The sequence below is a fragment of the Synechococcus sp. R55.3 genome, assembly GCF_047461975.1.
Taxonomy (GTDB): Bacteria; Cyanobacteriota; Cyanobacteriia; order Thermostichales; family Thermostichaceae; genus Thermostichus.
Genome location: NZ_JANSIG010000014.1, coordinates 1 through 45,746 on the forward strand (window position 1 = coordinate 1; position 45,746 = coordinate 45,746).

Annotated in this window: 39 protein-coding genes and 2 pseudogenes; 23 read left to right on the top strand and 18 right to left on the bottom strand. The window is 55.9% G+C overall.

What is annotated here, in order from left to right:
* Nucleotides 1–203, bottom strand: a 203-nt coding sequence (locus NW849_RS03745; protein ID WP_414355972.1) for an enoyl-CoA hydratase-related protein, incomplete at its 3' end; no start/stop codon positions are given.
* 63 nt (nucleotides 204–266) lie between these two features.
* Nucleotides 267–1,823 carry a uroporphyrinogen-III C-methyltransferase gene (cobA, locus tag NW849_RS03750; protein ID WP_414355975.1) on the bottom strand — a complete coding sequence of 519 codons (1,557 nt, stop codon included), beginning with the start codon at nucleotides 1,821–1,823 and terminating at the stop codon, nucleotides 267–269.
* Nucleotides 1,824–1,998: 175 nt separating this feature from the next.
* Here cobA and NW849_RS03755 point away from each other — a divergent pair, with 175 nt between their 5' ends.
* The gene (locus NW849_RS03755) at nucleotides 1,999–3,009 is read left to right on the top strand and encodes an ABC transporter substrate-binding protein (protein WP_414344061.1); all 1,011 of its coding nucleotides are present in this window, start codon (nucleotides 1,999–2,001) and stop codon (nucleotides 3,007–3,009) included.
* Here the strand turns inward: NW849_RS03755 and NW849_RS03760 are convergent.
* Nucleotides 3,006–3,533 carry a phycobilisome rod-core linker polypeptide gene (locus NW849_RS03760; protein ID WP_414355978.1) on the bottom strand — a complete coding sequence of 176 codons (528 nt, stop codon included), beginning with the start codon at nucleotides 3,531–3,533 and terminating at the stop codon, nucleotides 3,006–3,008. The two genes, NW849_RS03755 and NW849_RS03760, sit on opposite strands and share 4 nt — an antisense overlap.
* 582 nt (nucleotides 3,534–4,115) lie before the next feature.
* On the opposite strand from NW849_RS03760, the gene NW849_RS03765 reads away from it, so the two are divergent.
* The 6 genes from NW849_RS03765 to NW849_RS03790 all read left to right on the top strand — a co-directional run bounded on the left by NW849_RS03765 (nucleotide 4,116) and on the right by NW849_RS03790 (nucleotide 7,815).
* Nucleotides 4,116–4,601 (top strand): 2Fe-2S iron-sulfur cluster-binding protein, encoded by a 486-nt coding sequence (locus tag NW849_RS03765; RefSeq protein WP_414355980.1) that lies wholly within the window; start codon nucleotides 4,116–4,118, stop codon nucleotides 4,599–4,601.
* A gap of 232 nt (nucleotides 4,602–4,833) precedes the next feature.
* Nucleotides 4,834–5,514: a V4R domain-containing protein gene (locus NW849_RS03770; RefSeq protein WP_011432222.1), complete on the top strand. Its 681-nt coding sequence runs from the start codon at nucleotides 4,834–4,836 to the stop codon at nucleotides 5,512–5,514.
* A 59-nt stretch (nucleotides 5,515–5,573) separates the two neighbouring features.
* Nucleotides 5,574–5,855 carry a hypothetical protein gene (locus NW849_RS03775; RefSeq protein ID WP_414331880.1) on the top strand — a complete coding sequence of 94 codons (282 nt, stop codon included), beginning with the start codon at nucleotides 5,574–5,576 and terminating at the stop codon, nucleotides 5,853–5,855.
* Between the two features lie 63 nt (nucleotides 5,856–5,918).
* Nucleotides 5,919–6,512, top strand: a complete 594-nt coding sequence (locus NW849_RS03780; RefSeq protein ID WP_414355982.1) for a hypothetical protein — start codon at nucleotides 5,919–5,921, stop codon at nucleotides 6,510–6,512.
* Nucleotides 6,513–6,536: 24 nt separating this feature from the next.
* A complete protein-coding gene (locus NW849_RS03785) occupies nucleotides 6,537–7,007 on the top strand; it encodes a phycobilisome protein (protein WP_414355984.1) in 471 nt (156 codons plus the stop codon).
* Between the two features lie 118 nt (nucleotides 7,008–7,125).
* Complete coding sequence (locus NW849_RS03790) at nucleotides 7,126–7,815, top strand: V4R domain-containing protein (RefSeq protein ID WP_414355987.1); 690 nt, start codon at nucleotides 7,126–7,128, stop codon at nucleotides 7,813–7,815.
* Nucleotides 7,816–7,852: 37 nt separating this feature from the next.
* Here the strand turns inward: NW849_RS03790 and NW849_RS03795 are convergent, their stop codons facing one another.
* On the bottom strand, nucleotides 7,853–8,560 hold the full coding sequence (locus NW849_RS03795; RefSeq protein ID WP_011432227.1) for a hypothetical protein: 708 nt from the start codon (nucleotides 8,558–8,560) through the stop codon (nucleotides 7,853–7,855).
* 284 nt (nucleotides 8,561–8,844) lie between these two features.
* On the opposite strand from NW849_RS03795, the gene NW849_RS03800 reads away from it, so the two are divergent.
* From NW849_RS03800 to NW849_RS03810, 3 genes are all read left to right on the top strand, one after another.
* On the top strand, nucleotides 8,845–10,089 hold the full coding sequence (locus tag NW849_RS03800; RefSeq protein ID WP_414355989.1) for an HhoA/HhoB/HtrA family serine endopeptidase: 1,245 nt from the start codon (nucleotides 8,845–8,847) through the stop codon (nucleotides 10,087–10,089).
* A 615-nt stretch (nucleotides 10,090–10,704) separates the two neighbouring features.
* Nucleotides 10,705–12,021, top strand: a complete 1,317-nt coding sequence (locus NW849_RS03805) for an MFS transporter (protein ID WP_414355992.1) — start codon at nucleotides 10,705–10,707, stop codon at nucleotides 12,019–12,021.
* A 93-nt stretch (nucleotides 12,022–12,114) separates the two neighbouring features.
* A complete protein-coding gene (locus NW849_RS03810) occupies nucleotides 12,115–13,005 on the top strand; it encodes a SpoIID/LytB domain-containing protein (protein ID WP_414355995.1) in 891 nt (296 codons plus the stop codon).
* Nucleotides 13,006–13,027: 22 nt separating this feature from the next.
* Here NW849_RS03810 and NW849_RS03815 read toward each other — a convergent pair whose 3' ends face one another.
* The gene (locus tag NW849_RS03815; RefSeq protein WP_414355997.1) at nucleotides 13,028–14,323 is read right to left on the bottom strand and encodes a helix-turn-helix transcriptional regulator; all 1,296 of its coding nucleotides are present in this window, start codon (nucleotides 14,321–14,323) and stop codon (nucleotides 13,028–13,030) included.
* 103 nt (nucleotides 14,324–14,426) lie between these two features.
* Here NW849_RS03815 and cas1 point away from each other — a divergent pair, with 103 nt between their 5' ends.
* The 12 genes and pseudogenes from cas1 (at nucleotide 14,427) to NW849_RS03875 (ending at nucleotide 32,658) form a co-directional block, all read left to right on the top strand.
* Nucleotides 14,427–15,437, top strand: coding sequence for a CRISPR-associated endonuclease Cas1 (gene cas1, locus NW849_RS03820; protein WP_414356000.1), 1,011 nt, complete (start codon nucleotides 14,427–14,429; stop codon nucleotides 15,435–15,437).
* Nucleotides 15,438–15,448: 11 nt separating this feature from the next.
* Entirely contained in the window at nucleotides 15,449–15,727 is a 279-nt protein-coding gene (gene cas2 / locus NW849_RS03825) for a CRISPR-associated endonuclease Cas2 (RefSeq protein WP_414356002.1), read from the top strand.
* A gap of 109 nt (nucleotides 15,728–15,836) precedes the next feature.
* A complete protein-coding gene (cas10, locus tag NW849_RS03830) occupies nucleotides 15,837–18,965 on the top strand; it encodes a type III-B CRISPR-associated protein Cas10/Cmr2 (protein ID WP_414356005.1) in 3,129 nt (1,042 codons plus the stop codon).
* Between the two features lie 5 nt (nucleotides 18,966–18,970).
* The gene (locus NW849_RS03835) at nucleotides 18,971–20,086 is read left to right on the top strand and encodes a type III-B CRISPR module-associated Cmr3 family protein (protein ID WP_414356006.1); all 1,116 of its coding nucleotides are present in this window, start codon (nucleotides 18,971–18,973) and stop codon (nucleotides 20,084–20,086) included.
* Nucleotides 20,083–20,979, top strand: coding sequence for an RAMP superfamily CRISPR-associated protein (locus NW849_RS03840; RefSeq protein ID WP_414356008.1), 897 nt, complete (start codon nucleotides 20,083–20,085; stop codon nucleotides 20,977–20,979). The genes NW849_RS03835 and NW849_RS03840 overlap by 4 nt, the downstream gene beginning before the upstream one ends.
* A gap of 534 nt (nucleotides 20,980–21,513) precedes the next feature.
* Nucleotides 21,514–23,226, top strand: coding sequence for an RAMP superfamily CRISPR-associated protein (locus NW849_RS03845; protein ID WP_414356010.1), 1,713 nt, complete (start codon nucleotides 21,514–21,516; stop codon nucleotides 23,224–23,226).
* A gap of 53 nt (nucleotides 23,227–23,279) precedes the next feature.
* Entirely contained in the window at nucleotides 23,280–23,915 is a 636-nt protein-coding gene (locus NW849_RS03850; protein ID WP_414356012.1) for a Uma2 family endonuclease, read from the top strand.
* 85 nt (nucleotides 23,916–24,000) lie between these two features.
* Nucleotides 24,001–25,704 (top strand): hypothetical protein, encoded by a 1,704-nt coding sequence (locus NW849_RS03855; protein ID WP_414356014.1) that lies wholly within the window; start codon nucleotides 24,001–24,003, stop codon nucleotides 25,702–25,704.
* Between the two features lie 14 nt (nucleotides 25,705–25,718).
* A complete protein-coding gene (locus tag NW849_RS03860; protein ID WP_414356015.1) occupies nucleotides 25,719–27,740 on the top strand; it encodes an AAA family ATPase in 2,022 nt (673 codons plus the stop codon).
* Between the two features lie 152 nt (nucleotides 27,741–27,892).
* Nucleotides 27,893–29,236, top strand: a complete 1,344-nt coding sequence (locus tag NW849_RS03865; protein WP_414356017.1) for an RNA polymerase sigma factor RpoD/SigA — start codon at nucleotides 27,893–27,895, stop codon at nucleotides 29,234–29,236.
* Between the two features lie 41 nt (nucleotides 29,237–29,277).
* A pseudogene (locus NW849_RS03870) lies at nucleotides 29,278–29,751 on the top strand (phospholipase D-like domain-containing protein); the annotation flags it as partial.
* Between the two features lie 597 nt (nucleotides 29,752–30,348).
* Nucleotides 30,349–32,658 (top strand): C-terminal helicase domain-containing protein, encoded by a 2,310-nt coding sequence (locus NW849_RS03875; RefSeq protein ID WP_414356032.1) that lies wholly within the window; start codon nucleotides 30,349–30,351, stop codon nucleotides 32,656–32,658.
* An 805-nt stretch (nucleotides 32,659–33,463) separates the two neighbouring features.
* Here NW849_RS03875 and NW849_RS03880 read toward each other — a convergent pair.
* From NW849_RS03880 to cas10 (NW849_RS03940), 13 genes and pseudogenes are all read right to left on the bottom strand, one after another.
* Nucleotides 33,464–33,868 carry a hypothetical protein gene (locus tag NW849_RS03880; RefSeq protein WP_414356034.1) on the bottom strand — a complete coding sequence of 135 codons (405 nt, stop codon included), beginning with the start codon at nucleotides 33,866–33,868 and terminating at the stop codon, nucleotides 33,464–33,466.
* A gap of 7 nt (nucleotides 33,869–33,875) precedes the next feature.
* A pseudogene (locus tag NW849_RS03885) lies at nucleotides 33,876–33,920 on the bottom strand (hypothetical protein); the annotation flags it as partial.
* Nucleotides 33,917–34,381, bottom strand: a complete 465-nt coding sequence (locus NW849_RS03890) for a putative CRISPR-associated protein (RefSeq protein WP_414356019.1) — start codon at nucleotides 34,379–34,381, stop codon at nucleotides 33,917–33,919. The gene NW849_RS03890 and the pseudogene NW849_RS03885, both read right to left, overlap by 4 nt.
* Before the next feature lie 49 nt (nucleotides 34,382–34,430).
* Complete coding sequence (locus NW849_RS03895; RefSeq protein ID WP_414356021.1) at nucleotides 34,431–35,144, bottom strand: hypothetical protein; 714 nt, start codon at nucleotides 35,142–35,144, stop codon at nucleotides 34,431–34,433.
* 10 nt (nucleotides 35,145–35,154) lie between these two features.
* Complete coding sequence (locus tag NW849_RS03900) at nucleotides 35,155–36,141, bottom strand: RAMP superfamily CRISPR-associated protein (protein ID WP_414356023.1); 987 nt, start codon at nucleotides 36,139–36,141, stop codon at nucleotides 35,155–35,157.
* A 95-nt stretch (nucleotides 36,142–36,236) separates the two neighbouring features.
* Nucleotides 36,237–36,689, bottom strand: coding sequence for a hypothetical protein (locus NW849_RS03905; protein WP_414356025.1), 453 nt, complete (start codon nucleotides 36,687–36,689; stop codon nucleotides 36,237–36,239).
* Nucleotides 36,686–37,660 carry an RAMP superfamily CRISPR-associated protein gene (locus NW849_RS03910; protein ID WP_414356026.1) on the bottom strand — a complete coding sequence of 325 codons (975 nt, stop codon included), beginning with the start codon at nucleotides 37,658–37,660 and terminating at the stop codon, nucleotides 36,686–36,688. Before NW849_RS03910 ends, NW849_RS03905 begins: the two co-directional genes overlap by 4 nt.
* Nucleotides 37,661–37,826: 166 nt before the next feature.
* Nucleotides 37,827–38,678: a CRISPR-associated RAMP protein Csx7 gene (gene csx7 / locus NW849_RS03915; RefSeq protein WP_414356028.1), complete on the bottom strand. Its 852-nt coding sequence runs from the start codon at nucleotides 38,676–38,678 to the stop codon at nucleotides 37,827–37,829.
* 19 nt (nucleotides 38,679–38,697) lie between these two features.
* On the bottom strand, nucleotides 38,698–39,345 hold the full coding sequence (locus NW849_RS03920) for a hypothetical protein (RefSeq protein ID WP_414329367.1): 648 nt from the start codon (nucleotides 39,343–39,345) through the stop codon (nucleotides 38,698–38,700).
* A gap of 3 nt (nucleotides 39,346–39,348) precedes the next feature.
* Nucleotides 39,349–39,789 carry a hypothetical protein gene (locus NW849_RS03925; protein WP_414344023.1) on the bottom strand — a complete coding sequence of 147 codons (441 nt, stop codon included), beginning with the start codon at nucleotides 39,787–39,789 and terminating at the stop codon, nucleotides 39,349–39,351.
* A complete protein-coding gene (gene csx10 / locus NW849_RS03930) occupies nucleotides 39,786–41,018 on the bottom strand; it encodes a CRISPR-associated RAMP protein Csx10 (protein ID WP_414344022.1) in 1,233 nt (410 codons plus the stop codon). Before csx10 ends, NW849_RS03925 begins: the two co-directional genes overlap by 4 nt.
* Nucleotides 41,018–41,740, bottom strand: coding sequence for an RAMP superfamily CRISPR-associated protein (locus tag NW849_RS03935; protein WP_011432243.1), 723 nt, complete (start codon nucleotides 41,738–41,740; stop codon nucleotides 41,018–41,020). Before NW849_RS03935 ends, csx10 begins: the two co-directional genes overlap by 1 nt.
* Nucleotides 41,740–44,055 carry a type III-B CRISPR-associated protein Cas10/Cmr2 gene (cas10, locus tag NW849_RS03940; protein WP_414356030.1) on the bottom strand — a complete coding sequence of 772 codons (2,316 nt, stop codon included), beginning with the start codon at nucleotides 44,053–44,055 and terminating at the stop codon, nucleotides 41,740–41,742. Before cas10 (NW849_RS03940) ends, NW849_RS03935 begins: the two co-directional genes overlap by 1 nt.
* A gap of 415 nt (nucleotides 44,056–44,470) precedes the next feature.
* On the opposite strand from cas10 (NW849_RS03940), the gene cas6 reads away from it, so the two are divergent.
* Nucleotides 44,471–45,652 (top strand): CRISPR-associated endoribonuclease Cas6, encoded by a 1,182-nt coding sequence (cas6, locus tag NW849_RS03945; RefSeq protein ID WP_011432245.1) that lies wholly within the window; start codon nucleotides 44,471–44,473, stop codon nucleotides 45,650–45,652.
* Nucleotides 45,653–45,746: the final 94 nt, after the last annotated feature.

Consider the following 45,746-nt stretch of genomic DNA (forward strand, 5'->3'; position numbering starts at 1 on the left):
CCGTCGCTGTGGGGCCCTGCCCCGGTCAACAACACCACCCCGATACGGGGATCCTCTCGCACATCGGCAAACGCATCGATCAGCTCGGCAACAGTTTTGGGGCGAAAGGCGTTGCGCTTGTGGGGACGGTTGATGGTGATCTTGGCAATGCCATCCGTTTTTTCGTAAAGGATGTCTTCGTAGAGCTTGGCCGTCTGCCACATGGTGTCTGGGTGTATCTGCTTGGGATGCCCGGCTGGCTGACGCGGGCGGCATGGGCGGGTTCATTATAGAGGAGCCCTTGGGTGCTGTGAACTGCTACCGCGAACGGCCTGAAAAGGCTGGGTGAAACGGTTGGTCGCTTGGATGAGGGCTTCCACCAATCCTTCCAGAGTATACTCCTGCGCTTCGATATCCACCCGACCGAATGCGGCTTTGCAGGTTTCGGCGGTTTTGGGGCCGATGGCGGCAATCTGCACCGGTGGATCCCACACCTCTGGGCCCAGCCCTGCCTGCCGGATCAAGTGGGCAAAATGCTGCACCGTCTTGGAGCTGGCAAAGGTGAGGATGTCCACCTGACGGGCCTTCAGAGCCTCCACCACCTGGGGATCCGCTGTCGCCGGACAGGCAGACTGATAGGCGGCCACCTCCACCACCTCTGCCCCTCGCTGCCGCAAACCCTGTACCACCTCCTCCCGGCCTCCCGACTCCACTCTGGGAAAGAGAATCCGCTGCCCTGAGATCGGCTCCGGCCAAACTTGAAGCAGGGCCTCGGCCACAAACTCTTGGGGCATGAGATCGGGATGGATGCCGTACTGGGCGAGCACGGAAGCGGTCTTGGATCCCACCACCGCCACTTGTACGGGGTGGAGAGCCCGACTGTCCCGACCTTGCCGGTGCAACCGCTCAAAGAAAGCCTGCACCCCGTTGGCCGAAGTCAGCAACAGCCAGTTGAATTGGCCCAGGCGGGCAATGGCGGCATCCAAGGGATCCCAACAGGTGGGCGGTTGGATCACCAGGGTGGGCATTTCCAGCACCCGCGCTCCCTGGGCCTGTAGCAGCTCCCGAAAAGCTGGTGATTGCCCCTCGGAACGGGTGACGAGAACCGTCTTGCCTGCCAGGGGAGCCGGCGGAGGCAAAGGAGGGATCCCCGGCAAAAAGTCCTGCCGCAACCGGATCACCTCCCCGACCACCAGCAGACCCGGCAACTTCGCCTGACCCGCCTCCTGCTGCAGCTCCGCCAAGGTGCCTACCCACACCTGTTGCTCTGCCTGCCCCGCTCCCCAGATCACAGCCACCGGTCGGTCTGCCGGGATCCCAGACTCCATCAGCCGTGCGCCAATGTGCTGTCGCTGCCGGGATCCCATCAAAATCACCAAAGTATCCAACTGGGCCAAAGCGCCCCAGGGCAGAGCTTCCAGCTCGTGGGCGGTGAGAACGGCAAAAGCGCGGCTCAAGTGTTTATCCGTTAACGGGATCCCTGCCCAGAGGGGGCCAGCCAGGGCCGACGACAACCCCGGCCAAATCTCAAAGGGACAGCCCGCCTCCCTAAGGGCTTGGATCTCCTCGCGAGCGCGGCCAAAAATCAGCGGATCCCCCGACTTAAGGTGAACCACCTGTTTGCCTTCTCGGCAGCGCTGGATGAGCCAGTGGATGCCCTCCTGGAGGCTTCCTGGCCCAGAGCGTCGCCACACCTGCGCCTGCGGCGGCAACTCTGCCAACAAGCGCTCATCCACCAGCTCGTCGATCCAGATAGCCTCAGCCTGCCGTAGGATCTCCAGTGCTCCCTGCGTCAGGCCCGCCCGCCCGCCCAGCCCTGCCCCCACTAGATACACCTTGCCCATGCCCTACCCCTTGGAATGTCGATCTTGCCCCTTGTAAGAAGGGGATCCCGCTTGCTTTGCAAATATAAATCGAAGACGCCTCCCAACAGCTCCTCTTCCAAGGGGTGGCCAGCCTGAGGAAAAACTGGTCTACTTGCGAGATACTGAAAGCGTGGCCGCCTGAGGATCCCTGCCTATGTCCGGTGTAACTCCAGAGCCTTGGCCGCGGCGGCGTTTTTTGGCCAGTGGAGCTGCTCTGCTAGCAGTAGGAGCGGGCTCCCGCCCCTCTTCGGCCAGATCCCGGCCCTTGCGACTGGTCACCAACTGGTACGCCCAGGCCGAACACGGCGGCTTTTACCAAGCCCTGGCCACCGGCATCTACGCCGACTACGGTCTGCAGGTGGAAATCCGCATGGGGGGAACGGCGGTTAACGTGCTGCAACTGCTAGCCGGGGGAGCGGCAGATTTTGTGCTCGGCGGCAGCCCCGACGCTCTGGCGGCTCTGCAAGCTGGGATCCCTGTTCTCACCGTGGCCGCCTTTTTCCAGAAGGATCCCCAGTGTCTCTTGGCCCATCCAGGGGTGGGCATCGAGCGCCTGGAAGACCTGCGGGGCAAGCCCATCTGGGTGTCACCGGGGGCCAACCTCACCTACTGGCCTTTTTTGCGGGCCAAATTTGGCTTTACCGACGAGCAGAAGCGCCCCTACAACCTCAGCCTCACGCCCTTCTTGCTGGACAAGTCTTCTGCTCAGCAGGGCTATGTGACCTCCGAGCCCTTCCGCGTGCGCCAGGAGGGGGGCTTTGATCCCGTCGTCTTTCTGCTGGCCGACTACGGCTATTCCCCCTACGCCACCACCCTGGAGACCACCCGCCCCTTTGCCGAACAGCACCCGGAGCAGGTGCGAAAATTTGTAGCTGCCTCCATCCAGGGCTGGCAGAGCTACCTAGAGGATCCCCGCCCCGGCAATCGCCTCATCCGCCAAGACAACCCCAACATGAGCGAGGCCCTCCTGGCCTACGCCCACCAAGCCCTAAAAGACTACGGCCTTCTCACCAGTGGAGATGCCGCCACGCTGGGGATCGGCGCCATGACCCACCAGCGCTGGCAAACCTACTTTCAGGAGATGGTGGCCCTGGGGATCGGCGCAGCGGGTCTGGAGGTTCGCCAAGCCTATACCCTCGACTTCCTCCCCGGCCCCACTGCCTAAGGGATCCCCACTTCCATCGCCGCCAAACTGTGCAAAAGCGGGGATCCCTGTATCCCCAGCTCATGGCGCCGGTGCATTTGGTTTGTCAGCAAGTAGGCCAAAGGTGGGTGGCCGCTCAGCCGTTGGCGGGGGTGGGGCAGATGGTCGTTGCCGAACTGGTGGCGGTACTCCTCCGAGTCGATAAAGGCATTGACCATGGCCTGCAAGCCCTGGTGCACCAAAATGTCGTGGTAGGTGGCCACCTCAGCTTTGCTGGCCGGGGCCCGCCCCAAAAAGTGCTTGAAACCCTGCTCCACACAGCGGGTGTTGCAGCCGGCACTGAAAAACAGCCGCTGATAAAGACGGGATCCCCCGATTTGACGAACCAAACGTTTGATCCCAATCCGCCCGCGGAGAAAGTCCTGCTCGATTTTCTCCAGTTCTCCTGTTTTCTCGTGCTGGTAGGGCTGGCGTTCCAAAAGCTGTTGGTAGGCAGCCCGCAACAGGTTTTGCAACGTTTGCGGATCCCGCTGGCGTGGTTCCATGGCAATAGCTCCCAATCGACAGAACTGACAAAAACAGACAAAACGAGGGGCTACTTTAAAGAAATGGCCAAGAGAGTAGCGAATGGCTCAATACGCTTTTACGGCAAACTTCAGCACATCCTTCTGTAACAAAATTGCCAATAAAAGACCGTGAAGGTTCTACTTAAGATTTACCTTGCCGACAGAACGACCGGGGGAGATCTGCGATAAATATTTACGAAAGGATTGTCATTTTCTCCAATTTACGTGATTTCACTTTGTAACTTTCTAGCCGATAAAAAAATTCCGTGTTTATTCGTAGTTAAGTATTATGACACTTCCATCCAGAATAACCTGCTCCAGATCCAGAATATAAGTTAAGTAAAGAATGCAGCCTCTCCCAGGGTCACAGGTGCAGGGCTCATCATTTGAAGTGCTCTGGTGAAGTGCTCTGGTTTGATTGACTGGGGACTCAGGTGTTGCTGTAGACCTGCAAGGGGGCTGCAGGGGAAGGGAGTTAATTGTTGTGATTTGTTTGCGTTGCTTATGCAGTAGATCCTGCCCGCCGGAGTTTTTTGTCTGCCCTTAATGTGGATCCCATCTATGGTTAAACAAATCCGGCTAGAGCCTTTATCTCGTGTCTCAGAGGTCGATACCTACAGCAATCTTCTGTCGGCTATTTTGTCGGAGGAGCTGCATGTCTCGCGGGAATGTAACGGTCGCGGCCTCTGTGCCACCTGTCATGTTTACGTCAAAGAGGGAATGGAAAGCCTCACTCCCATCACCCCCCGCGAGGCCAAGACTCTGGAGACCATTACCAGCGCCCGCAGCAATTCCCGGCTGGCCTGTCAGGCGCGGGTGGTTTCCGATGGCGTGGTGGTGGAGCTGCCGCCGGGGATGTACGTGAACTCGCTGAGGGATATCGAAGTGCTCATCGGTCGGCGGGCCGAACAAGACCTGCTGCACCCACGGACGGGGAAGGTTTTGGTGGAGCAGGGCAAGATCATCACTCGCTCTACTGTTAAGCAGCTAGAAAATGAGGACTTCCGCATCATTGGCAATACGCTGGCCCAAACTCGGGAAGTTTGATGGATTGTCGATATTCAGGGATCCCTTGAGCTCGGCAGGTGTTGTTTTATAAACAATCAAACAAGAGTTGAACAATGTTGGATCCCTCAGATAGCTGACCAAGTTTATCGAATGCTTAGCCATTCATTTTGTTGACTCATTGGCATTGTCTGGCCCAGTTGATCCCTACAAATCCCACCAAATCCTGTTGCTTTGCAATCTAGAATTATCCATTTTTTATCAGGAGAGCGCCATGGCCACTACATCTCGACCGGATCCCCGTCCTGCAGTCACCATGCCTGTGGGCCGCGACAAGCATGCCCACTACAGTTACCGCGATTTCTTCCGCTTCAACCGAGATCAGGGCACGATCATCGACTGGAACAACACACAAAATCTCCTGCTCAGCGAAGACTTTATTGTGGGCTTGCAAACAGGCTTGGAACGGGAGGTGGGGGATGCTTCGGCGGCGGTGATGTACACCATTGGCAGAGATTGGGGCATCCGCGATGCCAAGCACTTCTCCGAGTGGTACGAGCGGGAGTATGGGATTGGCGTAAAACAGTCCAACCTTTTGTTTTTGCTGGAGACTTGGTGGTGGCCTTTTACGGCTCAGGGCTGGGGCAAGTGGGAGGTGGAAACCGAATCCAAACAAAAAGGCTTCCTGTTTATCAACTTGTTTGACTCGATGGTGGCTCGCACCCTTGGGGATGTGGGCAAGCCGGTTTGTCATCTCTATGCCGGGCTATTTGCCGGGTTTTTCACCGCTATGACTTCCCGCGAGCTGGCCTGCATCGAGATCCAGTGCTACGCCATGGGGGAAACCTACTGCAAATTCCTGTTGGGCGGGCAAGAACGCATTGATGCCGCCAATTTTTGGATCACCGAAGGGGCCAGCGCCCGCGAGATCGAGCAGCGTTTGCACCAGTTGTGAGGCTTGCTTGTGGCTTTTGAAGGCTCTCTGGGATCCCTCGACACTTTGGAGAAACGCCCATGGTCACCTTCAACTTAGACACCGATCTGGACTTAACCCAGCCGCTGGCGGTCTTTTTGCAGGGGTTGAACTGGGATAACCGACCCCCGGCCAAGGCTCCCTTTGCTCAAGAGCCGCCGCCGCAGTCCCCCATGCTCTTTGCCCAGTCGGTGGGACAGTTTTTTGCCGGCTTCAATTGGTCGGGCATCTGCCCACGCTCAGAGCCGCTGCCGGAATTGCCGGCAGAGGATCCCTTTACCCTTGAGGATTTTGCCGCCTTGTTTGGCGGAGCTTTGCTCTAGCTCTGGTTTGTTCAGGGCTCTCAGTTGTGCTCTCTCGATCCGTGCTCTAAGGAGACTTCACCCATGGATGACCTTCACTCTTGGCCAGAACGCATTGCCGAGCGAGAAGGGGATTACTTAACACCCGACGATCTGCAAGACCTGATTCGTTACTCGCTCTCTTTTAAAGAACGGCTGGAGCTCTACCAAGTCTTACAACAGCAAGAGCTGACCTGGATCCAAAAGGTTTTGCAACAGCAGGGGCCAACCCCCGTCGCGACAGCGTTGCCCAGCAGCAATCCCGCCAGAGAGGGGGCAGAACCTTCTCTAACCCCGGCTCAGCGCCTCTTGGCTCGTCAATTGGCCTTTTGCTTGCGCTCCCTGGGCCTGAGTCTGTTGCTGGGGGATCCCACCCCTGTGCAGCAGGTAACTCTTGGTGCGATGGAACAGTACCTAGGGTTGCCGCAAGCGCTCGCTCAGCTACGGGCAGTGGTTCAGGGATCCCTGCCAGCGGATCAGCAGGGTTTGCTTGCCCCCTACTGGCAAGAGCTACAAGCTGTCTGCGCCACTTCTCAGGCCCAGTTCCCTTCCTCCTCTTCTTCTAGGTCTGAGGCCGAGGTTGACCTGCCCACAGTTCCGCCGGAGAGGGCTCTCACCTTGGCGGAAATGTTTGTGTGAAGCCAACTAACGGAGGATCTGTCCATGAATTCAAGGGTTGCCGAGCTGATGCAACAAAGCGAAGGCCGCTATCTGCGCCCGGACGAGTTGAAAACTCTACACGCCTACGTGGAAGGGATCCCGAAGCGGGTCCGCCTTTACCAGGTTCTCCAGGCCAAAGAACAAGAGTTGCTGGATCGGGTGATGGAGAAGTTTCAGCCGATGATGCCGAATTTGACCCGCCAACATGGTCACCTGGCCTGGGAGCGCTGCCGCCGGGATCTGAGCATGGTGTGGCGCTACTGCTGCATGGCTATGCTGCTCAACGACGAAGACTATCTGCGGGATAAATTGCTCTACTGGCTGGAGACGATCCTGAAATCCTTCAAGATGCGCGACCAATGCCAGCCCGCCTACAAGTTGATGCTCGACTCCCTGACCTACATCTTTGGGGCAGAAGAGAGCGAGATGATCCGCCCTTATCTGCTTTTGGCCAAATCCATGCTGGTTAACTGAGTCCATTCGCCCTCAATGGATTCCCTAGTTTTGCCAATCCACCGGACATTCATCCCTTCACTCCAAAAGGCCAAGTTCCAGCCGCCCTCAAATCCGTCCATCCCCCTGTGAGATAGCCATGACTACCCTGCAAGAGATTCTGCAAGACCAGATCTTGCCCGGACACTGCTTCAGCCCCGCCCACTACATCCGCCCCGACATCCACACCGGACTGCTGTACAGCCGCGGAGGATACCGCTTGGCGGCCTTTCCCATGCCCCTGCTGGAAGCTCTCTACTCCGGCCTGCGCTACGAAACCGGCCAAGCCACCCGCGTCATTCTCTACAACTGTGGCCGCGATTGGGGAGAGGCGTTTTTCCGCCGTATTGAAGACGAGCTTTCCGGCTACTACCAGCAGCCGCTGCAGGAATTGCCGATGGGGATCTTCCTGGATGCCCTCAGCGATCTCTGGGCTACCCACGGCTGGGGACGCCTGGAGCTGGATTTTTCCGCCGCCGACCACGGCTTGGTTCAGGCCGGGATCCGCAATTCCGGGTTTGCCCTTGCCGCTCGCGCCAGCTTCAACCCGGAGGAACCTTCTGCACGGCGAGAGCCTGCCGGATATTTGGAGGCGGGAATGCTGGCCAGCCTCTTCTCCTTGCTTTCGGGGCGGGATCTCATCTGCGTGCAGACCACCTGCGAATCCCTGGGGGCCGATCTCAACCGCTTCCTCATCGGCACGGCTCAGCGGCTGCACCACTGCGAGGAATGGGTGCGCAAGGGCCTCTCCCACGAGGAGATTCTGGATCGGCTCACCGCCAGTCCCTAGAAAGGGATCCCTGGCCAGAGCTGTTTTCAGAAGCTCGCTAGGGCAGGTAGGGCTGAAAATCTTGGGTGACCGTCAGAGTCAAGTTGGCATTGGCGTCGATCACCGCCACTTCCGGTGCCGTCACATTGCCGATGACAGCCCCTGCCGCCGCTCCGCCCAGCACTTTCTCCGTCGAGATCACGCGGTCGCCGAACAAGCCTCCCAAGATGGCCCCCGCAGCTGCCCCAATCAAGGCATCTTGCACAATCGCTTCCCCGGAAGTGTGGCGGGGATCCTTGCGCAGCGGGATAACCTGGCTCTGGGCATAGAGGGGGTAGGATTGGCCGTTGAAAATCAGGGCCCGCGAGACAAACTGGGTGCCGCCGCTCACCGGCTGAAATTGGCCTTCCAAAACGGCCCCCGCCGGGACGACCATGTTGCCGTAGATGTCCCGCAGAGGGGTATCCAAGCTAAGGCTGACGGCGCGGGTTTCCCCAGGGGCAATCAAGAGGGTTTCTGGGGAGCGATGCACCGCCTGGATCAGATCCCCAGAGCGCAATAGCAACGTGGTTTGCAGTTGAAAGGGCTGGCCAGGTTGCAGGGGTTGAGGGCCAGGGGGAAGGGGGCGAGGATTCACAGGACGCCATCCCTCACCGGCAGGCGGTGGTGGCAAGGGCCCCATTTGGGCCAAAACTGGGGCGGCCATCTGCGCTGAGAGCAATCCGCCAAGCAGAGGAGCCAACAGGCGGCTGGCTGGGTTGGTCATGGTCTTACCCCCATTCATCATTCCTACGCTAGCTGCAAACCGGACAAAACCGGGAGCCTTTCGGGCCTTACCTATCTTTTACCTATCTTGATCAAAGCCAACTGAATGGAAATGGGCTACCTCAGGTGAGCAGATTCCGCTGCTCTTCGCTCCAGATAGAAGTACGGAAAAACGCTAGGGTTGCCCACTCTGGGATCCCTGCTGTCCATGTTAGATTAGGCCCTAGGTTTCTCCCCCTGCGTGGGGCCGAAGTCTTGCAGCATCCCAACCCTCTTCTTGTAGCTATGAAGCGCAGAACATCCATGCCGGGCCAGCCCTCTCCCGGGTCAGAAGCTTCCGCCCAACCTGCTCAATCCTCTTTCCAGCCTTTTGCCATCTCCACTTGGAAGTCTCTTCTCTCGTCAGTGCTGCTGGTGCTGCTGGGCATTGGGCTGGGAGCGGCTCTGGTGGGGGGCAAGGGGGTATCTGCCCAGACGACGGCAACTCCGCCCCAACTGAACCTGAATTTCATCGCCGATGTGGCGCAAAAGGTGGGGCCGGCGGTGGTTCGCATTGATTCGGAGCGGACGGTGAGCGCCCCTGCCCCTTTTCCTGAGGAGTTTTTCAGCGATCCCTTTTTCCGAGATTTCTTCGGCCAAGCGATCCCTTCCATCCCTCGGCAGCGGCGACAGCAGGGAACCGGCTCTGGGTTCATCATCAGCCCAGACGGCCAGATCATCACCAATGCCCATGTGGTCGAGGGATCCGACAAGGTAACGGTGACGCTCAAGGATACCCGCAGCTTTGATGGGCAGGTAATCGGTTCGGATCCGGTTACGGACATCGCCGTGGTGAAGATCAACGCCCAGAACCTGCCGACCGTGAAGCTGGGGCGCTCGGAAACCCTGGAGCCGGGCCAGTGGGCCATTGCCATCGGCAACCCCCTGGGTTTGGATAACACCGTTACGGCTGGGATCATCAGCGCTTTGGGCCGTTCCAGCGGGGAGATTCGGGTGCCTGACAAGCGGGTATCTTTTATCCAAACGGATGCGGCCATTAACCCCGGCAACTCCGGCGGCCCGCTGCTCAACGCTCAAGGGGAGGTGATCGGGGTGAACACCGCCATCATCCAGGGAGCGCAAGGGTTGGGCTTCGCCATCCCCATTGAGACGGCCCAGCGGGTGGCCAATCAGTTGATCACTCGCGGCAAGGTGGATCACCCCTACCTGGGCATCCGCATGCTCACGCTGACTCCAGAGCTGAAGGAGCGCCTCAACCAGGATCCCAATAGCCGCATTTTGATAACGGTGGATCAGGGCGTGCTGATCGGCGAAGTCATCCAGGGATCCCCGGCGGAACGGGCAGGGCTGCGGTCTGGGGATGTCATTCTCTCCATCAATGGTCGTGCCGTAACCACAGCCGATCAGGTGCAACAGGAGGTGGAGCGCACTGAGGTGGGCAGCACCCTGGAGCTGGAGATCGAGCGAGCCGGGCGGCGACAGAAGATCCGCGCGGTAACAGGCTCTTTCCCGGCCCCCAGCGGAGGCTGATTGGACGTTGTTCACCACTCCTCCGAGACCCCAGCGACACAGCAGGGTTGTTGTCAATGGGGGTAAACCTCTCAACCTAGGTTGCGAACTCCCCTTTTCCCCTGGGAGAGGGGCTGGGGCGGTGCTGATCGCGCCAGCGGGACGGAGTCCTTACACTTGGGCTGTTTCAAACCAATTTGCAGTGACCAAGAAAACTGGGTTGCAAGCCCCGCCCTCAAGGGCGGCTTTTGCTTTATCGCTACGCGACGCTTTCGCGAACGCCTGCGGCGGTGCGGAGCGCTTTGGCGTCTCCCATTGGGTTGCGGTACTAACCTCACGCCCGATGTAGCTCAGTCAGTGGGGGTTGTTCTGCTGGCTGAGAAAGAATCCCCCGGCTACTGCTTCGCAGAAGCAAGCTATAGCTGTGGGGAGAATGTCAATTGGGTTCGCTGTTGTCCCAAACCGGAAGCACCTTCAAAGCTGAGCAGGGCCGGTTCACAGCCTCAGGCCATACGGTTACAATCAGAAAGGTTAGCACCTAAATATTCTGGACTGAGGGATCCAGCGAAGGTGGCTCTATCCCAGGGCGCGGTTCTGGGAGCACGCTTTGAGTCCCATTTTGCACAAGGAGTTGGCGTGAGGGTATTCGAGCAGCTACAGCCGGCACAGCGGCGCAACTTGGGCATTTTGTTTGTGGCTGGGCTGCTCTTTTGGGCCAGTTTATCCTCGCTGCTGCCCACGTTGCCTCTCTACGTCAGAGATGCCGGTGGCACCAGCCAGCAAGTGGGCTGGGTAATGGGGGCCTTTTCGATTGGGTTGCTGGCCTTTCGCCCTGCGTTGGGTCGTCTGGCGGATGGCCACAGCCGGCAGATCGTGCTGCTTATCGGCATGGGGGTGGTGGGGATGGCCCCCATAGGATACTGGCTCTCCGATTGGATCCCATGGGTAGCGCTGGTGCGAGCCTTTCATGGGGTTAGCATCGCCGCTTTTGCCACGGCCTATGTGACTTTGGTGGTGGATTTTGCCCCAGAAGAAAAACGGGGCGAGATCCTGGGCTACATGAGTTTGGTCAATCCGATCGGCGCAGCCATTGGCCCTGCTTTGGGCGGCTTTTTGCAGGAGTTTGCCGGCTATGGCCCTTCGTTTCTCTTCTCTGCTCTGCTGGGGTTGGTGGGCTTTCTTTGTACCCAACTGGTTCGAGAACAGCGGCGTGAGCATTGGGGATCCCTGCCGATGGATGGGGCCTTCTGGAGCTTTCTGGGCAGCCCGAAGGTGCGCTCCCTCGCTTGGGTGATGTTTTTGGTGGGGTTGGCCTTCGGCACCCAGACCACCTTTGTGGCCTTGTTAATCCAAGAAGCCGGAGCTCCCCTGAATCCAGGTCTTTTTTATACGGCAGTGGCCTTTGCCAGCTTTGGAGTGCGCCTGCTCACCGGTCGCGCTTCCGATCGCTATGGGCGGGGGCCATTTATCTCCCTCAGCTTGGCCACCTATGCCTTGGCAATGGGGATCCTGATTGTTGCCAACAGCACCGGCGCTTTTCTGGCTGCTGGGATCGTGGTGGGTTGCGGTTTTGGGACTTTGATCCCTCTCATCTCTGCCCTCGTGGCCGATCGCTCGGAGCCGGCGGAGCGGGGTCGCCTGTTTAGCTTGGTGATGTGCGGGTTTGATTTGGGCATTGGCCTGGCGGGGCCCCTTTTGGGCACCTTAGCAGCGGGATCCGGCTATCGAGCCATGTTTGGCTATGCGGCTCTTCTTTCCTTGGCTTCCTTGGGTTCTTTTCTCTTCTTCTCCAATGGGCGACCGGGGGACTCGCTGCGCTTTGCCTTAGGCCTGGGGCCGGATAGCTCTTCGGTCCATCTAGAGGGCGGCCGCAATCGGCTTGGGTCGCAAGAACCCGACCCTCTGGAGCCGCCGGATCGGCCCGCTCCGCTGGAAACGGGATCCCGTTCATAGATAGTTCCATACTCAGATCCCCCACACCCCGTCAAGAACTGAGGCTCAAGCCCTCTGCAGTTGCTGCCAACCAACCGGCCCATTTCTGGAAACTTGCCTTATCCTAAGCTGGAGTTGGTGTACAAAAAGCAACTCTGGGCACGGGCTATGGAAGCGCGGCATTGGCTGGCCCTGATGGGATCCCTGGTGGTCAGTGCCTTCTGGGGATGGGTGGAGTCTGTCTGGGGGGTGACAGTGCGAGTGCAATTGGCCGATACCACTGCCCCTCTGGTGGTGGGAGTTTCTCTCCCTGCCCAACTGATCAACGGTCGGGGAGAGGTGCTGGCAGATCTGCCCCCTATGCAAGGGTTTTTGGCTCAGCCCAGCCCTCAAGGGGTGCGTCTGCATGGGGTGGTTGACCCGGTGCTGTTCATCGAACCTCAGGAGGGTGGCCTGGTGGCAGTGAATGGCCGCTGGTACTCCGGCAAGGTGCTCTTGACCGGGTACAACCTGGTGATGGCCATCAACTACGTGGATCTGGAAGACTATGTGGCCAGTGTGGTGGATGCAGAAATGGGATCCCGTTTTCTCCCAGAGGCCCTAAAGGCCCAGGCGGTGGCGGCCCGCAGCTACGTTCTTTACCATCGCAATTCCCGCGGTTGGTTTGATGTGTTTAGCGATACTCGCTCCCAGGTGTACCGAGGGCTTTCCCAGCGGTCGGCAGCCGCCCTGGAAGCAACACAAGCCACCCGTGGTGTGGTCATGGTGTATGGGGGTCAGTTTGTCAATGCCATGTACAGCGCCAGCAGCGGCGGCCAAACCGTCGGGGTGAGTGGGATCCCTTATTTGATGAGCTTACCGGATGTCAGCCTCTACCCCAAGTTTGGGCATGGCATTGGCATGAGCCAGTGGGGCGCCCAAGAATTGGCCCGCCGAGGCTGGACTTACCGCCAAATTTTGGCCTACTACTACCGAGGGGTCAGCTTTGCTCGTCTGCCGGAGTGAGACCTTCAGTGTCCTGGGTGTCTCATCCCATTCGCTCTGTCTTGTCTGCGTCGAGTTCCCTCTGGGCCGCCGCTTGCTGGTTGCTTCTGTATCGCTGCAACTGTTCCTCGGCCAGTTTGGCGTGCTGCTCAGCCAATTCTGGGGGAGTCAGGATCTGAACGTTGCCCATGAACCGGTTGACCCAGCGCATGAATTCCCCATGAGAACGGGGGGGAAGCCGGACTTGGTAGTCCAAGTACTGACCCTGTCTAGAGGGGGTCAAGATCTTCTGGCTGGGGTGACGGTAGCCTCCCTCGCGGATGAACGGAATGGTGTCGCCGTAGAAGCGGACGGTAATCTCCGTGAAGGGAAGTTGACCAGATAGCTCCTGGCGTTGTTCTTCTGGTTCGCCCAGGAAAAGACCCCAGCCCTGATTCAGGAGCTCATGGACTTGTTTAAGTCGTTTCAGTTGTTGAGAGCGGCTGCGGGGCGGGTGAGAGAGAACCTGGCACTGATCATCGAAGCGATCCAAGCGGCCGATCACCAAATGCTGGGTATCAGATTGCTCGTAGGCTAGATACCAGGCAATGTCGTAGTGAATCAATTGCAGAGGCCAGATGGATTTGGATCCCTGTTGACCCTGCTGGTAAGGATCTGAGGAACGGCAAATCTGAATCGCCTGCCCCTGGAGAATGGCAGCTTCTAGGGTGTCGAGGGCGCTGTAGAGGGTGCGGACAGCCGATCCCTTGCGGCTGACTCGGGTGGGATCTGTGGGGATGATGGAGCGGTTGAGCTGGGCTCTGACCGGGTAAAAACTCTCTGAACTGTGGCTTTTGCCCCAGCGGCGGCGGACAATAGCCTGAAAGGCCTCTTGGGCTTTGGGATCCCGTTGGTAGGTGGCCTGGGAGTGGAGGGCGCTAAGGGCGGTGTTGAACTCCAGTTCGGTCATGGCGCTGGAGCCGAGATAGTAGCCCCAACGATACGTCTGATCTCCGAGAATGCCGTAGTATCTCAGGGTTTGCAGATCTTTGTGCAGAGTGTGGGGAGAACAAGGAGGAAGAGCGATCTGTTGCTGGGCAGCGACAGCGTGCAGGTACGAGAGAAGTTCTTGCAGGCGGGGGGGAGCCTGCTCATCGCGACCTGGAAGATTTGACGCGTTGAGATGGCCGACGCCGGGATATTGAGCCAGGGTGGCGATCAGGCAGAGCAGACGATCAAAGCTTTGGGGATGGGCGTAGGCTTGCGAGGGGTGGAAAGTCATGGGGAGGGATCCTTTCGTCAGGAGCACACCGTCACGAACGGATCCCGTACCAGAAGCCTTGCTCTGCTTTTTCGCCATTCGCATCTTTCCTTACAGCATTCTTGGGCCTGACTTTTAACTTGAAGAAGGCTCCATCCTGCTTCCACTTCAGCTTCAATTTTAGGCTTCTGGGAGTGGCCTTATGGGCAGAACACTTTATGTGTCCCAACAAGATTGCTACCTCAGCCTCGACCAGGAACGACTGGTTGTCAAACGAGCTGGAGTTGTTCTTCAACAGGCTCAATTGCCCCACCTGGATCAGATCTTGATCTTCGGCCACGCCCAAGTCACAACCCAACTGATCCAGAGTTGCCTAGAGCGCAACATCCCCATCGCCTACCTTTCCCAGATGGGGTACTGTTATGGTCGCCTGCAGCCCGTTCAGCGGGGGAGTCGTTTTCTTCGGGAAAAACAGATTCTGCTGACCCCTTTTCAAAAATTGGAGGCCGCCAGACAGATCCTCAAAGCCAAGCTGCACAACTGCCGCGTACTTCTTCTGCGGCAACGCCGCCGCAAATCTCAGGTCAGCAGCGAGAAAATTGCTCAGCTCCAGCAACTCATTCAGGCTATGGATGAAGCTACAACTCCAGAGCAGCTCATGGGCCTTGAAGGAGCTGCCGCTGCCGTCTACTACCCAGCGCTGGGGGAGTGCCTCACCTCTCCTGGCTTTGAACTGGTGACGCGCACTCGTCGTCCCCCCCGGGATCCTGTCAATGCCATGCTCAGCTTTGGCTACCAGCTCTTGTGGAACCACATTCTGCTCCTGATTGAGCTGCAGGGCTTGGATCCCTACCAGGGATGTCTGCACACCGGTCACCACAATCACCCCTGCCTGGCCTCGGATTTGGTGGAAGAGTTTCGTGCCCCAGTGATTGATTCTCTCGTGCTGTGGCTGATCAACAGCGGCGTCATGGATCCGATTGAAGACTTCACAGATGAAATCGAGGGGTGCATGCTCACCCAAGAGGGCCGAACCAAAGTTCTGCGGGCCTTTATCCAGCGGATGGAGGACACGGTGCAGCCGGAAGATCCCGTCAAGGGTGCGCGGGAAGAAGAGATCCCTCGCTGGGCCGTCATCAACCGGCAGGTGCAGATCTACAAGCAGTTTGTAAATGATCAGATCCCTGTTTACTTGCCGTTCCTCATCCGCTGAAGAGATCTCACATGCAGCTCTACGTCATCACCTACGACATCCCCGACAACAAACGACGCAAGAAAGTCTCTGACTTGCTTGAAGGCTATGGCCGGCGGGTTCAGTACAGCGTCTTTGAATGCCGGCTGGAGCAGCATCAGTACCAAGACTTGAAACGCCGACTTCAACCTCGTCTCTATTTGCCGGAAGACCATATTCGTTTCTATCCCCTCACCGACCACACCCTGGCCAAGGCGGAAAGTTGGGGTGGGCCAGAGGTGCTCTCCCCGCCAGGATCCCTTGTTGTTTAGCAATATGAACTATTTTGCCGTTCGCGTTACCGGTGGCAGCAGGATATAGGTATCTGTTTATGCTGTTGTTCAAGTGTTCAGATTGCTTCTTTTGGAGGGAGTGGAACTCATGGAAAAAATGTTTTTCCGCCGCAAACTGTTTGCTCTGCTACATGATCCCCAGCTCAAGTCTTTGTATCAGTACAAAAACGGCAAAGGCCCTTGGCAGCAGGTGGCGGAGTTGTATCATCACGGGGCAGAGCTGGAGGAGTGGTGGCAGTCTCATCAGGGGGTGATTTCAGATCACATCGCTGCCGCCTCAGATCGATTAACCATCAGAAACGTCTATAAAGATGCGGAGCAACTGGGCGGGCTTACCCAAGTGGAAGTGCGTCACCCTCTGTCGGGAGAAAAGCAGGATATCCAGATTTGGAGTCAGCTAACGGAAGCGCAACTGGAGGAGATCCAAAATCGGATCATCCCCTATGAGCAGGTGCGCCATGCGGATCCGGAAAAAGCCTTCTGGTGGTTCTGGCGGTTTTATCCCCAATTGGTGGTTCAAGAAACTGGGATCAGCACTCCTGCTGCTCTTTTGTTGCCTGCCGACACCCGCATCCCAGACTGTCCCATCCACGATCACAACAGTATTGTCTCGGCGCTGGCCGGAGCCCTATTCCCGCGCGGGTGGAAACCCTCAAATTCGGTTTCTCATGCCGATCTCTTGTTGTTCACCTTCTCGCCGGTGCAGGAGTTTATCAAATCCTCTAGGAAGCTGTTGGATTTTTGGTCGGGATCCTATCTGCTGCACTACCTGAGTGCCCGCCTCTGCTGGTTCATTGCTGAGCGCTATGGGCCGGATGCGGTGATCACACCTTCTCTGTGGGGCCAGGAGATCATCGATGCCTGGATTCTGAAGAAGTTTCCGGAGTTTGAGTGCTATTTCCGAGAGATCGACCGGCTTGATACCCGCAATGGAGATGCCCAGGGATCCACTCCTATAAGTCGATTCAACGATTGCGTGTCCACCAGCCTGAGCACTGCCGGGTTTCCCAATGTGATCACAGCTCTGCTGCCCAGAAAAGAATCCAAAGCCTTTGCAGAGGAACTGGACCAGGAGATGCGCAAGATCTGGAAAGAGATCGGAACTAAAGTCCGGGATCATATCCGCGAGAGATGTATCCAAACCCTCAATGATAGAGGCTCGGAGATCTGGAAAAAGATTGCCCCAACGATGGGTACGACTGAAGGCTCCCACATCAACTACCAGAGAGAATTCGAGAAGTGGAAGCACCCATCCAATTGGGAATGGAACAAGCTCTGGAATGCTCAACTGGATCACACTTGGGAAAGCTACTGGACTTCGGTCCCCCTAGGGGATCCCGACAAGCCGTTGCAGGCAAATACCAAAGATCCCGGCTACACGTTATGGAAAGAATCTCAGCAAACCCTAGCTCAAAGCCGATTTGAATTGCCGACCAACCCTGAAGAAAAAGCCTACGGAAATTTGAATGTGGGCACCTGGTGGGGCAGCTTGCAGGCGCGTCTGGGCCAGTCGATTCAGGCCATCAAAAATACCCGTACCTGGCAGGTCCCAGTGGCCCCTGGGGAGCGGTCTACCCTCTCAGGCATGTACAGTGCAGTTCACCCCAATCTGCTCTATCGGGATCGATTCTGTGAAGGGGCAGGGCTACCGGCGGGATCCCTGCGCATGTTCTGGAAACTGATGGCCGAAGTTTATCCGGGGCTTTTCAATGGCTCGGAGATGTTGAACGCGGTGGAACTGACCAAACGCATGGCCTGGAAGTACGGGGGCATTGCCGAGTCTCTGGGGGTGGCCAAAGAAGAGGACGATCTGGAGAACTTGATCCGGTTTCCCAACCTCAGCTCCATCGCAGCAGCCCGCTTTGCCCATGATGCTCCTGAAAAGGTGAAACTGTACTGGCAGGTGCTGGAGCAGCAGATCAGGTGGGATCTCCCTGAATATCGAGATCGGTTTGGATCCCTGACGCGCCGCCCCTTTCAGGTGCCGAAGACGGATGAGCGAATGATCCCTAATCCCCAACCCCTTTCCCAGAAGACGAGGGGAGAAGCACCCTACAACGGAGTGATGTTTTCCAGCAGGTGGCTGGTGGACGATCTGGGCCTTCAGGATCCTGAAGATATTGCCCTATTGCGAGAAGCCGTGGATCAAGCCCATCGACAGGTGGGGCTATCCGGGGGCAGTCCCTCTGACTGGTGGGCAATTGTGTTGGCCGATGGAGATAGCATGAGCAAGTATGTCAGCGGCTCCAGGCTGCACCCCTACGAAACCTACCTGGCCGAAGGAGTTGCCGATCAATTGAAGAAAAATGGCTTGGAGTGGCAGCAGCTTTTGAAGAATGTCAAAAAGCGCATGGGGCCGGCCACCCACGTGGGCCTCAACCGAGCCTTGTTGGATTTCTCCAATCGGCTGGTTCCTTACTTAACGGAAAAACGCTTCTGCGGTCGGGTGGTCTACAGTGGCGGGGATGATGTCATGGCTTTGCTGCCCCTAGAAGATTTGCCCGAATATCTCCTCTCCCTGCGTGCAGCTTGGTGTGGGAAAGCGGATCCCAAAGGCGAGTTCAGATCGCAAGGAGGATTTTGGCATCCCCAGCCGGGTCGAGATCTCTCCGGCCTACCCAATCGTCCCCTTTTCACCATGGGCGAAGGAGCCACCATGAGCATCGGCGTGGTGATCGCCAACAAAGGGATCCCTCTTCCCACCGTTTTGGAAAACCTCTGGGAGGCTGAGAAGCATCGGGCCAAAAAGATCCCTGGCAAGGATGGTCTTTGCTTCCGAGTCATTTACCAATCCGGGAATACCTTGGAGGCCCTGATGAAAGGGGAACTGCTGGAGAAATGGTGGGCCTGGTTGCAGCAGGGGCCGGAACTGGATCTGGGGCCTGTACTGTATCGTTTGGCCGAAGAATTGCCGCTGCGCTGTGTGATCTCTGCAAATAACAAGCTGTTTGAGCTGGCCACCACCACCATTTTGGCGCGACGAGACCGAGCTGAGGAGCTGAAGTCCGTTCAGGATCCCTTGGTGAACTGGATCAATGCCTGGGAAAGCTGGGCATTCGAGTTGCAAAGCGAGTCAGAGGCTCTGGGCGCCACTCCGGTAGATTTGGCTAATCTCTTGAGATTCTCAGCCTTTTGGATAGACAAGAAAAAACAACGGGACGATTGGATCAAAAAGCCTCAGGAAATTGTTGAAGATTTATTTCCACAAGGCAGGTAATTCTCATGTCTGAAACCCAACTGCACTGGTATGCCCTAGAGCCTGTCGATGTGCTGCTCTTTCGCGAGAGCAAACCTTTTTCTCCTGGCGAGGGATCCTGGGCGAAAGGGTTATTTCCCCCTATGCCCATCACAATCTTTCAGGCCCTGCGCTCTGCCCTACCCTACGCTTCAGACAAGGCTCGAAATCTCAAGTTTCTGGGGCCGTTTCTCCTGGATGAGCGAGATACGCTCTGGCTACCGACTCCCAAAGATCTGTTGGCTACGGGTCAATCGGATCCCCATGCCGATCCAGACACGACCCCAGAAGACAACTTCGAAGAGAAAGTCCGGGGAGACCAATACTCTCGCCTACAGCCGGCTGAGGGGGATCCTTGGAAACCTATCGGCTGGGATGATCAAAAACTCCCGCCCCTGGTGCCCCCCTCTCTCAAAAAAGGGGAGTACATCAAAGGCCGTCCCCACCCCTGGATGCGGGCCTCGGCACTGAGTGCTTATCTCCAAGGATCCCTACCCCAGGCCGGCGACTTTCATGAGGATCCCTGGGATACCCAGGTGTTACCTCACATCGACATCAAACCCGATACCCGCCAGGTGAAAGATGAAGCTGGCTACTTCACCGAGGTGGCAACCCGACTGCGGTGGGGATGGCGATTGGCGGCAGCCATCAGTGCTCGGATCCCGACCACCACCGTTCGCCTGGGGGGAGAGGGGCATCGCGCCTTGGTCACGCCTCTGGAAGATTGGGATCCTGGCATCGATTGGGAGCGATTTCGGCAGGGGACGGGTCGGGTGGCTTATCTCCTCACTCCGGGCCTAGCGCAGCCTGAAGCGGATCCCCGTATCTATCAGGCTTACCCTTCCCAGTGGCAGCCTTATCTGGCAGGATGCGCTACGGATCGGGCCTTGCTTTGGGGTGGAATTTCTGCGGTTCGGCGGCAGGGCAGTGAGCGATTGGACTTTGCGCTGCTACCCCAACGGGCCTTCATTCCCGCCGGTACGGTGTATCACTTTAAGGGGGATCCGCCACCGCCAAGGCAGCTTGTGGGTAACCCATGCGCCCAGTTGCAGACTTTTGCATCGTTGAATTACGGCACACTTTTGTGGGGGATTGTGAAATGATTCAACCTGACTTTCGCGTTGGCTATCTTTACAGCCTTGCCCCCATCCATTGCGGTGGAGAAGGCGACCTAGGCAACATCCTGGAAATTGCCCGTGAATCTCACACCAACTTTCCTTACATCCCAGGTTCTTCTTTGCGAGGAAGCCTGCGGAACGAGGTAACACTTCAAGATCCAACAATTGCCGATACTCTCTTTGGACGAGAACTCCAAAAAGATGGCCAAATGGGGGTTCACCAAGTCTGGTTTGGAGATGCCCGTTTATTGTGGGTGCCGATGCGCACCATGTCTCTAAAAGGATCCGATTCCGTTTTCTGTTGGGTAAGTTGTCATTCTCTACTGCGAGATCACGCCTTGCTGTGCCGTCAGCCTCTTCCAGTTCTGCCCAAAGCCCCTGTAGGAACAAAACCTGGCGTTTATGTTGTGGCAGACGCAGAAGTGCGTGTTGAGAAACTCCCTGAAGGGCAGACCTTCTCACTGGCCGGGGAATGGCCCGCTGTTTTACAGGGGGATACCCAAGCAACCTGGAAAAATAATCGGATCATTCTTCCCGATAGCGACTTCCAGATCCTCATGGAGCACTCCCTTTGGACACAGATCCGCAACAAGATCCAGGAAGATTCGGAAGGAGCCAATCAGGTAGGCTCAGCAGAGGTGTTCTGGACAGATGTGTGCATTCCTCGTGACACGATTCTTTATTTTACTTGGGGATATAGCCCCCTGCCCCATCAGCAAGATCTCACCCAAGAACATGAGATTTTGATCAACATTCTTCAAGGTTTGTTCCAAGTAGGAGGACAAGCCAACGTTGGACGAGGCTGGGTTCAAGGATGGGTCTCCAATGCTTCTCCGCCCGCTCTACAAGCCAAATCTGAAAACACCGCAGGAGTTTAAGGATGTCGAAAAACAAGTACGCCAAGAGCTCTCCTAAGCCCGTTCCTCCAAATCCCAAATTGGAGAGCAAAGCTATATCTTCCAACCCGCCAATAGACAGATCCCCTGTTCCTACGTCGTCTGAGCGACAACCAACAGGCGTGCGCCCGGAGCATATCAGCCTGCTAGCCTATAAACACATTCAACAGTACATGAGATCCCAAGGGAAAGAGTTTCTTTCTCAGGAGGATCTTAATGCGGTACTCCGACTTTCTCAACACCTGAGAGTTTTCGGCCTGCTCTCGGCCATAGGATACGTTAACCAGTCCAATGCTCAAGAAGGTAAGGTGAGACAGAGAACAGTTCCTGTCTGGACTTCTTTATTGGGGCAACTGGTTACCGAAGATAATTCTCTAGAGCCCAAAGCATTAATGCAGAGGATCCAAGCTCTGGCAAGCGACCAACCTGTAGAATACCTCGCCCTTTGGAGACGATCTTTAATCTTGGCGAATCACTGGAACTTTTGGGCCAGAGCTTATCTTTCAGGAGACACGAATGGAGAAAACACTGATGTACACGGGGCCGCGTCTAATTAAGCTAATAGCTCAGCAACATCAAAAGCGAGCCACAAACCTTTTTCGCCAGGGAACCTTTACCTTGCGTTGGCGAGCAAAAGTGGGATCCTATCCTCATCCCGATGTGGAAACTCTTGTTTCAGCAGGGGAACCCTGTGGGCCATGGCGGCCCCAAAAAGGTCGGCCAGAGGATAAGCGCAATGTTGGCGAAAACTGGGAACTTATGCCCGACTTGCCTCTCAATGGGTACATCCCGGGTTCTTCAATCCGAGGGATCGTCCGGGCCTGGGCAAAACAACAACCGGAGCGGATCCCCAAGATGGAAGCTCTCCTTGGATTCCAGAAAGAGACTGTTATCTCGGCAGGAAAGATTCAATTTCTCGACGCTTGGCCCCTAGAGCCCACCCGTTTAAGCCTCGATATTGTCAACCCTCAGCAAAACTTTCAGGTGTTCCACCAGGGTCAAGGCACTCCTTTATCGCTCTACACACTGGGCAATGGTCAGGGACCCATTGATTTTCTCGTGGCTATCCAGGGCGTTCCCGGCGCAACTGAAGAAGAAGTCGATGAGGTCTGGTCATGGGTTCAACAAGCCTTAAAAGTCTTGGGGATAGGTAGCCGCACGGCCTCTGGATATGGTCGGATTTCGATCCCTAACCACAAGGGATCCAGACAGTCAAATGAAAGCATATCAAGTATACTCTTTAGATTCCATCTCTCCAGCCAGGGTAATGCGGGCCCTAACATGAGAACCCTGGAGCTGCGACCTTCGCATTGGCGAGGATGGCTTAGATCCTGGGCATTGCGATTCTTTCTGGGAGTTATGAGCCAAGAGAATGCAGAGAAGACAGTGAGTGAGCTTTTTGGAACCCTAGAACCCAAGTCTCAAAAAGGGTGCATAAGGCTGGAAATGATCCAGGGAGATATCTGGGCACGCAAGTCGAAAAACTCCCCAACCTTCTACTCATGGCAGGGAGAACTTAGAATTGAAGCTCCCAAAGAGATCCTCATGGGAATCCTTCTCCCCATTGTGCGAGTTGCAGTGATGACCGGAGGAGTAGGGCGAGGTTGGAGAAGACCACTTCACATTTTCATGATGGAAAGAAGAGACAACTCTCCTGCAGCCCGAGGCAGTCACCTGACGCTTGATATCAAAATTAAGGGTGAGTACAGGGTGTTTGGAATACGTCTTGAACCAGAAAAATGGAGGCAAGTATACGAAGAGTGGTATCAAAAAGTTGGACAAATCTGGCCGGAACGTTTGCTCAGTGGATCCCAGAATCCCAACTGTGAGGCATTTTCACCCAGCAGTTGTGCCGTATTCGCCGTCCCTGGCCCTGAACAGGATCCGGTTAATGCTTCAGATTTAAGTTGGGTTGATCCCAATGATGCAGAAAGTACGCGAGGAGATGGTATGGGGCTGGTTTATCAACAAGATCAACGCAGAAACTACAAGCGAAACCCCGATCTTGGCGGAGATGCTGCGCGAGGCAGTGCCCATTGCTCTTGGGTGACGATTAGGAGACACAAGATTAAGCACAAACAAGCTGGTACTCAATGCCAGGAAGTGGTCTGCTTATTCATGGGAGGTGTCCAAGCTGGCTGCCAGCATGTCCGTTCCCAGTTTCTCGATGACTTATCTCGAATACAAGGCAGTCTCCATCTCTTTGGTCTGAAGCCTGAACAGCCTTGAAAAGATGATCTTTTTGCTCCTTCTAGACTGATCTCGAGGAGATGAAGTCTGATATGCTCATCATTCCCACTCGCTCACATCTTCCCGAACAACGGGTCATTTTCCATCACCTTACCTGGGATCGCTACCAGCAGATCCTTCAGGCACTAGGAGAGCACCGTTCTTCTCGCTTGATCTACGACCGGGGTACTCTGGAAATCACCATGCCACTCGAAGATCACGAGTTTTTGGTCAGGATGATTGATCTCTTCGTACGCATCCTGGCTACTGCATACTTAGGACAGATTAAAACTATGGGCTCTACAACTCTTAATTATCCCCATATAGAGCGAGGAGCAGAACCTGACAATGCCTACTACTTACAGAATCAACCTAAAGTCAAGGGACGCACTGTAGATTTTAGCCAAGATCCGCCTCCAGATCTGGTGGTGGAAGTTGACATAACCCACAGTACTATCAACAAGTTAGCCCTCTATGCTGCCATAGGGATCCCTGAGTTGTGGCGGTTCAATGGTGAGGAACTGCGAATCTATCAACTTACTGCGCAAGGCTACCAAGAGTTAGAAATCAGTCCTAGTTTTCCAGGGGTTCCCAAAGACAGACTCTACCAATTCTTATCAGAGGCTCGAGAGAATGAGATTCAGGCTGAACAGAATCTACGCAACTGGATCCAGGAGCAAAAGCTATGATTGCCCATTCTCGCTCCGAAGCTTCTGTCAACTTGCCCTGAAAGACATCTATGAGAAGGTGAACTTTGATCCTAAGTGAGGAACTATGGCTACTCTGATTGCTAACATTGGCACCTCTGATCTGACAGTAAAAATTCAAGGCTTTGAGTACTACATTCCTGTGGGCTTTGACCGAGATGAACCAAACGAAGTTGCCGAGGATCTAACAGAAGACGAAAAAGTGATATGGGAAAGAAGTAGTCGAGAAGACTTTGTTGCCAATGGACTCTGTAAAGAGCTGGGTGTAGAGGTTAGAGGTCAAGGCAGGAATGCCTACAGCTTCCGCGAACTAACAGAGAAACTTCTTGCCGCCTATCAACGGGAGCCCGATTTTTGGCAGGAGCGCATTCGACCTGGAAGAATCTGGGGGGTAATCCATACCGCCATTGAGGAGTTTTCAGTTAAAAAAATCAACATTTTTGTTACCAATCAAAATCCCCCTCAGCATCAGGATACTTGCTTCTTGTTCGAGATCATTAAAAGGTGGATTGAGAGACATTTACAGCGGGAGGATATTCTCTTTCTAAAGCGAGTGATCCCTCAGAACGTCAAACCTAACCAACAGGATCTTGTCCTCAACGAGTATTATCGCTTCTTTGTTGACGAGATTGATTCAAACGAGGTGGTTCTTGTCAGTACTAAAGGTGGAACCCCTCAAATGCAGACAGCCCTTCGTCTGCAATCAATCACTGCTGACATCCCCAAGCTGCTGTTTCTGGATCCGGTTCTTTCAAAGCAGAAGGTGCTTCGAGGGGAGCCCTCGCCTTGCACTCGGACTTCATATTGGCAATACCAGCGGACACAGAAATATCGCGTTGTCATGCAACTGCTAGAACGTTTTGACTTTGCGGGAGCTTGTCAAGTTCTCAAGAGCTGGCAATCCATTCTGTCTTTTCAAATTGAGCAGGGCGTAGTAAGCAAATCCCAGCTACATTCCAGCAGGAAACTGGTTGATGATGCAATCAGAGGGTTACAAGTGGCAGACTCACTCATGAACTTAGATATCGAGGCTGCCAGAGCTTCCAAGAAAGAGATGAATCTGGATATAAGTTTGGATCTAGACACTCGAATCAATCAGGCCATTGGAAACCACAGTATTTTGCTTAACTTATATTCCCAATGCAAGATATACAAACAGAATCAGCAGATCTCCCATTTTCTTTCAAGAATGTCTTCACTTTGTGAGGAAATTCTCGATGAAGTTATCGAAAAGCTTGGCGGTCGTCAGTACCTGAAGTCAGCTACTGTGGGATCCCGAGTTGAGATTCGTGAAATTAAGCGACTGCTGCCTCAAGATCAGCTTGGCTTGCTGGACTCTTTAGATTATTTCAAAGATGGAGAATATGCAAAGATTCTCTATCGTGCGAGTAAGCTTAGTTTTTTGGCCATCCTTCTTGCCATCCGCAAGAATGTAGGGAAGAATGGAGCCTGTGAGGATAAATCCTTGTCAGATCTAAAAGAAAAAATTGATAGCCTAGAATTTTGGATCCGCAAGCGCAATGAGATGATCCATGACAGTCAGGGATTTTCTAGCAACCGCATCTCTGAATTAAATAAAGAGGCGAAACAGAAAGGAGCCTGTCCTTACGAAAATATCTTGAAAGTTTTGGCTGATATTCTTATATCTCCTCTTTTGAAGCTGCCCAATATCGATAAGCAGCGCCTTATTACAGATGATGATCTCTACCTCTATACCGACCTAAAGACCTGGGCGAGGGAGAGACTTCTTCGAGACTTGCGTTCTTCCTGAAGGAGAACAAACTGATGACTGTAAGCTCTTCCTACTACAACCACATTCTTATCGGGATTCCCGCTAGCGGCAAGTCAACACTGGCAAAAGTCTTAGCCGCAACTTGGCAAGGTTCTCAAGTTGTTAGCACCGATAATATTCGTCAAGAGTTGTACGGGGATCCCTTAATCCAGGGCAACTGGTCGGAAATTGAGGATTTGGCTCTTGCTCGGATTCACAAGGCTTATCAGCAGGGCCAAGTCATTATCTACGATGCTACCAATGCCTACCGTTCCTGGCGGCTGGATCTGCTGCAAAAGTTGCCCGGCGCAAATTGGATTGGGTGGCATCTGACCACTCCCCTAGAGGTCTGTAAGCAGAGAAATCAGCAGCGGGATCGTCAAGTGCCAGTCTCTTCGATGGAAGCAATGGCTCAGGCATTAAAGACTTTTCCGCCCATACCCGCAGAGGGATTCCTGGATGTACTGACCTTAGATTTATCTGGATCCCTGCCTACCCAAGAACAAATTCTCGAGAAAGTCAGTGGTATTCCTCGCACCTTGATTAACCGTCAGAACGCCACTCGAAAGGCGACGCTACACGGCTACTCTCGGCTGCTTGACTTTGAGCGCTTGCTCCATCTTCTGGCTATTTTGATCCATCATCCCGGCAGCACCCTGGAGGAAATCACCCACCGGATTGCCTCTGAAAAGGGATCCGTGTACGCCGATCCTGAACTGCTGTCTGAAGATCTCATCTGGCTGAAGCAGAGTGGTTTGCTCTGTCACGCCGGCGAGAACAGTGCAGGGGAGCAGCACCAGCTCTTGGTTCAACCCGAAAACCGGCAGCCTCTGACCTTTGCCACCCACGCTTATTCTGACTGGGATAGCTTCAGCCGCTTGATTTATACCATTCGCCTGATTTTGACCCAACCCTTCCACTTTGATCCCGAGCTGGGCAGCTTGGAAAGCTTGAACCGTGAGCTCCAGCAACAGGGTTGGGTGAAAGGGCAAAACAGAGATGCCATCCGTAAGGACATCGAAAAGGTCTTGAAGCCCTACCAGATTTTGCCGTCTTTTCCCATGAAGCGAGGCTACTTCACTCACTCTGGGATCTTCAGTCGCCATGAACTCAAGCAGATCTACCGGCTTTTGCAGGTGAGCACTCGCGCTCTAGAAAACCCTTGGGAGCAGGCGGTTTATGAAATGGTGGAGCAGCGTATGCGCCTCAGCCACATCGATACTTCTGAGATCTACCCCACTCGTCGGCTGGGCAATCAACCCATTGTGGATCCCGCCTTGGCTCCTTCCGGTACCTTGGCGGATCGCCGTGGCTTGCAGGTGGTCGAGGAAGCGATGGAGACGGGGGAGCTGCTAGAGGTAAAGCGTTTGCCGGGAGCCACCTTCCCCGGAGAGGCTGTGGAGAGCTTTCGCATCTGGCCCCTGCAACTGGTCTTTCATCAAATCGCGTGGTACCTGGGCTGCGAGTATCACAGCCCGAAGAGGCAGGGACTGATGCGGTTTGAGCGGATGGATCGGCTCTTTCTCAACCGGCGACATTGTGCAACGCGCTCCCGCCAAGAGCAGTTGGCTGCTCTGGAACGCCTGCACAAGCTCTACGATGTCAGTGCTGGGATCTTTTTGGGCAATGACCCGCATCTGCAGAAGCAGATCCTCAGTCGGGATCCCAATGAGCGCCGCCAAGCAGAAGTAACTCTGGAACTTTGGTTTAGCGACCGGATCTTCCCCTTCGTGAGCGAGGGCACCCGACGCTTTAAGCACCAGCGTATGTCCCCCCGTATTTCCGGATCTTCGCGGCCTAGATCTATCTTCAACTTGCCCCCCACGGGAGACAGTCGGTTTCCCCACCGGCTCAAGGTGGTCTTGCCCCTTTGGTCCCTAGAGGATGTCGACCTCAAGCGCTGGATCTTGGGCTTTGGGGGAGAGGTGTTGGTGGTCAGCCCAGAGCCCCTTCGGCAAATGATTCAGGACGCGGGGCAGGCGATCTCGGTTTTGTACAGGGATCCCTTAGCCGATCAGGAGCAAGAAAGCTCGTAAAAGAAAGTATTGGCCACTTTCTTCTCTAACGCCCAAAACATTTGTCCGGCAAAGGTTTTCCAGGTTTTAAGCAGAACTCTCCAATACTTTGTGTGGTTAGGGCTGAGCACGGGAGCCCAACTAAAGTAACAACAGGTCACCGGAGTAGGGCAGTGGTTGCTCAACTGGATGTGGAAGACATTCGAGGGATCCGATCCGTCGCCGAGGTGGCCGATCTCTTTGCATCCTTGGGGTACGCTCTGGTGGGGCAACCGTTGGATATAACGGTGCTGGAGCTGCCGGCTTATTTTGACAGACTTCGGGCTGGATATGTCCTGGCGGAATATCGGCAGGGATATTTCCGGCAGGTGGTGCTGCTGTTTGAAGTGAGGCCCGGCTCTCCAGAGTTGGGTGTGCTGATGCACAAGCTGGCCCGACGTCTGGCCCAACGCCCAGAATCCTACCTGTTGCTGGCCACAGCCGATGGTTACCACTGTCTGCACATCACCAGCAGCAGCCAAGCTGGGAAGGTCTACAGCTTCCAGGTCAACTGCCAGGATCCTTCTTACCAAGAGCGCAACTGGATCCGCAACTTGGTCTTGCAGGGTCGGTCGCTACGGGCCGCCCAACAGCACCAGCAGCAGGTAATACGTCATGCCGCAGTCCAACAAAAAGAGGCGACACAGATCAAAAGGCGGGATTTGCAGGACAGCGTAAAGTCTTACCTGCGCGAGATTGGCCGCTACCCCCTCCTGAATCGGGCAGAGGAAACGACTCTATTTCGCCAGATGGCCACCTTCCCCGGCACCGAGCAGGCGACGCGGGCACGGGAGAAGTTGATTGCGCACAACTTGCGCCTTGTGGTGTTCATTGCCAAGCGCTATCAAGAGCAGGGGCTTGATCTATTGGATCTGATCCAGCAGGGCAACTTAGGTTTGATTCGGGCCATCGAGAAGTTTGACTATACCCGTGGAACTCGTCTGTCTACCTATGCCACCTGGTGGATCCGACAGTCCATCACTCGAGCAATAGACACTCAAGCTCGTCTGATCTGGCTGCCCAGTCATGTCTGGGAAAAGATCCGGCGCCTGAAGAAAGTGGCTTGCCAGTTGTCGCAAGATTTGGGGCGGACTCCCACTGTGGCGGATCTGGCTTCGGTCTGCGACTTTTCTCCTGAAGAAATCCGACAATTACTGGATTGGAATCAGGGGATCGGCTTTCTGGATGCACCTCTATTTGGGGATGTTTTGCTGGTGGATAGCCTCGCGGATCGGTCTCGGATCCCAGAACCTAGTTGGGAGGAGATGGAGCATCAGGAAATGCTTGAGAGAGTCTTCGCCTTGCTTAAGCCAAGAGAGCAACAGGTGCTTACCCTTCGCTTTGGGTTAAACGGCCATAAACCTCATTCCCTGGCCGAGATTGGTCGGCTTTCGAACCTCAGTCGCGAGCGGGTGCGCCAGATTGAGGAAAAAGCGCTTCGGTCTCTGCGTGCTCGTTGCAGAAGTTGGCCTAAATAAGCATTAACAAATAAGCATTAAAAGGAAGGATGGTAATCCATATGTCGCTACCGACATATATTGATAATCAGAGACATAAATTAACGAATGTTATCCAGAGGCTGATCTTTCTGGAAAAGCAGACTGAGCTAGATATTGCTACCGGCTTCTTCCGTATCGAGGCTTGGATCAAACTGGAGCGAGCTTTTAATAAGCTCGCCCGTCTGCGCTTGCTGATTGGCCGGGATCCCACCATCAAACCGGCAGAGCCCCATCGAATTGATCTCCAAGATTATCTTCGCCGCGAGCTTCAGAGGCAGTTGGAAACTTCCACCTTTGAGTTGGAGTACAAGCAGTGTATCGATCGTCTGATTGCCTTTCTCAAGCAAGATCATGTGGATGTTCGGTTGTATGGGGCCATCGGGGAACGTACACCCTTTCTACATGCCAAAGCTTATCTATTTCCCAGCTACAGCATTGTGGGATCCAGCAATTTTACTGTTCCCGGTTTGGAAGGCAACACCGAGTTAAATGTATTGCTTGATAATGCCCAGGCAGCCCAGGAGATGCGCAACACCTGGTTTACAGAGTTTTGGGAGCATCCCAGTGTGGACAAAGACTATAAATCGAAACTTATTGCTGAGCTGGATCGATCCAAATTTGGCAGCCGTGCCTACACTCCTCATCAAATCTTGATGCGCTGCCTCTACACCCTGTTCCAGCCGAAGCAGGATCCAGTGGTCAAGGGGCAGGCCACAACCCTAGAATTGGCTGATTTCCAGCAGGAAGGGTTTGAACGAGCCCTAGAATTGCTGGAGCGCCATGGGGGGGTCATCGTTGCAGATGCGGTAGGCTTGGGCAAAACCTATATCGGACTGCGGCTGATCGACCATCTTCTAGCGGAGCGACGAAAACCGGGGTACCTGCCTCGGGCCTTGGTGATCAGCCCGGCTCAAGTTCGCAATCTCGTCTGGGAGCCGAAGCTGAGAGAGTTCGGTTTGGTGGCCGATTTGTTGTCTCAAGAGGAGCTAGGGCGATCTGACTTCAACAGCCGACGCTACAGCCACTGCGACATTGTCCTTGTGGACGAATCCCACAATTTCCGGAATAACTTAACCGCTCGATATGCCAACTTGCAACGCCTGATCTGTGGGGGACGCCGCAACAAATGGGTGGTGCTGCTCACGGCTACTCCCATCAACAACACAATTTTTGACCTCTATCATCAGGTGCTGCTGCTCACCCGCAACGATGATCACTACTACAGTAGCTGGGGGATCCCTAATCTATCCGCGCTGTTTAAGAAGCTGGACAAAGGTGAGGGGCAGATCACCGAGTTGTTGTTTCAGACCATGGTGCGTCGATCCCGCCTGGATGTGCTGAAACGTCAACAGGCAGGAGAGAAGATTATCATCGGTGGCCAAGAGATCCGCTTTCCGCGCAGGATTTTGAAGCAATTTACCTATAACTTCGAGAGTAGCTTCCAAGGTCTCTATAGCCGTTGGGTTGCCTACATTGAGAATCTGAACCTGGCTCCCTATAACCTGGAAAACTATGTGCGCCAGAAGAATGATAAGCTAACCGACCGTCAGTTACGCAATGAAGTGATCGGCAGCTTGATGAAAACCCTCTATCTCAAGCGGCTAGAGAGTTCAATCAAGGCTTTTGAGGTCAGCATCTGCTGGCAATCTGACTTCCAGGGACGATTTTTGGACTTGCTGCAGCAGGGTCACTTGTTAGATGGATCCAGCTATCGACGCCTGATGGCTCTGGAAGCTGAGGAGCAAGAGGATTCAGTGGAGCAGGTGCTGGTATCTCTGCCTGAGGTCAACCCTGAAGACTATGATTTGGACAAGCTGACCCAGGCAATCCAGGCCGATCAAAAAACACTGGCTCAGATTATTCAAGATCTCACCCGTATCCAGGCAAGGGTGCAGGCAGGAGAAGACTCTGATCTTAAGCTGATGGCTTTTAAACGAATGATGCTCAGCTTGGAACAGGACAAGGTGCTTGTCTTCACCTACTTTAAAGACACAGCCGAATACTTATACCAGCAGTTGCTGGAAGATAAACAATGGCTTGAGGCAATGGCTGAGAAGCGGAGCAGATATCGCAATTTCTCCTCAGGTTTGCGGGTGGGGTTATTAACCGGAAAAACCCCAAGCCGGGAACGGGAAATGCTGGTGAGAAGATTCGCGCCACGGGTCAATCGGCCATTTAGTAATCCTTCGGGTTGTGGAGAGGATTATCAGGAAGTCGGGTGTTCGCCTGAAGAGCAAATCGATCTGCTTATCTGCACCGATGTGTTGTCTGAAGGACAAAATCTTCAAGAAGCAGCAGTCCTTGTGAATTACGATCTGCATTGGAATCCGGTGCGAATGATCCAACGGGCAGGCCGCATCGATCGACTGGGATCCCCATTCGAGGAGTTGACGATCGTTAATGGCTTTCCCGAGCAAGGACTGGAACTGCTGTTGGGATTGGTGCGCAAGTTGCAACAGCGGATTGCCCTGATCGATCAGCAGGTGGGTCTGGATGCCAGTGTGCTGGGAGAGGTGATCTCGGAGCGTTCATTAGAGGAGATCCGACTCCTGAAGGAAGCTCAAACTCCCAGTGCTCAGAGTGAGATACTGCAGGCTCTGGAGAAGAAAGTTGACTTAGTCTCTATGGATGAAATGCGGTTTCCGTTGTTGGAGTTTATCCAGCAATCGGGGTTGCAAGCTGTCGAGGAGATCCCACTTGGGATCCACAGCACACGCTACCAAGCTCCGCAGGATGGACTATTTTTAGCTTTTCAAGTCAAAGATCGGCACTTCTGGCATTTCTACCCTCGAATAGAAGGTCGAATCTCTGTAAGTATCGACCATCTCCAGAGTGATTGGGGATCAATCTTTCAGCTTCTCTATTGCCGACCAGAAGATTTTCCAAAGCCCGATGATCTACCGCCTGCGCCTTTTGATGGTGAGATCTTCGAGGTGTTACAACCTGCGATCCAAAATCTGTTGAATCTGCTGAATCGAAGCCAGGGTAGCTCTTTATTGCAACCTAGTTTGCCTCAATGGTTGAGACGAATCTATCTCGTCCTCACTGAGGTAGAGGATGCTATTGAACTTGATGCGGTGACTGAAGAGGCCCGACAACGGGTTCTTGATTTGGTTATACATACTAAAAGCATTCGCACTTACGAGAGAGACTGTAAGGAATTCTGGAAAAACTATCAGAAGAATCGGGATGTTGCCAATCTAATTCACTCGTTGGATGAGTTGTTCATCGATGAGGGATTGTATAAGGGGTCCTCTTCCCGCCACCGGAGCCCGACATTTTTCACCCAAGAGGATGTGCAGCTCATCTGCTACCAGTGGTTTAGGTCAGACCCAGAGCCCCCGGCGGATCCCTACCTCCTTAGGCGAAGGCGAAAGGATCCCTACGAGGCCCTACATTGACGGTTGCTTCCTTTCGGGGCAGTGGAATTAATGAAAACTCAATGGAAAATTAATCGAGCCAAGCGAATAACTATTAAAATGAAGATTATCAAATAGCAAACAAATGTAGCGATACTCGTGGTTAAAAATAGAACTCCGCCCCATTTCCGGAGGAGAGGCTCCAGAAAGTTCGTGCATGGGAGGAGACGAATAGTCCACTTTACACTGGTATCATCGCCATCGAATTGAAATAACCAGGCCCAAAGATAGAAAAAATGAGTCGCGAGGTAGAGCGCAATATCGCTCTTTCTTGATTCAAAAACGCTAATGAATGTGATCATCAAAGCTATATGCACAAATGCCCATAAAGTAAGCAGCAAAATAAGCAGCGCTCCAAACATCATTAGAAGCCAACCGGCGACTCCAAGACGCATGAGAAACAGGGCACAGACAAAAAGGATCTCCACTCCAACTAGGAGAAGTTTGGTTGGTGTATTCAGGCTTTCATGTTCTACCATATTACTTCCTTTTTTCGCGTTGTTCGTAATATGTGTCTCAGACAAGCTTAATAACTGCAGGCGTGATGATCTAGATCTGATCTGGCACTTTTGGCAGGGGTAGTTGAAACGGATGATGGTCGAAGCGAATACGCTGTACTCGGTAATTTCCTGTTAATGGAACCGATCCTGAGCCGCAAGCAACTTCCACGCCACCCGGATCAACCGTTGTTCCGAATGCGATACCTTATTTTATGTAGGTTTGCGTAGCAAAAACCCTATACCTGATAAGTCACTTCCCTTTGGGGAAGCGGGATTCATGGAAACACTCAAAGCAGACGGCCCAGGCGTTGTCGCAATTCGCTGGCAGCCAGTTCCAGGTGTTCGGGGGTATAGCCGGTGGTCTCTACCCTGACAGCGAGGTGGGTGTCTTGGCTCTCGTGGAGATGGAGCCACAAAATGTGGCGGCCATCTTCGGTTTTGCGGTTTGAGGCTTTGACGCTGTTTTTGGGGGCAGCGTAGGCGTGTGGATCGTAGTGAACCCGATCCACCCAGGGAATGTCTCGCAGGAGTCTTTCCACTTTGGCCCAACTGCGGGGTCGGTGATGGCTGGCATCGCTTCGGATTTGGATGATCTGGGAGCGATCTCGGCCTGAATCGGGGAGATCTGGGGATCCGGGGCTGAACTTGCGGCTGTAGGTAGGGCAAGTAGACCAGGGATTTGTATTGCTCATGGATGTAGCAAACTGGGACCCCCAATTGGCTGCCCACCACGGCCATGATCATGGCTTGGGCTTTTTAAACCCGCCGGCGGCGGCAAAGGTGACGATCCCCCTGGCGCTCTCTGCCAACTGTTTCAACAGCTCGGCCATCCGCTCCAGTGAGGATCCCTCTAGCTCGTAGTTGATGCCGGGAAGGGGAACCAAAGAGACCTGCTGCTGACCCAGCTCTTGCTCAAAAAAGAGCTTCAAAATCTGGGCACACTCCAATCCGTCGGGGGTTTCTGAGTGCAGCAAAATCAAGGCATCATTCGAGGTGGGATCCAGCCGCAAGTAGGTGTTGGTTAAGGACTCCGTCCCGCTGGCGCGATCGGCGCTGATCAATTCCAGGTCTGCTTCTTTCATCCAGGCCAGAGCACGCTGGGGATCCCCAATGGTTTTTTGTCCCAGCCAGGGGCGCTGCGGCTCTAGGTTCTTGTCGGGATTGGTGAGCAAGGAAGTGCCCACCGTCATGATGATGGTCTGCATGGATGGCTGGTTAACTCAAACTTTTCGAGGGCTCTGTTCCGCTTTGTGCTCAGAGCAGCTTGGCCTTGCGGATTCTGCCATCTTCCTTTAGATCCAGAACTTCCACCTGCACCTCTTGCCCCACCGAGAGGGATCCCGCCCGTCTGGGCTCCTTCCGGGTGAGCTTGGTGTCTGTGTCCAGAATCTGGAAGGTGACTTCGTTGCCCTTGATGTTGGTGATGGTGGCCTTCAGCTTTTGCCCGGTCTGGAAGCGGGCTTTGCGGGCCTGATGCTGGGCCTGGTCTTGTTGGTGTTGATGGTTTTGTTGTTGTCTGTCGTCCTGGGATTTGTTTCCCGCCCCTTGGGGAACGGAGTCCTTGCGACCGGAGTTGTCGTTGGGTCGGGATCCCTGAGGCGGCGGAATCTCGCCAATGGGCATTCCCCCATCTTTGTAGTAGCGGGCCAGCCGGGCTGCCCAGCCCAGGATCTGCAGCATCTCTGCCGGCCTGTCTTGCAGAGGTTGCAAGTACCTTTTGCAGGTTTCGTCAATAAGCTGATAGTATCTTCTGGTTTGTTGGGTACGGCATAGGCCAGTTTCCCGCACCAGCTCGCCGGTGAATCGGAAAAAGCGGGATCCCGCGTCGGGGTGGTGGGCGACCGAGCGCAGATAGGCGATGCACTTGCTCAACTCGTTGACATCCACCCTTTCTTTGGCCAAGGTCATGGCGATGCCGTGGGCGAGATCCCAAGATTGGGGGCTGAGATCGACAGAGTCTGACAGCATAGGGGAACCCTCAATACACGCCGGGGGGCGGCTCGCGCAGAGCAGTGGGACTTAGGATGGCGGCCAGTTGTCTGAGTTGTTCGGGCAAGATGTAGCCTTGGGCAGCTTGAATTTGCTCTTGCACAAAGGCTTGGAGGCGTTCTCCTTCCAGAGTATCGGCTTCTGCAGGATCATAGCGGCTGTAGCGATCTTTTAGGTTGCCGGGCCGCTCGATCTTGTCGAGGGTGACCTGCAGGGATCCCAGGCCCACGGGCTTACCGCCCCCCACCTTCAGCAGCATGGGATGGTTGGGATCCTGCCCCAAAACCGTGAGCAAGGTGCCCAGCTCGGCAGGGGTGAGGTTTTTGAAGTGGATTTGGGTTTTGAAAACTGTGTTTTGTATCGCTTGCTGGGTGGGCGTTCCCCTTGAACTGTCCTGCAACGCGTTTCTGTGGGTGTAGTAGAACTTGCGCCCGATGACTCTGCCGTTTTCCTTCTGAAAATAAGCTTTGCACTGATCCGGGCGTGGACGGTACAGGGGGGGCAGGGATCCGCCGCCGGATCCGGCACTGGTGGCAATGGCATCCCTGAACTCCACCAATCCCTGCCAGTTCAGGGCACCGAAAACGCGGCTGGCCGGACAAAGCTGCTGCTTGTTGCGGCAGGGGTGCCGCTCCGGGGGGATCCGATTTCGGTACTGGCTCGTCATCACCGCAAGGGTGCTGTTGGTGATCGCCTCATACATGGCCCGGATGGCCCCCTTGAGGGAGCTGCCCTGGATTTTGAGCCTTCCGTTGGGAGTGGTGGTCATGGTTTTGAGCACCGGGATCCCTTTCACCCCGACATCGCTGCCCAAGGCCAAGTGGCCGGTGGAGATGTGGACGGCAGTCTGCACCGTTAGGGTGAGGAAGAGGGTGCCGTGCAACCTATCGGGATGGAACTGGGCGTGGCCGGCGGGCCGCTCCAGCGTGGGGCGCTGGGTGGGAAACGGGATCAGCTCGTAGGGTTTGGGAAACACGGTTGGTTTGCCTCCAACTCGACTGCTGTTGCCGGCAGACGATCTTGCAGATGCGGCCTGGTTGGGCAATGGGCGAGGGCCTTGGGGGGTCATGGTCACCTCGGAATCAGGGCAATAAAGTGAACGCGGGCAGTTCGCTCATCTCGGAAGTAGCGCTGGCCCACCTTGAGATCTTGGGGATGGCTGAGGGGCTTGGGAAAGCGGGTTTCTCGATTTTGGGATCCGTACAGGTCGGCTGCGTGATCCTCCCACCGCCACTCTCCCGGCAGAGGGATAAAGGAGTCCGGGGGAGCTTGGATCCCCAGATACAGCAGATCCCAGCCGTGGGGGGTGCTTTTCCAGCGCAGTTCCCCTTGTTGGGAGAAAACTTGCCCCTCTGGACAGACGGGATCCGCCGGGATCCCCACCTGAATGCCGCTGACTCGATGGGGCCAGCACAGAAAGGAGTAGATTTTTTCAGAAGTGGAAAAACAAGCCGAGAGCACTTGGGAAAGCGAGGACTCTGCCCCATCTTGAATCTTGAGGGAGGCGACGTAGGCTGGTTTCATACGGCTTTGGCCTCCGCTTGCAGGAGTTTGGCCCAACTGTTTACGGCGGTGGCGAGCAGATGTTCCACCTTGGCCTCAGACGTCTGATCCCAGGTCAGCCGCGCCCCAAATCCCAAAGGCATTGGCTCCGCTCCCACCGGCACCGCTTGGCAATCGGGTTTGGGGAAGCCGTATTTGCCTGCCTCTTCGGGGGTTAAAAATTCGCCCGCCCCCAACAGGGATCCCTGTGGCCAGGTCAGGGGGGATCCCAGCAGTCGAATCTGCTTGTTTGCCTCATCCACCAGGCAGCCCGGATAGTCCACCACCGCCCACTCGTACTCAACCCGAACGGTGCCCATGCCGCGGGACTTGGCAAAGCCGATGCCAAACCAGCCTTCATCCAGATCCCGCAACGCCAGTCCCAGCAGACCCAGTTGGGCCAGGGTAAAGTTTTTCAGGTGGATCTTGGTTTGAAAGGATCCCTCTACGCACACTTGATAGCTGAACGGCCCCACCGCCACTGAGCCGAAGACGCGGTCGATGGCCACCCCATTACGTTCCTCCAGGCGCAGAGGGGTTCCCGGCTTGGGATAGGCATCTTCGATGCGGACCCGGCTGGCGATGGCTGTGTTGCCGAACATCTGATCCGTAAAGGAAGAAAGGGCGTAAACCTGGTGGGGCTCTTCAATTTTTTCCAGCCATTGATTGGCCTTTTGGTCGAGGGGATCGCTGGCCCAGAGTTTGAAGCCTCCCCCCTCAGGACGTCTGTCGCTGCCCACCGTTCGGACGATGCGCTCCGCATGGGCGCGAATTGCCCCTTTGAGGGAGCTGCCGGGAAAATAGACCGTTCGCCCGCCGCCGTGATAGGTTTCGACGAACTCCATATCCGGCTTCGTCGGGTCAGCCCCTTCTTTGCCCGCCTTGATGAGAACAGGGCCATCGGGCTTGAGGGTGAGGCAGAGGGTGCAATGGTTAACGTAGCGTTTGTGCATAGCCTGGGATCCTTCACACCAGAACAGGAGCTTTTGGTTGAGGGGCTTGGGGCGGCAAGCAGTCTGTCCAGTTTGTCAACCGATAGGGGTGGAAAACGCTGACCGTATCGCCAACCGTTGCAGAGTCCATGAAGACCATCGGGATCCCTCCTGACATGAAATAGGGCTAGCGGCGGGGGCCGACCGATTGCCGTTGAGAGGCCGTTGTTAATTTGGCAACCAGGGCTTCCACCCAGTCTTGGCGCAAAGCGGCAGCCTGCTCCGGGCTGAGCGGCTGTCGGGATCCGGCCACCAGCTCTTGAAGGTAGGCCAGCAGCCGTCTTGGATCCCCTTCCGAGTCGAACCAATAGATTGCCGAGATCTGCAGGCGGACAACCCCCAAGCCACGGGAGCGCCCCCCTCCCAGGGGGATCTGTTCCGTTTCCAATTGGTGCAAGCCAATGGCCAAGAGGCCCAGTTCCCATTCCTCGGCATTTTCGACGACGGCATGAAACCGGAAGGGGGTTCTGGCAGGCACCACTTGCAAGTCGTACAGCTTGCCATCTGCCGCCGTTTCCGTATCCCGATCGATGGCCACGCCATCCCGCTCTTGGTACTGGCCAAACCAGGCTTCCGGCACCACGGGCAAATCTCGGATCTGCACCTTGCCGGCCAACCAAGGGGATCCAAACACCTGCGAGACCCAGTCGGTGGCCTCAATGAGCTTTTGAGTCAGAGCCGCATCGTCCCCTTTGTAGTCATTTTTAATTTGGTTGATGATCTGAAATTGCTCGCTGCTGGTCAATTCGCCGGGATCCCTGGCCAGCTCTGGGTTGATGCCCCGCAAGAAACTTTCCAGGCGAGAGCGCATCGCCCCCTTCAAACTGGAGCCGGGAATGAGCGGACGGCCCAGCGCATCCTTGAGAAACGGCAAATCCGAGCCGATGGGTTCGGTGGAGCGGCCCACCCCGATGTGCAGAGCGGTCACGGTGGTGAGGGTGCCGGTGATTTCCAAGCGGTTTTTGAAAACGTCGAACATTGTTCCCTCAAATGGCTGCTCAAGTTAAGGCTTGTACTGCAGAGGTTTGCCATTCCCGAAGCGAGACGGAGCCCTTGATAAAACTCAAGAGGATCCCTAGGATCTGAGCAATTTCTGAGATAAAGTACTCCCTGTCATCGATAAAGAGTTGGTCACCCTCGAGTTTTGCAAATCGCCAGTTGGTTCCTGAGGTTACTGCTCCATAGACACTGTCTACTTGAGAATTGGAGTTCTTGTTAAAGACCTGTGCCCCCACCATACCGGCAACGCACTGGCCCAGACCCCCGATCAAGTCTTCTTTTTTGGCCTCAACGATAATCACCACCGGATCTTGAATGTAGAGTTGGAGAGGGGATAGGCAAATGATGTAGTCGCATAGGCCCACCAACCCCCTCTCGGGATCCACGTTGAATTCCTTGCCGGAAAACAGCGAGATTTGATCCCGACATAGGTACTTCACCTCTCCCAGCACAGGGGCGATGATAAACTCGGAGCGGGCTTTTTCGCTGTTGACCGAGGTGGCCAAGCCGAGATAGCGATCTAGGGTTATTTTCAAGTAATCGGAGCACTCAGTCGGTGGAACCTCTGCAAACAGGCCATGGATGATTCTTGACCTGAGCTGAAAGGTCGAAATGGCTCTCTCAAGGGTAAAACTGCTGTAGGTCACGGTCTAGGATCCTCCTCCCTCTCGCTTGTACTTGAGGTAGCGGGCCCCATAGCCCAGGTAGCGCCGAATCAAGTCAATTTTGATCTCGTTGACTTTGGGGGATGCTCTTTCAATTCCGGCTTCCCTGGCGATGGCTATAGCCCTTTGATGAATCCAGTTGTCGATGTCTTTGATGATGGCTTCTGCCAAAGAGTCTTTGCCCCGCCCCCACTTGTCATCGCGCCCCACCTGGTAGCGCAAAAAGTTCTTGATCACCTCTGAGCTTTCGGTGGAAGCTGCCACGTGCAATAGGTTGCGATATTGGGCCTCTTCCAATCTGTTGAGACCTCTGAAGTTATCCAAGGCGGCTTGAATTCTGGCGACCAGATCATCTTCGGCCAGCCGGATTTGCCGTTGGATCTTGAGCTCTTGTTCCGATGTGATCTCGCTGGTGGCGAAGGTCATAGCGGGTTCTCCCAGAAATGATGATGGAACGGACTGCAAACTTCGATTTGGCCGAATCCTTCAGCAGTGCGTTCGCCAATCCCCCAGTATTCCATCTCCGCCAAAATCGGGATCCAACGCTCCAGTTGCGTGGTGCTCAGCAGAAAGACGCTGCCCTGCGTGGTTACCAATTCTACATCTTTGAACAGACCCCAGGCAGCGTTCCAGCCGGAGACATAGGCGTAGCTGCTGAAGGCCAGCTCCAAAGCCAGGGATCCATCTTCGCAGTTGGCCTCTTCCTGGAGCATCTGGGGGGTGAGCACGGTGGTGCGTTGCCAGCGCTCTTTGAGAATGGCCCCTGACTGCAGCCCAATGGAGAAATACTGCCGCTCCGGCGGAAGGGGCTGCCAGGGATCCCCGAACACCTGCCATTGTTGCCAGCGCTGCCGCAGCTTTTGGTTGAAGGCTTCCACCCGCTGGGCCAGGGAAGGCCGGGGAGCAGCCAGACGCCGAGCCGTGACGTTGACCCGGCCCAATCCCCGCGACACCCCTCCTCCCAAGCGCAGCAGGTGGGCGTGGGCGTTGAGGTAGCGGGTGAGGGTCTCGGCCAGCTCGGGATCCCGCAGGTAGATGTAGCCGCTGAAAAGGGAGCGCTCCAGATGCCCATTGGGGCGGGCTTTGCCCTCGTTCATCACCTCTAGGCTGTAGAGGATTTGGTCGGCAGCAGTGGCGCGGCGACGGTTGATCCCCACCCGCGTGAGCAGGCGTTTGGACACAGCAGCTCGTTCGTAGCGGGGCCCCAGGTCAGACTCCTGCTGGCTGTAGAACCCCCCGAAGGGCTCCACTCTTCCCCCGGAACCGTCCGGCTCTGTGGGATCGAACGGGATCCCCAGCCGCTGTGAGCAGAAGCGATCCAGGAGCGTGTCGAACACCCCCGTTTTGCCCGCCTCTGAGCGGAAGCCGGGATTGTTTTTCGAGCTGAAGGCCGTGGCCGGCAAGACCTTGCTGCCGGATCCCGGATAGGCGTGGGTAAACACAGCAGGCCGAGCTGCCGTAAACAGGGCGGCCAAATCTCCTTCCAGCGCCTCGGCAGGGCGATGTTGGGTTTGGCTGAGCATGAGGTCGGCCAGAGCACCGCGAATCACGCTGCCGGGAATGTAATCCTGGGCCTCGCTGATGGAGCCGCCCGGCTTTTGCCGACCGATGGCCAAGGGAGACTGAGCCGTTAGGGTGAGTTGAATGGCTTCCATCAGCTCCCTCCCTGGGCTAAGAAAGCCCAATCGGCTGCGGTGGGCTGGAGAGCCTGCAGGGATCCAGGATCCCAGTGCAGCCAGCCCAAACCTGCGGATTTGCTGCCCCCCAGCGCGATCAGGTGGTGCAGGGCCGCCAACAGGAGAGTTTTGCCCCAGGAAGGGCAATCGGGCAAAAGCTGCAGGGATCCGGAAAAAGTCAGCTCAGCCGCGGGAGAGGTCTCAATGAGGTAGAGCCGCTGATCCTCGGCGGTGCGGCGGCGGCGGTTGAGGGTGACCCCAGGGCGAAGGGTTGGTTCCAGAGCTGCTGGCGGCACCTCGCAGACGAGATCCTCCACCCACAGGCGGGCAGGCAGGGCCGGATTGCCGAATATCTGGCAGACCAGACAATGGGATCCGGCGTAGCCCTCCACCTGGTATTCGGGGCGGTGGAAATTTCCTGCGCTGCCCTCCCGCTGCGGACACATGCGCTCTGGGTCGGGAGAGCGGCAAATGGCCCAGCCCAGGCCACGGGCCAGTTTCTCGCACTCGTGGCGCAGCCGCCCCTTCAGTTGGGAGCCGGGAATGATCAGCCTGCCAAAGGCATCTTTGAGCAGGGGCTTATCCGCCAGGGAGCCGCTGGAGCCGCCGGCTCCCACCGCCAGGGCAGAGGCGAGGGTGGCCCTCAAAGGGATAGAGGTGATCGTTCGCCCCGCTTGGGGCAGCTCTGCCAGTCTCACCATCACTCCACCTCCGCCAGAACGGGCCGACCCTCGGCCTGGGGCTGTTTTTGCACAAAGGCGTACAAATCCACCAGATCCCGCCAGATGGTTTCATAGGTTGGCGTTGACGAGGATACCTGTGGCTCAACATACATCCAGGGGGGAAGGTGGCCGTCGTTGGTTTTGGCCTTGCACCAGGTGCGCTCAAAAGCCTCCATCAGCGGCTGCCCCTTTTTGCCCAGGCGGCTGCGGAAATAGAGATAGTTGAGGGTGGCGGTGCGTTTGCCTTTTTCCAAGAAGCTGCGAATCTGATAAAGCTGGGAGCGAGGAAAATTGGCCTCCTGCAGGGCTTGTACCGTTCTCAGCAACCCGTGGATTTCCGGGACGGTATAGGGGCCGGCGTAGAGCTTGAGGGTGTGGCTGTTCTGGCGGATCTCCAGAGCTTCCCGACGAAAATCCTGGATGCTGGAGGCAACCAGGGCGACCGACTTCAACGAGAGAAAGTCGATGGTGGCCACAGAGCAGTCCTTGTCTTTGGGCTTCAGCTTTTTCGCGTAGCTCTTGGCGGATTTCAACAGTTGTTCGGTGAGCTTTTCGGCGTAGTAAATGGGGGTGTCTTCCGAGGCGATCAGCACCCCCACCGAGGCGGAGAGCCGACAGAGCTTCCGATCTGCCGCCGGGTAGCGGTGAGGCACCTTGCCGGAAGATTGAGCTGCATAGGTTGCCGAGGTGTCCAGCAGGAGCTGCTCAAACTGCTCACAGAAGGTGGCGGCAATTTCCAGGGCTTTGTGGGCAGGCACCACCACCAACACATCGTCTCCGCCGATGGTCAGGATCTCGAAGGGGTGGATCCACTCGCCGTTGCGGTCTCTGCCGGTTTCCGGATCTGGGGATAGGCCGTGCAGCCGATGGGCCTGCAGGTGCTGGGCGAGGGCGTGGTAAACGGCTTTTTCCGTTGCCTCGGAAACATCCCGGCTAAATTGTCGGTAGGCTTCTGGGGTTTGGATCTGCTGCACATAGCCCCCCATGTCGTTGCCATCGGCGTAAAGGTAAGCCACAAAGCCCTGGCTGCCCAGGCTGGCGTTGGCCACTTCCCGTAGAGATTGGGCCTCGCCGATCCCCTGGACAGATCCCTGATGGGGCTGCAAATAGCGCTCCCGGTAGGGCTCGCCGGCGGGAGAGTTGAGAAAGCGGGCAAATCGCGTTACCCAGCTTTCCACAAAGCCGGGATCCCAGGTGGGGAACTTGCGGAACCACCCTTGCTTGCCTGTTTCAATGCGCTTGGCCTGGCGACCCACCAGGGCTTTGCGAGCGGTGGCTTCCGAGAGCCAGGGCTGATCGACCAGGTCGGCTTTGGCGATGGCAGGGCGACGGTCGGTGCTGTCGCGGCGCAGGTAGGGATGGGTTTCAAAAAAGGCGGGATGGGCGCGGCTGGGGCGACCGGGATCCGGATTGCCGTTGCGGCGGTGGTTGAAGCGGGCGGCCAGGTAACCCACCAACTCGTTGAAACTTTTGCGGTCTTGAAATCTGGCTTCGCTGCCATCCCCAAAATAGGCTCTCACCAGGGGATGGGTTTTGTGTTGCGCCAGCCAATCCAGCCAGGGGGTGCGTTCGATGGGATCCCGCAACAGGCCGTAGCGCAGTTCCAGCAGCCGAAAGGCGGATCCCACGGCGCAGGCGTTAGCGGTGAGGGTTTCTTCGGTGTAGCGCCGCTCGATGGCCTCACAGAGATCGTCCACATGGGCCGCCGGGCAAAAGGCCAGGAGATTGCCCCCGGTGGAGTAGATGATGAGCTCCGGGATCAGGGCTTGCGCCAAAGCCGGGTAGTGCTGCTGCAGCCAAGGCCGGATCTGCTCGGCCACATAGGCCCTCAGCTCTGCTTGAGACTCTTTCCCCAAACCTTCCCATCCCAGGTAGGTTTGCTCGGGATCCCCGAAAAAGGCGGGCAGATCCACCAGGTTAATGCGATCCAACAAAGCGGAGGCCCCGCGGATTTCCGACAGCTTGGCCGACTCGAAGACATAGCTCTTGATCTTGGTGGCCCCCCCGTAAACCAAGCCGATGCGGGTTGTCTGCTGCCACAGCTCCGGGTAGCGGGATTGCAGCTCCGCCGGGGTTCTGGGAAAGGTCTTCGCCGCCATGCTCTCCTGAAATTGGCGCACCTGAGCCAAAATGGGCCGTAGCTCTTCTGGGATCCCGGCCTCGTTGTCGGCGCGAACGGCGGCCCGCATCTGCTGCAAGGTCTCCAGGGCAAACTGGGGATCCCGCTGTTCTCCCCACGCCAGGCACCAGGCCAAGGCAACAGGAACGGGAGAGGGAGCAGAAGTAGGGGTCATGAGCAGCACCTGCGAAATGCGAAAAAGGAAGACAAGTCTTGGACAGGGCTTCCATCGGCTGCGACGGACAGATCCCTAAAGGCTGGGGGCAATTGGCCTCGATTTTTAATCCTTCGCGGAAGACCAAAGCCCTTCAAAAAAGGGTTTGCCGGTTGGGTGGGTAACCAATCGAATCAAGCCGAGAGATGCCATTGAGGTTACCGATTGTTTCAGCCATATCCGATAAACGCTCTCGCCTCATGGTTTTCAGTCCTCTAGCTTGCTAGCAGTATAGATCGAGTGCGATGGGTTGCAGACGATTTCAAGGCTTTCTTCAGATTGTGAGATTTTTTCTGCCTGTACAACGGGCAATTCGAGAGTAAACCCAATAAGAAGGGATCCCTTCTAAAATTTTCTCAATGGAAAGTTGGGTTTTGTGTTGATTGTTGCTGTGGACTGGGAATGGGCTGTGCCTATGCTGAGTTTCTCAGAGCCATCTGCTGATAGAGAAGCGAACGGCAAGTGGCCGACGGGATCCGAGTTGGTGGGGATCACCTTGGAAGTTCAGGCTCCTCGGTCTTACCTGCTGGATCCCCACTATGCCAAAGGGCTGCACGCCTGGTTCTTGAGCCAGGTGCAAGAGACAGACCCGCAGCTATCGGCCTATTTGCACGATGGAGAATCGGAGAAACCTTTTACCCTCTCCCGGCTGATGGGGCCGTTCCGCGAGCAGGGGGGGCGACCGCTGATCCCGCCTCATCTCCCCTTCCGCTGGTGGATCACCGGCCTCAACCCGCCGGTGGTGGAGTGGCTGCGAGGGTGGTGCCAACGGCTGCCCACCTGGCTGGAATTGCGGGGATCCCCGCTGCAGATCCTGGGATGGCAGATCTCGATCCCCCCGCGCACCTATCGTCAACTGTTGGAGCAGCCTCTTTCCCCCCGCTCCTGGAGCCTTTCCTTCGTCTCGCCCACCAGCTTTCGCCACCGGGGCCACCATCTGCCGCTGCCGATCCCTCGCAACCTGTTCCACAGCTATCTGCGCCGTTGGAACGATTTTTCCGGTCTGCCCATCGAGGCGGAGCCTTTTCTGGATTGGGTGGATGGGGAAGTGATCATCCAGCGGCACCGTCTGGAATCGGTGAAAACCACCGCAGGTCGCCAGGGATCCGTGACGGGATTCATCGGCTGTGTGCAGTTGGCTGTCTCCTCCCGTGCGCCTGAGCTGTTGCAGCAGCAGCTCCAAGCCCTGATCCACCTTGCCCCCTACTGCGGCACCGGCCACAAAACCCCCTTTGGGCTAGGGCAAACCCGCCTGGGTTGGTTGGCCGAAGAGCTACCCGCCTCCCCTGTCCCTTCCCGGGAAGAGCAGGTGGCCCAGCGGATCGAGGAGCTGAGCGCCCTCTTTCTCAGCCAGCGGCAACGACAAGGGGGATCCCGCGCCGAAAAAACTGCTCAACTGTGGGCGACGATCCTGGCCCGCCGCGAAGGTGGAGAGAGCTTACAACAGATCGCCGCTGATTTGGAGATGCCCTACGAGACGGTGAAGACCTATGCCAAGCTGGCCCGCCGCTCTCTCCAGTCTGGATCCCAGGACTACTCGTCGAGCAGTCTTCCCTAGATGACTTGAGGTACTTTGTTGAGCCTGATACATTCACGCTGAACTCTCCTGAACATGGTTCAGGAAAGAAGCGATCGCATCCTGCCTATCTCTG

Bases quoted from the DNA above. Each gene is read 5' to 3' on its own strand.
- cobA (WP_414355975.1), bottom strand. From the start codon at position 1,823: ATGGGCAAGGTGTATCTAGTGGGGGCAGGGCTGGGCGGGCGGGCGGGC.
- NW849_RS03755 (WP_414344061.1), top strand. From the start codon at position 1,999: ATGTCCGGTGTAACTCCAGAGCCTTGGCCGCGGCGGCGTTTTTTGGCC.
- NW849_RS03760 (WP_414355978.1), bottom strand. From the start codon at position 3,533: ATGGAACCACGCCAGCGGGATCCGCAAACGTTGCAAAACCTGTTGCGG.
- NW849_RS03765 (WP_414355980.1), top strand. From the start codon at position 4,116: ATGGTTAAACAAATCCGGCTAGAGCCTTTATCTCGTGTCTCAGAGGTC.
- NW849_RS03770 (WP_011432222.1), top strand. From the start codon at position 4,834: ATGGCCACTACATCTCGACCGGATCCCCGTCCTGCAGTCACCATGCCT.
- NW849_RS03775 (WP_414331880.1), top strand. From the start codon at position 5,574: ATGGTCACCTTCAACTTAGACACCGATCTGGACTTAACCCAGCCGCTG.
- NW849_RS03780 (WP_414355982.1), top strand. From the start codon at position 5,919: ATGGATGACCTTCACTCTTGGCCAGAACGCATTGCCGAGCGAGAAGGG.
- NW849_RS03785 (WP_414355984.1), top strand. From the start codon at position 6,537: ATGAATTCAAGGGTTGCCGAGCTGATGCAACAAAGCGAAGGCCGCTAT.
- NW849_RS03790 (WP_414355987.1), top strand. From the start codon at position 7,126: ATGACTACCCTGCAAGAGATTCTGCAAGACCAGATCTTGCCCGGACAC.
- NW849_RS03795 (WP_011432227.1), bottom strand. From the start codon at position 8,560: ATGACCAACCCAGCCAGCCGCCTGTTGGCTCCTCTGCTTGGCGGATTG.
- NW849_RS03800 (WP_414355989.1), top strand. From the start codon at position 8,845: ATGAAGCGCAGAACATCCATGCCGGGCCAGCCCTCTCCCGGGTCAGAA.
- NW849_RS03815 (WP_414355997.1), bottom strand. From the start codon at position 14,323: ATGGCGAAAAAGCAGAGCAAGGCTTCTGGTACGGGATCCGTTCGTGAC.
- cas1 (WP_414356000.1), top strand. From the start codon at position 14,427: ATGGGCAGAACACTTTATGTGTCCCAACAAGATTGCTACCTCAGCCTC.
- cas2 (WP_414356002.1), top strand. From the start codon at position 15,449: ATGCAGCTCTACGTCATCACCTACGACATCCCCGACAACAAACGACGC.
- cas10 (WP_414356005.1), top strand. From the start codon at position 15,837: ATGGAAAAAATGTTTTTCCGCCGCAAACTGTTTGCTCTGCTACATGAT.
- NW849_RS03835 (WP_414356006.1), top strand. From the start codon at position 18,971: ATGTCTGAAACCCAACTGCACTGGTATGCCCTAGAGCCTGTCGATGTG.
- NW849_RS03840 (WP_414356008.1), top strand. From the start codon at position 20,083: ATGATTCAACCTGACTTTCGCGTTGGCTATCTTTACAGCCTTGCCCCC.
- NW849_RS03845 (WP_414356010.1), top strand. From the start codon at position 21,514: ATGGAGAAAACACTGATGTACACGGGGCCGCGTCTAATTAAGCTAATA.
- NW849_RS03850 (WP_414356012.1), top strand. From the start codon at position 23,280: ATGCTCATCATTCCCACTCGCTCACATCTTCCCGAACAACGGGTCATT.
- NW849_RS03855 (WP_414356014.1), top strand. From the start codon at position 24,001: ATGGCTACTCTGATTGCTAACATTGGCACCTCTGATCTGACAGTAAAA.
- NW849_RS03860 (WP_414356015.1), top strand. From the start codon at position 25,719: ATGACTGTAAGCTCTTCCTACTACAACCACATTCTTATCGGGATTCCC.
- NW849_RS03880 (WP_414356034.1), bottom strand. From the start codon at position 33,868: ATGAGCAATACAAATCCCTGGTCTACTTGCCCTACCTACAGCCGCAAG.
- NW849_RS03890 (WP_414356019.1), bottom strand. From the start codon at position 34,381: ATGCAGACCATCATCATGACGGTGGGCACTTCCTTGCTCACCAATCCC.
- NW849_RS03895 (WP_414356021.1), bottom strand. From the start codon at position 35,144: ATGCTGTCAGACTCTGTCGATCTCAGCCCCCAATCTTGGGATCTCGCC.
- NW849_RS03905 (WP_414356025.1), bottom strand. From the start codon at position 36,689: ATGAAACCAGCCTACGTCGCCTCCCTCAAGATTCAAGATGGGGCAGAG.
- NW849_RS03910 (WP_414356026.1), bottom strand. From the start codon at position 37,660: ATGCACAAACGCTACGTTAACCATTGCACCCTCTGCCTCACCCTCAAG.
- csx7 (WP_414356028.1), bottom strand. From the start codon at position 38,678: ATGTTCGACGTTTTCAAAAACCGCTTGGAAATCACCGGCACCCTCACC.
- NW849_RS03925 (WP_414344023.1), bottom strand. From the start codon at position 39,789: ATGACCTTCGCCACCAGCGAGATCACATCGGAACAAGAGCTCAAGATC.
- csx10 (WP_414344022.1), bottom strand. From the start codon at position 41,018: ATGGAAGCCATTCAACTCACCCTAACGGCTCAGTCTCCCTTGGCCATC.
- NW849_RS03935 (WP_011432243.1), bottom strand. From the start codon at position 41,740: ATGGTGAGACTGGCAGAGCTGCCCCAAGCGGGGCGAACGATCACCTCT.
- cas10 (WP_414356030.1), bottom strand. From the start codon at position 44,055: ATGACCCCTACTTCTGCTCCCTCTCCCGTTCCTGTTGCCTTGGCCTGG.